General features: G+C 69.1%; 50 protein-coding genes and 6 pseudogenes (1 of these 56 running past the window's edge). 22 read left to right on the plus strand and 34 right to left on the minus strand.

The annotated features are described in order from the left end of the window. The first annotated feature begins 230 nt into the window (after nucleotides 1-230). A complete protein-coding gene (locus tag ACGFWI_RS05795; protein ID WP_393904944.1) occupies nucleotides 231-947 on the plus strand; it encodes a PucR family transcriptional regulator in 717 nt (238 codons plus the stop codon). Between the two features lie 230 nt (nucleotides 948-1177). On the opposite strand, the gene ACGFWI_RS05800 is transcribed toward ACGFWI_RS05795, so the two are convergent. Next, nucleotides 1178-2800, minus strand: a complete 1623-nt coding sequence (locus tag ACGFWI_RS05800; RefSeq protein WP_393904665.1) for a CocE/NonD family hydrolase — start codon at nucleotides 2798-2800, stop codon at nucleotides 1178-1180. Between the two features lie 296 nt (nucleotides 2801-3096). Then, nucleotides 3097-4182, minus strand: a complete 1086-nt coding sequence (locus ACGFWI_RS05805; RefSeq protein ID WP_393904666.1) for a hypothetical protein — start codon at nucleotides 4180-4182, stop codon at nucleotides 3097-3099. A 177-nt stretch (nucleotides 4183-4359) separates the two neighbouring features. On the opposite strand from ACGFWI_RS05805, the gene ACGFWI_RS05810 reads away from it, so the two are divergent. Then, nucleotides 4360-4929, plus strand: coding sequence for a TetR/AcrR family transcriptional regulator (locus ACGFWI_RS05810; RefSeq protein ID WP_393904667.1), 570 nt, complete (start codon nucleotides 4360-4362; stop codon nucleotides 4927-4929). Nucleotides 4930-5025: 96 nt separating this feature from the next. After that, nucleotides 5026-6207 (plus strand): GDSL-type esterase/lipase family protein, encoded by a 1182-nt coding sequence (locus ACGFWI_RS05815; protein ID WP_393904668.1) that lies wholly within the window; start codon nucleotides 5026-5028, stop codon nucleotides 6205-6207. 229 nt (nucleotides 6208-6436) lie between these two features. Here ACGFWI_RS05815 and ACGFWI_RS05820 read toward each other — a convergent pair whose 3' ends face one another. From ACGFWI_RS05820 to ACGFWI_RS05845, 6 genes are all read right to left on the minus strand, one after another. Next, nucleotides 6437-6772: a MerR family transcriptional regulator gene (locus ACGFWI_RS05820; RefSeq protein ID WP_393904669.1), complete on the minus strand. Its 336-nt coding sequence runs from the start codon at nucleotides 6770-6772 to the stop codon at nucleotides 6437-6439. A 912-nt stretch (nucleotides 6773-7684) separates the two neighbouring features. Further along, nucleotides 7685-8680: a DUF1259 domain-containing protein gene (locus ACGFWI_RS05825; RefSeq protein ID WP_393904670.1), complete on the minus strand. Its 996-nt coding sequence runs from the start codon at nucleotides 8678-8680 to the stop codon at nucleotides 7685-7687. Between the two features lie 672 nt (nucleotides 8681-9352). Further along, the gene (locus ACGFWI_RS05830; protein WP_393904671.1) at nucleotides 9353-10171 is read right to left on the minus strand and encodes a tyrosinase family protein; all 819 of its coding nucleotides are present in this window, start codon (nucleotides 10169-10171) and stop codon (nucleotides 9353-9355) included. A 40-nt stretch (nucleotides 10172-10211) separates the two neighbouring features. Then, on the minus strand, nucleotides 10212-10706 hold the full coding sequence (locus ACGFWI_RS05835; RefSeq protein ID WP_393904672.1) for a tyrosinase family oxidase copper chaperone: 495 nt from the start codon (nucleotides 10704-10706) through the stop codon (nucleotides 10212-10214). Between the two features lie 62 nt (nucleotides 10707-10768). Then, nucleotides 10769-10912, minus strand: a complete 144-nt coding sequence (locus ACGFWI_RS05840; protein WP_393904673.1) for a hypothetical protein — start codon at nucleotides 10910-10912, stop codon at nucleotides 10769-10771. 507 nt (nucleotides 10913-11419) lie between these two features. Continuing rightward, a complete protein-coding gene (locus ACGFWI_RS05845; protein ID WP_393904945.1) occupies nucleotides 11420-11794 on the minus strand; it encodes a VOC family protein in 375 nt (124 codons plus the stop codon). A gap of 175 nt (nucleotides 11795-11969) precedes the next feature. Between ACGFWI_RS05845 and ACGFWI_RS05850 the strand changes: the two genes are divergently transcribed. Beyond that, a complete protein-coding gene (locus ACGFWI_RS05850) occupies nucleotides 11970-12611 on the plus strand; it encodes a TetR/AcrR family transcriptional regulator (protein ID WP_393904674.1) in 642 nt (213 codons plus the stop codon). A gap of 445 nt (nucleotides 12612-13056) precedes the next feature. Here the strand turns inward: ACGFWI_RS05850 and ACGFWI_RS05855 are convergent, their stop codons facing one another. Further along, complete coding sequence (locus ACGFWI_RS05855; RefSeq protein WP_393904675.1) at nucleotides 13057-13539, minus strand: MarR family winged helix-turn-helix transcriptional regulator; 483 nt, start codon at nucleotides 13537-13539, stop codon at nucleotides 13057-13059. Between the two features lie 109 nt (nucleotides 13540-13648). Here ACGFWI_RS05855 and ACGFWI_RS05860 point away from each other — a divergent pair, with 109 nt between their 5' ends. Then, nucleotides 13649-14398, plus strand: coding sequence for a dienelactone hydrolase family protein (locus tag ACGFWI_RS05860; protein WP_393904676.1), 750 nt, complete (start codon nucleotides 13649-13651; stop codon nucleotides 14396-14398). A gap of 164 nt (nucleotides 14399-14562) precedes the next feature. Here the strand turns inward: ACGFWI_RS05860 and ACGFWI_RS05865 are convergent, their stop codons facing one another. Then, on the minus strand, nucleotides 14563-15537 hold the full coding sequence (locus ACGFWI_RS05865; RefSeq protein ID WP_393904946.1) for a tetratricopeptide repeat protein: 975 nt from the start codon (nucleotides 15535-15537) through the stop codon (nucleotides 14563-14565). A gap of 54 nt (nucleotides 15538-15591) precedes the next feature. Then, nucleotides 15592-16296 (minus strand): NB-ARC domain-containing protein, encoded by a 705-nt coding sequence (locus tag ACGFWI_RS05870; RefSeq protein ID WP_393904677.1) that lies wholly within the window; start codon nucleotides 16294-16296, stop codon nucleotides 15592-15594. A 113-nt stretch (nucleotides 16297-16409) separates the two neighbouring features. On the opposite strand from ACGFWI_RS05870, the gene ACGFWI_RS05875 reads away from it, so the two are divergent. The 3 genes and pseudogenes from ACGFWI_RS05875 to ACGFWI_RS05885 all read left to right on the plus strand — a co-directional run bounded on the left by ACGFWI_RS05875 (nucleotide 16410) and on the right by ACGFWI_RS05885 (nucleotide 18855). Continuing rightward, nucleotides 16410-17306 carry an aminoglycoside phosphotransferase family protein gene (locus ACGFWI_RS05875; protein ID WP_393904678.1) on the plus strand — a complete coding sequence of 299 codons (897 nt, stop codon included), beginning with the start codon at nucleotides 16410-16412 and terminating at the stop codon, nucleotides 17304-17306. Between the two features lie 718 nt (nucleotides 17307-18024). Then, nucleotides 18025-18264, plus strand: a pseudogene (locus ACGFWI_RS05880) (NUDIX domain-containing protein); the annotation flags it as partial. Nucleotides 18265-18447: 183 nt separating this feature from the next. Beyond that, nucleotides 18448-18855, plus strand: a complete 408-nt coding sequence (locus ACGFWI_RS05885) for a hypothetical protein (protein ID WP_393904947.1) — start codon at nucleotides 18448-18450, stop codon at nucleotides 18853-18855. A 17-nt stretch (nucleotides 18856-18872) separates the two neighbouring features. On the opposite strand, the gene ACGFWI_RS05890 is transcribed toward ACGFWI_RS05885, so the two are convergent. Both ACGFWI_RS05890 and ACGFWI_RS05895 read right to left on the minus strand, forming a co-directional pair. Then, nucleotides 18873-19751 carry a hypothetical protein gene (locus tag ACGFWI_RS05890; protein WP_393904679.1) on the minus strand — a complete coding sequence of 293 codons (879 nt, stop codon included), beginning with the start codon at nucleotides 19749-19751 and terminating at the stop codon, nucleotides 18873-18875. Continuing rightward, nucleotides 19735-19872: pseudogene (locus tag ACGFWI_RS05895) on the minus strand (IS982 family transposase); the annotation flags it as partial. The gene ACGFWI_RS05890 and the pseudogene ACGFWI_RS05895, both read right to left, overlap by 17 nt. A gap of 75 nt (nucleotides 19873-19947) precedes the next feature. Here ACGFWI_RS05895 and ACGFWI_RS05900 point away from each other — a divergent pair. The 3 genes and pseudogenes from ACGFWI_RS05900 to ACGFWI_RS05910 form a co-directional block, all read left to right on the plus strand. Continuing rightward, nucleotides 19948-20331: a hypothetical protein gene (locus ACGFWI_RS05900; RefSeq protein ID WP_393904948.1), complete on the plus strand. Its 384-nt coding sequence runs from the start codon at nucleotides 19948-19950 to the stop codon at nucleotides 20329-20331. Between the two features lie 312 nt (nucleotides 20332-20643). Further along, entirely contained in the window at nucleotides 20644-21276 is a 633-nt protein-coding gene (locus tag ACGFWI_RS05905) for an MBL fold metallo-hydrolase (protein ID WP_393904680.1), read from the plus strand. Nucleotides 21277-21285: 9 nt separating this feature from the next. Further along, a pseudogene (locus tag ACGFWI_RS05910) lies at nucleotides 21286-21599 on the plus strand (IS5/IS1182 family transposase); the annotation flags it as partial. A gap of 36 nt (nucleotides 21600-21635) precedes the next feature. Here ACGFWI_RS05910 and ACGFWI_RS05915 read toward each other — a convergent pair. The 6 genes and pseudogenes from ACGFWI_RS05915 to ACGFWI_RS05940 form a co-directional block, all read right to left on the minus strand. Beyond that, nucleotides 21636-23174 carry an MFS transporter gene (locus tag ACGFWI_RS05915; protein WP_393904681.1) on the minus strand — a complete coding sequence of 513 codons (1539 nt, stop codon included), beginning with the start codon at nucleotides 23172-23174 and terminating at the stop codon, nucleotides 21636-21638. Nucleotides 23175-23226: 52 nt separating this feature from the next. Further along, nucleotides 23227-23676 carry an SRPBCC family protein gene (locus tag ACGFWI_RS05920; protein WP_393904682.1) on the minus strand — a complete coding sequence of 150 codons (450 nt, stop codon included), beginning with the start codon at nucleotides 23674-23676 and terminating at the stop codon, nucleotides 23227-23229. Between the two features lie 424 nt (nucleotides 23677-24100). Then, entirely contained in the window at nucleotides 24101-24394 is a 294-nt protein-coding gene (locus tag ACGFWI_RS05925; RefSeq protein ID WP_392375909.1) for a DUF1330 domain-containing protein, read from the minus strand. A gap of 452 nt (nucleotides 24395-24846) precedes the next feature. After that, nucleotides 24847-25875, minus strand: a complete 1029-nt coding sequence (locus tag ACGFWI_RS05930; RefSeq protein WP_393904683.1) for an acyltransferase family protein — start codon at nucleotides 25873-25875, stop codon at nucleotides 24847-24849. A gap of 281 nt (nucleotides 25876-26156) precedes the next feature. Further along, complete coding sequence (locus ACGFWI_RS05935) at nucleotides 26157-27008, minus strand: SGNH/GDSL hydrolase family protein (protein WP_393904684.1); 852 nt, start codon at nucleotides 27006-27008, stop codon at nucleotides 26157-26159. Between the two features lie 113 nt (nucleotides 27009-27121). Next, a pseudogene (locus tag ACGFWI_RS05940) lies at nucleotides 27122-27555 on the minus strand (transposase); the annotation flags it as partial. 121 nt (nucleotides 27556-27676) lie between these two features. On the opposite strand from ACGFWI_RS05940, the gene ACGFWI_RS05945 reads away from it, so the two are divergent. Then, nucleotides 27677-28381 (plus strand): Clp protease N-terminal domain-containing protein, encoded by a 705-nt coding sequence (locus tag ACGFWI_RS05945; RefSeq protein ID WP_393904685.1) that lies wholly within the window; start codon nucleotides 27677-27679, stop codon nucleotides 28379-28381. Between the two features lie 229 nt (nucleotides 28382-28610). Here ACGFWI_RS05945 and ACGFWI_RS05950 read toward each other — a convergent pair whose 3' ends face one another. The 8 genes and pseudogenes from ACGFWI_RS05950 to ACGFWI_RS05985 form a co-directional block, all read right to left on the minus strand. Next, nucleotides 28611-29096: a hypothetical protein gene (locus tag ACGFWI_RS05950; RefSeq protein WP_393904686.1), complete on the minus strand. Its 486-nt coding sequence runs from the start codon at nucleotides 29094-29096 to the stop codon at nucleotides 28611-28613. 68 nt (nucleotides 29097-29164) lie between these two features. Next, nucleotides 29165-30661: an ATP-binding protein gene (locus ACGFWI_RS05955; protein WP_393904687.1), complete on the minus strand. Its 1497-nt coding sequence runs from the start codon at nucleotides 30659-30661 to the stop codon at nucleotides 29165-29167. After that, nucleotides 30658-30894 (minus strand): annotated as a pseudogene (locus ACGFWI_RS05960) (helix-turn-helix domain-containing protein); the annotation flags it as partial. The pseudogene ACGFWI_RS05960 and the gene ACGFWI_RS05955, both read right to left, overlap by 4 nt. 25 nt (nucleotides 30895-30919) lie before the next feature. Further along, nucleotides 30920-32536, minus strand: a complete 1617-nt coding sequence (locus ACGFWI_RS05965; RefSeq protein WP_393904688.1) for an amidase family protein — start codon at nucleotides 32534-32536, stop codon at nucleotides 30920-30922. Between the two features lie 104 nt (nucleotides 32537-32640). After that, nucleotides 32641-33807: an acyl-CoA dehydrogenase family protein gene (locus ACGFWI_RS05970; protein WP_393904689.1), complete on the minus strand. Its 1167-nt coding sequence runs from the start codon at nucleotides 33805-33807 to the stop codon at nucleotides 32641-32643. 37 nt (nucleotides 33808-33844) lie between these two features. Further along, on the minus strand, nucleotides 33845-35044 hold the full coding sequence (locus ACGFWI_RS05975; protein ID WP_393904690.1) for a CaiB/BaiF CoA transferase family protein: 1200 nt from the start codon (nucleotides 35042-35044) through the stop codon (nucleotides 33845-33847). A 638-nt stretch (nucleotides 35045-35682) separates the two neighbouring features. After that, entirely contained in the window at nucleotides 35683-36081 is a 399-nt protein-coding gene (locus tag ACGFWI_RS05980; protein ID WP_393904691.1) for a DUF6303 family protein, read from the minus strand. Between the two features lie 14 nt (nucleotides 36082-36095). Further along, nucleotides 36096-36413 (minus strand): hypothetical protein, encoded by a 318-nt coding sequence (locus ACGFWI_RS05985; protein ID WP_393904692.1) that lies wholly within the window; start codon nucleotides 36411-36413, stop codon nucleotides 36096-36098. 599 nt (nucleotides 36414-37012) lie between these two features. Here ACGFWI_RS05985 and ACGFWI_RS05990 point away from each other — a divergent pair. Continuing rightward, on the plus strand, nucleotides 37013-37372 hold the full coding sequence (locus tag ACGFWI_RS05990; RefSeq protein ID WP_393904693.1) for a PRC-barrel domain containing protein: 360 nt from the start codon (nucleotides 37013-37015) through the stop codon (nucleotides 37370-37372). A gap of 148 nt (nucleotides 37373-37520) precedes the next feature. Beyond that, nucleotides 37521-37691 (plus strand): hypothetical protein, encoded by a 171-nt coding sequence (locus ACGFWI_RS05995; protein WP_393904958.1) that lies wholly within the window; start codon nucleotides 37521-37523, stop codon nucleotides 37689-37691. A 51-nt stretch (nucleotides 37692-37742) separates the two neighbouring features. On the opposite strand, the gene ACGFWI_RS06000 is transcribed toward ACGFWI_RS05995, so the two are convergent. After that, nucleotides 37743-38207, minus strand: coding sequence for a DUF2000 domain-containing protein (locus ACGFWI_RS06000; RefSeq protein ID WP_393904694.1), 465 nt, complete (start codon nucleotides 38205-38207; stop codon nucleotides 37743-37745). 330 nt (nucleotides 38208-38537) lie between these two features. On the opposite strand from ACGFWI_RS06000, the gene ACGFWI_RS06005 reads away from it, so the two are divergent. From ACGFWI_RS06005 to sbnA, 5 genes are all read left to right on the plus strand, one after another. Then, nucleotides 38538-39209, plus strand: coding sequence for an Lrp/AsnC family transcriptional regulator (locus tag ACGFWI_RS06005; protein WP_393904695.1), 672 nt, complete (start codon nucleotides 38538-38540; stop codon nucleotides 39207-39209). Between the two features lie 583 nt (nucleotides 39210-39792). Continuing rightward, nucleotides 39793-42309 (plus strand): Pls/PosA family non-ribosomal peptide synthetase, encoded by a 2517-nt coding sequence (locus ACGFWI_RS06010; protein WP_393904696.1) that lies wholly within the window; start codon nucleotides 39793-39795, stop codon nucleotides 42307-42309. Nucleotides 42310-42314: 5 nt separating this feature from the next. After that, entirely contained in the window at nucleotides 42315-45890 is a 3576-nt protein-coding gene (locus tag ACGFWI_RS06015; protein WP_393904697.1) for an amino acid adenylation domain-containing protein, read from the plus strand. Beyond that, nucleotides 45887-46960 (plus strand): 2,3-diaminopropionate biosynthesis protein SbnB, encoded by a 1074-nt coding sequence (sbnB, locus tag ACGFWI_RS06020; protein ID WP_393904698.1) that lies wholly within the window; start codon nucleotides 45887-45889, stop codon nucleotides 46958-46960. The genes ACGFWI_RS06015 and sbnB overlap by 4 nt, the downstream gene beginning before the upstream one ends. Nucleotides 46961-47188: 228 nt before the next feature. After that, entirely contained in the window at nucleotides 47189-48250 is a 1062-nt protein-coding gene (sbnA, locus tag ACGFWI_RS06025) for a 2,3-diaminopropionate biosynthesis protein SbnA (protein ID WP_393904699.1), read from the plus strand. Between the two features lie 228 nt (nucleotides 48251-48478). Here sbnA and ACGFWI_RS06030 read toward each other — a convergent pair whose 3' ends face one another. Further along, entirely contained in the window at nucleotides 48479-49111 is a 633-nt protein-coding gene (locus tag ACGFWI_RS06030; protein ID WP_393904700.1) for a hypothetical protein, read from the minus strand. A gap of 470 nt (nucleotides 49112-49581) precedes the next feature. Between ACGFWI_RS06030 and ACGFWI_RS06035 the strand changes: the two genes are divergently transcribed. After that, on the plus strand, nucleotides 49582-50043 hold the full coding sequence (locus ACGFWI_RS06035) for a hypothetical protein (RefSeq protein ID WP_393904701.1): 462 nt from the start codon (nucleotides 49582-49584) through the stop codon (nucleotides 50041-50043). Nucleotides 50044-50047: 4 nt separating this feature from the next. Here ACGFWI_RS06035 and ACGFWI_RS06040 read toward each other — a convergent pair. Further along, a pseudogene (locus ACGFWI_RS06040) lies at nucleotides 50048-50308 on the minus strand (VOC family protein); the annotation flags it as partial. Nucleotides 50309-50423: 115 nt separating this feature from the next. Here ACGFWI_RS06040 and ACGFWI_RS06045 point away from each other — a divergent pair. Together ACGFWI_RS06045 and ACGFWI_RS06050 are read left to right on the plus strand one after the other, a co-directional pair. After that, nucleotides 50424-50696 (plus strand): hypothetical protein, encoded by a 273-nt coding sequence (locus ACGFWI_RS06045; RefSeq protein ID WP_393904702.1) that lies wholly within the window; start codon nucleotides 50424-50426, stop codon nucleotides 50694-50696. A 239-nt stretch (nucleotides 50697-50935) separates the two neighbouring features. Then, the gene (locus ACGFWI_RS06050; protein ID WP_393904703.1) at nucleotides 50936-51580 is read left to right on the plus strand and encodes a LysE family translocator; all 645 of its coding nucleotides are present in this window, start codon (nucleotides 50936-50938) and stop codon (nucleotides 51578-51580) included. Nucleotides 51581-51736: 156 nt separating this feature from the next. On the opposite strand, the gene ACGFWI_RS06055 is transcribed toward ACGFWI_RS06050, so the two are convergent. From ACGFWI_RS06055 to putP, 4 genes are all read right to left on the minus strand, one after another. After that, a complete protein-coding gene (locus tag ACGFWI_RS06055; protein WP_393904704.1) occupies nucleotides 51737-53800 on the minus strand; it encodes a SpoIIE family protein phosphatase in 2064 nt (687 codons plus the stop codon). 342 nt (nucleotides 53801-54142) lie between these two features. After that, a complete protein-coding gene (locus ACGFWI_RS06060; RefSeq protein ID WP_393904705.1) occupies nucleotides 54143-55456 on the minus strand; it encodes an ATP-binding protein in 1314 nt (437 codons plus the stop codon). After that, nucleotides 55453-55926: a hypothetical protein gene (locus ACGFWI_RS06065; RefSeq protein WP_393904706.1), complete on the minus strand. Its 474-nt coding sequence runs from the start codon at nucleotides 55924-55926 to the stop codon at nucleotides 55453-55455. The genes ACGFWI_RS06060 and ACGFWI_RS06065 overlap by 4 nt, the downstream gene beginning before the upstream one ends. Nucleotides 55927-56397: 471 nt before the next feature. Continuing rightward, nucleotides 56398-57074, minus strand: partial view of a sodium/proline symporter PutP gene (putP, locus tag ACGFWI_RS06070; protein ID WP_393904707.1) — the end only. Its footprint extends 826 nt past the window's final position; only the last 677 of its 1503 coding nucleotides appear in the window; the start codon falls outside the window, past its right edge; it ends in the stop codon at nucleotides 56398-56400.

Raw genomic sequence — 57074 nt, forward strand, 5'->3', positions numbered from 1 at the left:
CCAAAAACCCCGCGCGGCGCGCCCCCCCCCCCCACCCCCCCCCCCCCCCCCCCCCCCCCCCCCGGCCCCGCACCATTTGGCGCGCCACCACGTCGAGCAACCCCAACCCCCCCACCCCCACCCACACCCCCCCCCCCTCCCCACCCCCCCCCCCACGGGCCGCCCCACCCCGGTGCCACAACTCCCGCCGGGGCGCGGCCCCGGCCCCCCGCCCCCCCGCCGAGCGGGCGCTGCGCTATCCCCTGGACGCGGTCCATGTCGCCTGCACGCTGTGGCCCGTCGGCGAGATGAGCTCGTTCGACCTGTTCTCCGCCGTGGAGGACGTCCGTGCACACACGGTGTCGGCGCTACGCGCCCGCGCCTCCCTCGTCGTACCGACCGACGAGCAGGAGGCACGTCTGTGGCTTGCGCTGCCCCGCAGGGCACTCGACGGGATCGACACCTTCACACCGCCGGAGGGGGCCTGTCTGCACGCGTCCATCGGACGGCCGGGCGCCGATCTGACCGGCTTCCGCACCTCGGCACGCCAGGCCGCCCAGGTCAAAGAGATCCTCGCCACCCGGTTCGGCCGGGCCGGGGCGAAGGACGCCGATCCTCACTGTCCGGTCGGGCCGCAGTGGGTGCGGTACGACGACGTGGCTCCGGTCGCCCTGATGGCCGGTGACATGGAAGCCGTCCGTGAGTTCGTGGCCGCGACGCTCGGCGACCTGGCGCAGGCCGGCACTCGCCACGCCATCCTGCGTGAGACGCTGCAGAACTTCCTCACCCACCACCGCAGTTACGCGGCCGCGGCACAGGCAATGAACCTCCACCGCAACTCGATCCAGTACCGAGTACAACGGGCAACGGCATTGCTGCCGGCAGCGGCCAAGAGCCTTGAGGACGACTTCCACGTCCGCGCCGCCCTCCTGGCAGCACACTGGCTCGGACGGTCGGTGCTGCTCTGACGCCACCGTCGGCAACGAGCCGCACCCCATGCAGGAGCCGTGGCTGGAGTTCGTCGCGGGCGCCGCGAAGTGCCAGGGCGTGTCCGCGACGTCCCGTCGTCCGCCGCGAGCCGAAGCAGGACTTCGCGGGCCTCGACCGCGCCCGAAGACCTGCTGGGGTCGGTGTACGCGTACACCGACCCCTCGGACCGCCGGCCGATCGGCGGCGGCAGCGGCTGATTCCCCGGCGGTCAGCGAACGGGCAGCGCCAGCTCGGACGGGTCAGCCACGGAGGAACCGAACGACACACTGCTCCCCAGCGGGGTACGGCCTCCGTACAGCGGGTCCTTCGTGTCCAGGACCAGCGCCAGCCGGTGCCCGGCGGGCAGGTCGTACGCGGTGGCGAAGAGCGAGACATCCAGCGGGAAGGCACGCCCCGGCTCCTTGCCGGACCAGCTCTGCGGGGCGTGCGAGATCAGCTTTCCCACACCCAGGGCATTCACATCGTAGAGATAGCCGAACGCCGTGCCCTGCGACGCGGAGGCAGTGACCTTGGTGTGCAACCGTGCGGCGCCGCGGATGTGTTGTGCTGCCGCATAGGGTGCCGACTGCCACACGGCGGCGGAGCTACGTGGCAGCAGCGGGACGATGACGGTCGGCGGCAGGGCGGCTGCCTGGTCGAGCAGCCCGGACAGTTCGGCGACGCCGCCGTCCGCGCCCGAATTCGTGCCACCGACGACCGGCTTCTGCCAGCCGGTCCGAGCGGCTTGGCCGAGCGCCCCGGTGCCGCGGAGGTTCGGGTCGCCCAGCCGCAGGTGTTCGGTTCGGGAACTGACGGCGCGCCAGTCCGGGTAATTCTCGTGCGTGCCGTTCGGCCGCACCTCCAGTTCCACCGGCCGCCCTCGGCCGTCGCTGCCGCCGGTGCCCTTCACGTACTGATCGAGCCAGCGGCGCGCGCCGGCCCAGGTGGCGTTGTCCAGCCCCAGCAGGCTCGTCAGCTCCTGTGTGGCATGGTCCCCGGGGCGCAGTTCGAGCCGCTTGGGGCCGGTCAGCCGCTGGTAGAAGGCCGTCATCTCGCTGGGGTTGAAGATGCTGTCGCCCCAGGCATTGGCCAGGAAGACGGCCGTGCCGTGGGCGTTGATCCGGTCCACGTACGTGGCCGGGGATCTGGTGTGCGCCCATGCGACGACCTTGGGCAAGTCGTGGTCGCCGAAGAGGGCCGCCAGTATGCGCGCGAACTCCGGGCTCCTGCGGCCGGTGGGCGCCTGGATGGCAGCGAGCAGGGCGGCAGCTTGGAGGTGCCTCGTCTGCCCGCTGTAGAGCGAGTCGGTCAGGTCGCCCCAGCCGCTCATCGCGGCGACCGCCTTGATCCGCGGGTCGAAGGCGGCACCCATCAGGGTCAGGCCCCCGCCCAGGGAGAGCCCCACCATGCCGATGCGCTGCCGGTCGGCCGGTGTGCGGGCCAGGGCCCAGTCGATGACCGCGGACACATCGGCCACGTCCTTGGGCCCCGCGACATCGACCTCGCCCCCGGAGCGCCAGAAGCCGCGCACGGTGTAGGTAACGGCGATATAGCCGTCGGCGGCCAGTTGTTTGCCCTGGGCGATGTACTCCAGGTCGTTCTGCCCCCAGCTGGCCGGCTGCACGACCAGGGGGTAGCGGCCCTTCCGGTCGGCGCCGGGTGTGCCGGCGGCGGGGGTGAACACATCGGCCTTGAGGACGGTGCCGTCCTTCATCGGTATGTCGACGAGACGGAACGACGGTGTGGCGTGAGCGGCGGTCGCCGCGGGCCCGGGACGGGCGACCGCTGCCGCCGGATCCGTGGCGAAGGCGCCGCTGAGGGCAAGTGCCGTGACCAGCACGGCAGTTGTCATTCTGTGCCGGCAGTGGTGTCTGCCGGTGGTACGGCGGGATCGCGCCATCGATGCTCCATCGGGATCTGACCGCGGTGCCACAGTGATGACACTCATCCGGTGCGGTGGTTCGGAGCGTACGGGCGCATCATCGACCCTGGTGAGGCGATGATCAGCCAAAACTTACTCATGGGTAACGCTTCGTCGGCCGCGGGTCTGCGGCGGCGGGTCCTGAATCAGGCCTGGAGCCGGAGTCGGGGTTCGATCACGGTGAAGCCGGCAGAGCGTGATCGCGTGGCGCCCGGCGCGGTGGTGCCCTACCCGGCGGGGCGGCGGTCGACCGGGGTGAGCGGGGCGCGGATGACCACCGCGGTACGGCGCGGCCCGGACCACGGGGCCGGCACCGCCTCGATCTCGTACGCCAAGCGGTAGGCGAGCGCCTCGTAGTTGACCCGCCAGCCACGGAACTGCGGCCATGCCTCCTCGGGCGTGCGCTCCATCGGATAGCCCTGGGACCCCATCCGCTCCACGCCCCGCAGGAAGTCCTCGTAGCCCAGCTGCAGCGCGTCGTCCGGGTGGGGATCACGGTCATAGGGGATGCCCTGGATGTCGGCGATCTCGCGCAGGCAGATGAAGCCCGCCCGAAGCGCCATCCGCACCTCGGCCTCCGGCTGGGAGGGGTTGAAGGACAGCCGCAGGGCCGCGGCGTCCATCACGGACAACAGGGCGATCAGCCAGTTGCGGGTCGCCTTCGGGGACCGGAAGTGGATCAGGATCGGGTAGGTGGTGTGGCTTTCGCTCACCCCGGCGCTCCACCGCTCCCAGTTACGGAAGAGCTCGGTGAGACTGTCCATCAGGTCGACCTGCGCATAGCGGGCAAGGATCTCCGGCCCCCAGGGCGGGCTCCCCGCTCGGGTCTGCAACAGGGTGACCTCGGTCTCCCTGCGCTGATAGGCGCCGTAGAGCGCGGGCAGATAGCCCACTTGCAGGCCGATCACGATCGGGCCGGTGACGGCGGCACAGAAGTCGATCGTGTTCAGCGTGACTCGGTTGCCGCTGGCGAACCCGAGCGTGAAGAGCGAGGAACCCGCCTCGATCAACGCCTCCCTCATACTCAGCCGGCTCACGGCCGCCTCCAGCAGCGCATAGCCGACCATGAAGCACACCAGCCAGCTGATCAGCGTGACGACGACGGTCAGCGGCGCCATGGGGGCGAGCGTCCGGTCCTTGGCCTCCGCACTCGACAGTCGGTCGGCCACCAGCCGGAACGGCCACCGCACCAGACGCTGGACGAACTGGCCGAAGCCGGAACGCGTCGGCCGGGGAACCACCAGCGAGTGCAGCACCGAGGAAAAGATCCCCAGCACGATGACGGCACCGGCAATACCCAGCAGCACACGCACCGCAGTCCGCTCCTTCCGCACCCCACCTCGACGACGGAAGCGTACGGGGCGCCACCCCCGGGGCTCCGCCAACCCGGCGGCGACGAGCGCACGCGCCGAGGCGAAATGCCACCTTTCTCACTTGCCTAAAAGACTTAGGCAGATACATAATCGCTTCAGGCAAAAAGAAGGAAGGCTATGGCACGCGTAGGACTCACCACGGAGCGTCTGGTCCAGGCGGGGGCGGAGCTGGCCGACGAGGTCGGCTTCGACCAGGCGACCGTCTCGGCGCTCGCCAGGCGGTTCGACGTCAAGGTCGCGAGCCTGTACTCGCACCTGAAGAACTCCCATGACCTCAAGACCAAGATCGCCTTGCTCGCCCTGTCGGAACTCGCCGACCGGGCCGCCGCCGCACTGGCCGGGCGCGCCGGCAAGGACGCCCTGGCCGCCTTCGCCCACACCTATCGCGACTACGCCCGGGAGCACCCCGGCCGCTACGCCGCCGCGCAGTTCAGACTGGATCCGGAGGCGGCGGCAGCGAGCGCCGGCGGCAGGCATGCGCAGATGACGCGGGCGATCCTGCGCGGCTACGACCTGGCGGAGCCCGACCAGACACACGCGGTCCGGCTCCTGGGCAGCGTCTTCCACGGCTTCGTCAGCCTGGAGCTGGCCGGAGGGTTCAGCCACAGCGCCCCCGACTCGCAGGAAACCTGGGCATGGACCCTGGATCGCCTCGACGCCATGCTGCGGAGCCGGCCCGCGCCCTGACCGCAGCCACTCCGGCATGCGCAGGCCTCCGACCACAGGGTCATGACGCATCGGCAGGCCTGAACACTCAGACACCTTGATCAACAGGCTGGAACAATGGACGTCACACACACCTGGACCACCTCGCCCCTCACCGCGGACCTCCTGCGCGGCGCCCTGGATCTGGAGCGCACCGAGCACGGTGTGCTGCCGCACCGGCTGCCCGCCCGGGCCCGCGCACAGTGCTCCGCGGGCCAACTGGCGATGGCGGAGGCTCAGCCCTCCGGTGTGCGGCTGGTCTTCCGCACCCGGGCCACCACCGTCGAACTGGACACGCTCCCCACCAAGTTGGCCTATCGGGGCGCCCCGCCCCGGCCAGACGGCGTGTACGACCTGCTCGTCGACGGCCGTCTGGCCGGCCGGGCCGGTGCGAGCGGCGGCAACGTCCTGACCATCGACATGACCACCGGGACCTCGGAAACCCGGCCCGGCCCCGTCGGCACCGTCCGGTTCACCGGCTTGTCCCCCGAGGCGAAGGTCGTCGAGATCTGGCTGCCGCACAACGAGATCACCCAGCTGATCGCCCTGCGCACCGACGCCCCCATAACCGCCGTATCGGACCGGGGCCGTGTGTGGCTGCACCACGGCAGCTCGATCAGCCACGGTTCCGACGCCGAAAGCCCCACCACTACGTGGCCGGCGCTGGCCGCCTCCCTCGGCGGCGCGGAGCTGATCAATCTGGGTATGGGCGGCAGCGCCCTGCTCGACCCGTTCACCGCCCGCGCCCTGCGGGACACCCCCGCCGACCTGCTCAGCATCAAGATCGGCATCAACCTGGTCAACACCGACCTGATGCGGCTGCGTGCCTTCGGCCCCGCGGTGCACGGCTTCCTCGACACCATCCGCGAGGGGCACCCCACCACACCGCTCCTGGTCGTCTCCTCCATCCTGTGCCCCATCCACGAGGACACGCCCGGCCCCTCGGCCCCGGACTTCAGCAACCTCAGTGCCGGCAAGCTGCAGTTCACGGCCGCGGGCGACCCCGCGGAGACCGCTGCCGGGAAGCTGACGCTCAAGGTCATCCGGGACGAGCTCTCCCGCATCGTGCAGCAGCGCGCGGTCGATGACCCCCACCTGTACTACCTCGACGGCCGCGAGCTCTACGGCGAGGCCGACTTCGCCGAGCTGCCGCTGCCCGACCAGCTCCACCCGGACGCCGCCACACACCGCCGCATCGGCGAACGCTTCGCCGAGCAAGTCTTCGGCAACGGCGGCCCCTTCGCCACCCAAGGCGCCTGAGCCCCGGCTCCGTCCGGCCGGACACGACCGGCGGGACGGAGCCGGAGAACGCCCTCAAAATCCTGCGGGCGGGGCGGCCGGTGCCGATGTGGGCGGCATTTCGGTCATGGGGGCCGGCGGATCATGCGTGGCGTGGATTCATGGACGGTCCCCGACGCGGCGTTTCCCACCCCGCCTACCACCGCCAACCCTGCCGGGCGCAGAGCCGATGTCCGCGGGAGACGCAGGGTTATGTCGACTGCGGCGTGGAACCGTGGGTGCGCAGTTCCTCGTTGATGCGCTGGGCTTCCTCCAGCTGGTCTTCGAGGACGACGATGCGGCAGGCATCCTCGATCTTGGTGCCCTGGTCGACGAGTCCACGGGCCCGGGCGGCGATGCGCAGCTGGTAGCGGGAGTAGCGGCGATGACCGCCTTCGGAGCGCAGCGGGGTGATCAGGCGGTTCTCGCCGAGGGCGCGGAGGAAGGCGGGGGTGGTGCCGAGCATCTCGGCGGCCCGGCCCATGGTGTAGGCGGGGTAGTCGTCATCGTCGAGATTGTCGGCGGGGCGGGGACTGCTAGGGGGCATAGCACCTCTTCTTTCGGGGACGCATCGAGGGGCCCGGGTGCTGTACGGCACCCAGGCCCCGAGCTTTCAACACCATCTACCGGCAGACTGCGCCGGCCTTCCTTTTTCCGCTGGTCCGCCCGGGAGGGCGGAGGTGCGGGGATCGCGAATGCGTGACCGGGGACCACCTTCCGTTCTGGGGTCTGCGGTACCCGAGCGGCGTGTTCCTCGCCCGGGCGATCCTGATGGCGTCCGCTCCTTACTTCACTCGGTTACTCGGTCCTACTGCTGGATCCTGCGGTACTGCTCACGACCCCTGGGGCCGCTTGGCCCGGCAGTCAGTGACGGAACCCACCACTTCCGGCCCCGCCGCTCCACTGCCGTTCCACAACCTGCTTTGACCTGCATGCACGGCAGTTCATATCTGCCGTGCCCTCTTTACTGCCTTGGCTACGAAAAAACAGTAACCCTACAGCCAGCGGATGTCTACTCTGGCCGTGACAGATTTTCGTCAGAGCGGGAGGCTGAAGTTCTGCCGCACCTATGCCACGGGAACCCTCGGGGGAAGCTCTTCCGTCACGGGCAAGAATGCCGATGCATCGGACCGAGAGGCCCCGGTCCGGGAGACGGTGGTCGCCCTAGTCACCCCGTACGCCTCTCGCGCACATGCCGGGGTCCCCCGCTGCGGCGACACCGGCCCGGCTCCGGCCCAAGTACCCGGACTCATAGCCCGGTTCACCGTCCACGAAGACAATGCCGATACCGATGCCGATACCGATACCGATGTCGATGCCGGTGCATCCACGGCACGCGTGAGCGAGAAGAGCCCGACGCCTCGGCGGATGACATCGCGGACGAGGGGAGGGCGCGGGCTGAGCACGGAGACGCCCAGGACATCGTCCGGTGGGGCGGGTCCGCGGGCCGCGCCGCTGGTCAGCCCGCCGGTACGACGTTGGTGGCCTCCACAGCGGGGCGCAGGGCCCGCGCAAGCTTGACGCCGTCGCCGACGGCCCAGAAGTGGGTGAAGAACAGGCGTGGCTCGTCCCTCAAGCCGTGGTTGTGCAGCTCGACGAGCTGGGCGCCGGCACGCCGCAGCGCCACCAGGACGTCCTGGACCTCCCCGGCGATCATGGCGCAGTCACCGCTGATCGCGGCCCGGCCGCCGCCCAGTGGCTGGAAGTTGAACGCGCTGGTCGATCCCAGGCCCGGGGGCAGTACCAGGTGGCCGTCAGTGATGGTCTCGCGGCGGACGAAGATGCACTTGTAGATCCCCTCGTCGACGGAACCCTTGGCGCCCAGCGCCGCATCGATGCCGGCGGTGTCCAGGTTGACGGGCCGCGGCGGAGCGGCCGGTCGCGGGCGCGGGGTTCCGGTGCGGTTGAACGCCGCGCGCAGGCCGCGGGCGATGGGCCCCGGCTCCTTGCCGTGCGCATGGACGTGGATCCACCAGAGGTCCGGAATCTGGGAGAGCAGATGCTTGTGGATCGCGGTCTGCTCGATCCCGTGCTCATGCAGGGCATCGATGAACTGCTGCAGTTCGTCCTCGGTGACCACCACATCGCCCATCGCCAGCGTGCTGTCGTCGGCGTAGCGGACGAAGGACACATGCGAACCCAGCGCGAGTGCCGGTTTGACGGCGATCTTGCGGGAGACCACCTTGAGGTCCCGGCGCGGGAGGCCCGTGTGGTACATCACCTTCCGCTTCATATCGCCTGTTGGGCTGAGGTGGTCGGACACGTGCGTCCAGTCCGACAGGGTGGTGGGCACCGGCTCGACCAGCCCTCGGCTTCTCGCCTCGGCCGCCCCGGCGGGAAGGGCGCGAGCGGGGGTCTGCGCCCCGGTCAGCATCGGCGCCAGGGCGGCCGCGGCCAGCACGCGCCGTCGTGACGTACCCGCTCGCGGGTCCTGCTGTCGCTCTCCAGCCATCATGTGAGCACCTCCATGACGAGATGGAAGCATGGCGGGCTGGAGACACCGTCATCCCCGCCACTGCTTGGGGCCAGCTGGGCTAAACAGTCGTCATGACGGGTGAGACGGCCGGCTGCGAGGGCGGTCGGCGACCGTCGCGCACGGCCCGCACAAGGCGTCGTAGGTGCCCGCCCGGCATCCTGACGTGCCGTAGGCCGGGTCATTGGCACCGACAACTTCACCGACGCGATGCAGCATCATCACCACGCGATCCGGGCCGAGTTCCCTGCGTCGCAGTGTCCTACGCCCCTACGACGGCCCCGTTCATGTCGCTGAGCAATGAGCACGGACCAGCGTGGACCGGCTCGGACCGTCCCGACGTATCAGCCCGGCCCACCTCCGCCTGCGGAGAGCACCGGCACGGCCCCGCAGCGCGTGGCGCGAGGCCGTGCCCGCAGGTCCACGCCCGTTCGAACCGGCACGGTCAGGAAGACCCGCATCGGCGCACGAGGACCCGTTCCATGCCTACGAACTCCGGTTCCGTGGCGCGGACTTCGCTACCCATGACATCCCGACCGGCCCGGGGAACGATCCGGCGAGGCACGCCGTTTCCCGCCTTCCCACGGTCACGCGATCGGACGCGAGGCGCCGCAGATCACAGGCTCCTCCGCGGACGCGCATGTCATGCCCCTGTCATGCATAAGTGTAGAACTTGGTGTGGTCCAGCAGGTCCGCCGGGGTGACGTCGTTCCACGGCTTCATCGTGTCGTGGAGGTCGACGACGTCCGGTGTGTTGCCGGTCGGCAGATACCCGGACTTGGGATGCAGGCGCTGCCATTCGTCCCAGAGCTTGTCGATGAAACAGTGGTGCAGCCAGAAGACGGGGTCGTTGGGCGAGGCACCGGTGGTCATCTGCCCGCCGACCCAGACGTGCACCCGGTTGTGCAGATTCGGGCCGCGCCAGCCCTCGACGTTGTTGCGGAAGCCGTCGGAGGAGCTGTTCCAGGGGGCGGCGTCGTAGACGGTCGTGGCGAGTACCCGGTCGACCTCGGCCCGGGTCGGCAGTTCCCGGACCCCGGTGCCGAGCGAACGGCGCAGAAACGTCCGGCCGTCGACGCGTATGTTCATCGGCCAGTTGCCGTTGCCGAAGGCGAACGGCCCCGAGGGCACCCGGCCGTCACCGCTCCGCCCGTCGCCGCCGAGGAAGTCGTCGGCCCACAGGGAACTGCGGGGTGTGCGATCGACGGTCCAGTCCCAGTAGGGCAGGGTGACCGACGGCGTGACGGACTGCAGGGCTTGTTCGAACTGCAGCAGGAACCTGCGGTGCCAGGGCAGGAATGACGGGGACCGGTGGCCGGTCCGCTCTCCGTTGTCGGTGTCACCGATGATGAACGCGTTGTGGGTGCTGATGAACTCGTCGTAGCGGCCGCTGCGCTTGAGTTCCAGCACCGCATCGACGAAGTTCCGCTTCTCGGTGGCGGTGAGGTCCGCCTGGTTCTTCCGGACTGCCATGTCGAGGACTCCTCGGTGGGGGGACGGTCAGGGGCAGGCCTCAGCCGGTGACGACGGGGACCAGTTCAGCGCCCTGCAGTTCACGAACGGCGGCGCGCGCCAGGGCGCGTGGCGTGGTGAACGTCTCGTAGTGGTTCACCAGGCTGATCCAGGTGCCGTCCGCGTTCCGCATCACATGAAGGTCGTCGTTGTCTATGCGGACGACGAAGTCCATGCCGTCGTGCGGACCGGACTGTCCGCTCTGGGGATCCACAGGACTTCCGTGGCTGCCGTGGCTTCGGGGACTTCCGTGGCTTCCGTTCGCCGAAGCTCCCTCGTCCGCCGGCCAGCCCTCGATGTGGCGGCCCTGGTACATCTCGTCGAAGGGCTCCGGCATCTCGTGGCCGCCGGGGCGTCCGTGGCCTTCTGAGTGTCCGTGGCCGTCGGCGGGGCGGGCGACAGCGGTGTCGGCGCTGACAACGGGTGCGGCGAGCGCCGCTCCGGCCAGGGCCGCGGCGCTACCGTGCAGCACCTGGCGTCGGGTGGGACGCGACATGTTCCACTCCTCTGTTCGTCTCGGCTCCTCCTCTGTGGCGGGGCCGCAGAGGATTCGGTTCTTCAAGCCGGCGCGCCGGAGGTCGGCCCGCGCCGCCACATGCTGGCAGGGACGAACGGATCATCAAGTTGCACCGGCGGATCGGGCCACGAACGAGACAATCCCCGGGAGAAGGTGCAGGATTCAACGGCGGTGATCGTGCTCATGTCCGGGCACACCTGGTCGCGGAACCGGATATTCCGCGATGTGGAGCACCACCAGCCGCAGATCCTTTCCCCGCGCCGCAGAAACCGTGAGTCGCCCCACGGCCGGAACTCGGCGCGAATGCAGGGGGCTTGGGGCGCATGGGGTTTGGGCTTCGAGCTTCCGCACCGGTGGCGTGTGGAGTGTGGTGCGCGTGAGCAATCCTTCAGCCCGTCGGTGCCTCTGGACAGAGGCAGTGAACTGTACGACGAACGACCCGCTGCCGGGATGCCGGTACGCCATGACGCAGTGACGCCGAGACAGAACATGCGCGGCTGTACCGGCTACCGGCCCGACTTCACCGGGTCGGACCCCTCGGCAACTCCCCACTCCCCAGACCGAGTTCGAGCAGCACTCGGAGAAGAACCCTCCCCCGGCCGGCTCGCGGCGGTTATCGCCGACAGCCGGGCACGGACCGCTTCGGCCTGTTCAGGGCGACAGACGTAGTGGTGACGCTCAGCGGTCCGCCGTCATGCCCACTCGACGAGTTGCAGGACGATGCCGTTGGGGTCGGTGACCTGGAACAGCCGCTCGCCCCACGGCTCTTCGCGCAGCGGCATGGTGATGGGTGCGCCTGCCTCGCGGAGGCGCGCCTCGTGGTCGGCGATGCCGGTGACCGTGAAGGCCAGGATCAGACCGGACGCCCGTTGGTCGCGCTGCTCCGGAGGCAGCACCTCGATGCCGCGCTGCAGCAGGACGATGTCCGCCGCGGCATCGTCGCGAGTCAGCGAGGCGAAACCGTCCGCGGCCGTGACCTGCGCATAGCCGAAGTGGGTGATCAGAAAGTCGCGGGAGGCGGGCACATCGTCGACGGTCAGGGAGATGGTGGAGGCGGTGATGTTGATGGGTTCTCCTCGAAGTCCTCGAAGCGGTGAGGCAGATGCGGCAGATGGGGCAGGTGGCCGGTGCCGTGTCGGTGTCCAGAGCCGCCCGCGCACACAATCTTACGTCGAACGTAAAATTACGCGACGGACATCCGGGGGTCAAGCTTATTTTTACGTCGGATGTAAGATTTGCTCCATGAGTGCTAGTGCTGAGCCTTTGGGCCTTCGCGAGGCCAAGAAGCAGGAGACCAGGCAGCTGATCTCCGACCACGCCACCCGCCTCTTCCTCCAGAAGGGTTTCGAGGAGACGACGATCGCCGAGATCGCCACCGCCGCGCGCGTCGCCAAGAAGACCGTCACCAACTACTTCGCGCGCAAGGAGGACATCGCTCTCGACCACCACGAGGCATTCACCGCGGGCCTCGCCCGCACCGTCGAGAACCGCGCCGCCGGCGAATCCGCGCTCACCGCGCTGCGCCGCGCCTTCAGCTCCGCCGTCCAGGAACACGACGCCGTGGCCGGCTTCGCCGGGCCCGACTTCTCCCGCATGATCGCGGGCAGTCCCACCCTCACCACGCGGCTGCGCGACCTGCACGACGAACGAGAACGATCCCTGGCCGACGCCCTCGCCTCCGCCGTCGCTACCGACGCCGGCGACATCACCCCCCGTGCCGCGGCCGCCCAACTCGCCGCCGCCCACCGCCTCCTGTTCTCCCGGATTCAGGAACTCACCCTCGCCGGGCACGACAACGACCACATCGCCGCCACCCTCGCCGCCGAATCCGTCCGCGTCTTCGACCAACTCGAACCCGCCCTCGGCAACTACGCCATCCGATAGGCCCCGCCCGCCTCGTCCGCCGTGACCACGCGACCGTCATGACGCGGTTCGGCCTCGCCACGCTGTCCGGGTGAACCGGACGGCCACCACATGCGGCGAGCCGTCGAGCCATCCGGACTGATGAGCGGTCGAGGCGCGGGCGTACCCGAGGCGGACGCGCCCGGCCGACTCGATGCCGGCGGTCGCGGGCCTGGACAGCTCCGTCCACGCCGAGCCGGACTTGCGTACGGCGGGGGTCGGCACGTTGACGGCATTGGCGAGGTGGGGCACGGGGCAGAAGCGGGTGGTGTGGTACTGGATGGCTACCCTGCACTTCCCGGTGCGGCAGGGCGAGCCCGCTGGGGCGCGGCGCAGGTGGAGCGCCGGACCGGCCCCGTGTTTCACGAGCGACCACCTATGGAACAGCGCCCCGGCCAGCATGGATGTCGGATGCCACCACGCAGGGTCAGGAGGTCCGGGTGTGGTGGTCCAGCAAGCGGGTGAGCAACTGCACGAACTGGTCGCGTTCGGCCGGGCTCAGCGGCGCGAGCAGTTCGTCGTGGAGGTCGTCCAGGACCTTGTCGAGGCGGCGTAGTTGACGGCGGCCTTGGGCGGAGATCGTGATGGTGTTGCGGCGCCGGTCGTCGGGATCCGGCGCCCGCTCGACGAGGTCACGCTCGGCCAGTTCGTTGAGCACACCGACCATGTCGCTGCGGTAGATGCCGGTGCGACCGCTCAGGGCCGCTTGGCTGCCCGGCCCGTAATCCTGCAGTGAGGCGAGCACGGCGTAGTGCCACTTGCGGGCGTCGACCTGGGCCAGGCCCTCGTGTATCAGCCGGTCCGACCGCACGGTCAGCTGCGACAACAGTCGGCTCGCCCGTCGACGCAGCCGGTCGGGCGTCTTGGGCGCGCCGTCGTCGGGCATGTCCGCGGCTTCGGCTCTGATCATGGCGCCCATCCTACCCATTGCGTTAGTTCGACTAACGATGTACGTTCGCCCGCGTTGAGAACGTTAGTGCAATGAACGTTCGTTGAACGAACACCAAGGAAGGAAGATCTTGCCCACCAAGACCCTGCAGATTCCCACCCCGGACGGCCAGTCCGACGCTTTCGCGGCCTTCCCCGACGGTGGCGGGCGGCACCCGGCGGTGCTGCTGTACACGGACGTCTTCGGCGTGCGGCCCGAGCTGGAGGAGAGGGCCCGCGAACTGGCCGAGCACGGGTACTACGTGCTCGTCCCCAACCTCTACTACCGGCACGGCCCGGCACCGGTGATCGAACTTCCCGAGCACATCGGAGAAGAGGTCCGGCCCGCGGTCGTCGCCCAGCTGCTGCCCTTGGTCGAGGCGCACACCACCGAACGTGCCCTGCGCGACGCCGACGCCTACCTCAGGTTCCTCACCACCCAGCCTGAGGTCAGCGCCGGACCGGTCGCCGTGATCGGCTACTGCATGGGCGCCGTCTTGGCGATGCGCACCGCAGCGGCCCACCCCGACCAGGTGGCCGCCGTCGCCGGGTTCCACCCCGGCAACTTGGTCACCGACGCGCCCGACAGCCCGCACCGCCTCGTCCCCGAGCTCACCGCCCAAGTCCACCTCGGGCACGCCGTGAATGACATGTCGGCCGAGGCCCTCAGCGAGCTCAACCAGGCCCTGGATGCCGCGGGTGTCGGCTACACCTCCGAGATCTACCCCGACACCATCCACGGCTTCACCATGTCCGACACCGACGCCTTCAGCGCCTCCGCGCTGCAGCGCCACTGGGACCGTCTGCTCCCCCTCCTCGACCGCACCCTGGCCAACAGCTGAGGCTCCTGCTCGGAAACCCCACCTGAAGTACCCGCCTCCGGAGTCCGTGGCTCGCACGCCGGCCGCAACGTGGCGGCCGGGACCTGGTGTGGTCATACGCCGCATGCAGCAAGCCGCCTGGAGCCAGGCTCAACTCTCCCCCGGGACATGGCCGTCCCGGTCCCCTAGGCCGTGCCTCTGCACTCGTTGAGTCCCGCGATCGCCAGCGCGTGCTCCTCGGCGTACGCACCGGCTCCGGGCAGTGCGAGCGCGGTCCGGAACTGCTCTTGTGCCCCGGCGACGCTGCCGGCCGCGGAGTAGGTGCGGCCCAGGCGGCAACGGATGTGCATCTCCAGCCGGACGCGGTGGGGGTCGGTGAGCGGGGAGAGTGTCCGCTGCTGGGAGAGAGCCCGGTGGTGGAGGGCTACGGCGGCGCTCAGGTTTCCCTCGCCCTGCTCGGCCGTGCCCAGCCGGGTCAGGGCGAGTGTGTGCAGGAGGACGTCCCCGGCCTGCTCAAGCAGGTCGCCTGCCCGGCGAAGCAGGTTCTTGGCCGCACCGTAGTGGCCGAGGGCGAGCCGGACATCGGCGGCGCAGGTCAAGGCCCTGCTGAGCACGCGCGGTCGGCCGTTCTTCTCGGCGTGGGTGCAGGCGTCGGCGAGGCAGGCCAGCGCTTCCTCGTTCCGCCCCTGCGAGTGGTGCAGCATGCCCCGCACGGCGAGCCCCATCGCGGTCAGCCAGTTGTCGTCGAGCCGCTGAGCCAGCTCCACCGCCGCGGTGAGAAGAGGCATCGCCTGCTCGTCCCGGCCCAAACAGAAGTGAGCGGTCCCCAGTCCGGTCAGGGCCCGTGCCTCCTCGCGCCGGTCAGTGTGACGGCGGCTGAGGTGAAGTGCCTCGGTGAACCAGGCGTGGGCTTGGAGGTAGCGGCCCTGTTGGATGTCGGTGATGCCCATGCAGTTCCGCAGTGCGGAGGCCATCCGCCGGTCGGTGGCCCGGTCCGCGTGGGCGAGTGCGATCTCAAGGGCTGTTCGGCACTCGTGGTACCGGCCCCGGCGTTCGAAGTAGTCACTCAGCGCCTCGGCGATCCAGCACGCGTAGTCGGCCTCGCCGAGCGCCGCGGCGTGCCCGACGACGTCGACGAGTTCTCCATTGCCGGCGTCCAGCCACCGGTCTGCATCTCGCCAGTCCGCGAAGGGCGCTCCAGATGACCGCTGAGGTCAGCGGGTCGAACTCGACGGTCGGCGCCAGGCCCAGTGTGCGGAATCCACGCTGCTGCTCCGGCGGGAGCTGGTCGTACGACAGACGGAAGGCCGCCTCCACGCTGCGCCCCCGGCGCTCAGTTCGCCGAGACGGTGCTCGTCGCCCGCCATTCGGTCCACCAGGTACGCCAGCGTCCAGACGGGGCGGGTCTGCAGCCGCGTCCCGGCGATGCGCAGGGCCAGCGGCAGCCCGTCGCACAACCGGACCAGCTCATGCGTCGCCTCCGGCTCCCGGTCCGCGCGGTCCTCCCCGACGATATTCCTGAGCAGGGACACCGCAGCGCCGGTTTCCAGGGGCTCCAGGGAGACCCGTCGATCGGCGTCCAGCCCGGCCAGCCGCCGTCGGCCGGCCACCAGCACCTTGCTGCCCGGACCGGCGGGCAGCAGCGGCCGTACCTGCTTCGCGCCCAGCGCATCGTCCAGCACGAGGAGCAGCCGCAGTGAGCTGGTCGCGGCCCGCCAGGCGGCGGTGAGTTCGTCGAGGTCATTCGGCACCTCGCTGTCGGCTGCGCCGATCGAGCGCAGCAACCGCCGCAGCACTCGCTGCGGCGAGAGCCGCTGCCGCCCCGTGCTGTGTGCGCGCAGGTCCACGAACTTCGGGTTGACGTGCAGCATCGGGCGGCGGATGCAGGCTTCTCTGAACTTGGGGCCGGTCTGCCCCAAGCCTCTGATCCGTAGCTCTCTGAAACCGAATTGGTGATGGCAGAGGGATCACAGCGAGATGTTCCGGAGAGCGAGAGCCCGCTCCGTCTGCCGCCTTAGTACTGTGACTTCGCATGACCGACACCGAGATCGAGATCACCGCAGACCTGGTCCGCAACCTGCTGGAGGAGCAACATCCAGACCTTGCAGGGCTGGCCATCCGCGAGGTGGCGGGCGGCTGGGGCAACCAAATGTGGCGTCTCGGGGACGAGTTGGCCGTGCGCATGCAGCGCATGGACCCCACCCCGGAGCTCCAGCTCAAGGAGCGGCGGTGGCTACCTGTGCTGGCCCCGCGCCTGCCGCTCCCGGTGCCGACCCCGGTGCGGTTCGGCGAACCGTCCGAGCGCTTCCCCAAGCACTGGACCGTGATGACGTGGGTTCCCGGCGAGCCGCTGGACCACGGCTCGATCAGCCGCGGCGACCACGCGGCCGACACGCTGGCGGGCTTCCTTCGGGCGCTCCATGTGGAGGCACCCGCCGAGGCGCCGATCGCTACGGACCGCGGTGCCCATCCCAAGAACTGCACGGACGGCTTCGAGAACCTCTTCCAGGCCGTTGCCCCCGACGACATCGCTGCCGATGTCCGGGCCGTCTGGGACGATGCCGTCGCGGCCCACGCGTGGCAGGGCCCGCGGGTCTGGGTGCACGGCGACCTCCATCCCGCGAACGTCGTTGTCTCGGACGGAACGCTCTCGGGCATCGTCGACTTCGGTGACATGTTCGCCGGCGATCCGGCGTGGGACCTCGCCGCCGCATGGGTGCTGCTGCCCGAGGGCACGGCCTCACGGTTCTTCGACATGTACGCGCACGCAGACGAGGGGGCGATCCGGCGCGCCCGCGGGCTGGCCGCTATGAAGAGCCTCTTCCTGATGCTCATGGGGCAGAACGGAGATCGGGGTCTTCCCGGCGGCAAGCCGAACTGGGGACCTGCAGGCCGGGCGGCACTTGATCGTGTTCTGAAGGGTGTTTGATGCACGCCTTCTTTGAACTTGTTCTCGATCTTGGCTGAGGGCCATGCGGCTGCCCGCCTCTGCCCGTTGGCTGGATCAGGCCGGAGGAGCGAGCGTCTGACACAGACGCGCTCATGGATGCAGGGGATCCGAAGGCGCGTGCACAGGTGCCGATGGACACCTTCCGCTTCTCGAAGTGGGCGAGGAGGGTGTCCCACTCCTCCTCTGTCGGGATCCGGTACTCCTCGCCGGGGCGGGAGGCCCGTCTGCGGGCGATGAACGCCCAGTGGTCCTCGATCGTCTCGGCAGGGTAGACCGCCTTGAATCCGATCGTGGTGTCGATGTTCCTGTGACCGCAGATGACCTGGGCAATGTGCGAGAGCAGTCCGTTCATGATGGCGTCGGTGACGAAGAGCCGGCTTGTGTCCGCAGAGGCCGTGTGCGGATGACTCCGTGTGGCGATTGAGCAGGTCCGATCGCAGACGCGGCTTTCGCGACGCAGATGGTCGGCTGTGTTGTATTCCGCAGGACCTCCTGTGATGCAGGTCACTCTCTTTCGTGTTCCTGGGGCCGCGCTGTCAGTGGGGACTGAGATCGTGCCTCCGTGAGCGAATTGGTGGAGCATGTGGATGAGCGGGACCGCGTGTTGGGAGTCGTCAAACGAGGCGAGGCGGTGCTTCAGCACTGGCCGCATCGCATTGCGACGACGATCTGCCGTGATCGGGCAGGGCGGATCTTGGTGCTGCGGCGGTCCGAGATGCATTCCCGGTTCCCTGGCTACTACGACGTGATGGTCGGTGGTGCCGTGGACGTGGGTGAGTCGTATGAGGAAGCCGCGGCCCGGGAACTGTCCGAAGAGCTGGGCGTTCGTGTGCCCGTACGCTTCATGTTCAAGTTCCTTTGCCGGGAGGGGATCAGCCCCGTGTGGTTTGGGGTGCATGAGGCTGTCGTGACTGAACCCCTGATCCCGGACCCAGGCGAGATCGCCTGGCAGGGCTGGCTGACAGAGGCCGAATTGTGCGAGGTCGTCGATCAACGGCTCTTCGTTCCGGGAGGACGGAAAGCTCTGCGCCGATACCTGCAGTCCGAGTCCGGGCCGGCAGCTGGAGAGGCGTCTCCACGGCGATCCGCCGATGTCAGTTGCGACTGCGATGCTGTCGGCATGATCCCTTGGAACCCGCTGGTCATCGACAAGGCTCTGCGGGCCAGTTGGGCCGCTGACACCTGTTCCCCGGACGACCTCGCCCGCGCCGGCTGGCAGCCCGACAACCCGGCGTGGGGTCACTGTGACATCACCGCTTTGATAGTGAACGACATCTTCGGTGGCGACCTCATGGTCGGGGAGGTCCACTGCGGCGGAGAACGGCACGGATTTCACTGGTGGAATCGGTTGCCCAGCGGTGTGGACCTCGACCTGACTCACGAGCAGTTCCGGGATGGCCAGACCGTGACCGCAGCCCGAGTCGTCAAACGTCCACCTGGGCCTCTTCCTCGGCGCTGGGAGAAGTATCTCCTTCTGCGCGAGCGCGTCATCGAGCACCTCGGTCACCTCCCCGAGCCTGCTGCCTGACCCGCGGAGATCATGCTTCAACTGCACGTCCCGATCACGGTGGTTCGTGGTGCGGGAAGGCGGCTGACCTGGCCGGCCCCGGTGGCGGCATCGCGGAGCAGGACGATCTCCTCGTGCTGTGCGGCGAGCCGGGCCGGGGCCTGGGTGCGGAAGTCCGCGAGCTCGTCGATCGTCTGTTCCGACTTGGCCAGTCGCTCCCTGAGCTTGGCATTCTCCGCCTTGAGGCGGATGATCTGGGCTTCGCGGGGGTCGGGGATCTCGCCGGCCTGCTGCAGCACTTGGACCCGTCGTTCGAACTCGACGCGGAGGTGAGCGTAGGGGCGGGTTCCGTAGAACGCGGTGCGGTCGACGGCGGCTTCGTTGGCGAGAGTCTTGATGTCGTACTTGCCGCCGGGCGGGATCTCGCTTCGGAGGAGCCGGTCCATGGCGGCTCGGATGCGGTTTTCGTTCTCGGTCCGCTGGGCTGCGGAGATTCTCATGCGGACCTCGTCCATGGTGGCGCTGCCCGCGTCGATCTCGGCGACGACACGGAGAGCCCGGTCGTAGTCGGTCTGGAGCCGGGTGCGTTCGGTTTTGAGTGTGGTGCCGAGCTGGCCGAGGAAGGTCTCGGTGCGTTCGGCGTGCTGGGCCCAGACGGGACGATGACAGGGGTGATGGGTGGCCTGCGGGCAGCGGGCGGAGTTACATATCCCGACCAGTGGACGGTCCGCTGTCGGGGTGCCGGCCAGCTTGAGGCAGAGTGCCCGGGAAGGGTCGGTGAACCAGCAGTAGTTCGCCGGGCCGAGGTGGAGGACCTTGGCGCGTTTGGTCAGCAGGTTGAGCACGTCGCGGTCACTGCGCTGGGTCTTCGGCGCCTTCGCAGCGGCCGCGTCGAGTTGGGGTGACCAGTTCGGCATCCCTCAGGCGGGGCGTAATGCCGACCGGCGGGCGCCACGGCGCCAGGTCGGGATGCTCCTTCAGCATGTCGTCGGTCGTCGCATAGAGTGCTGTCGCGAGGGTGTCCACGTCGTTCGTCACAAAACGATCTTGGACACCCTCGTTCTCGTCTCCGCAGGCACCCCTTGGACCACACCGCCAGGAGGAACCAGTGTCATACCCGCAACTGCTCACCCCGAGGAGAAGCTCGCCGACGCGAAGAAGCTGTTGAGCCTCCCGCGTATCGTCGTGATCTGCGGCTCCACCCGCTTCATGACCGAGATGAACGAGGCCGATCTGCGGGAGACCAAAGCCGGAAAGATTGTCGTCAAACCGGGCTGTGACATGAAGTCGCCGCACGAACTTTGGTCCGATCCTGTCGAGGCCGAGGCGCTGAAGGTTCGACTCGACGATCTGCACCGGGCGAAGATCCGGCTCGCTGATGAGGTGCTCGTAGTCGGCGACTACATCGGAGACAGCACCCGAGCCGAAATCGCCTACGCCCGGTCGCTGGGCAAGCCCGTGCGGTTCACGCACCCCGAAGTCGACCCTGACGCCTGACCGCCCGCTGCCACCTCGACAACCAGGGCCGGCAGCCCGCCGCCTGACCGTCTCGCGGTGGCTTCGGCCGCCGCCCACCCCACACCCTCCGCAGGCATCCCTTGGAATTGATCATCTAGGTTCTCTCGGGGACCGTCCCCCAGACCAGCGAGCAGAGATGGTGCAGATAACTGTGCGGGGATGGAAGATCCTGCCCAGCTGCCGCCTCAAACGAAGCGGTGTCCACTTCGCCATACTCGGCACCGCGCGCCTGCAAATCCTCACTCTCGTCGGGTAGGGGGACGATTCGCGGACGCAGTACGTTCGGAGGCCATGTGGATCACGAAATACACCCACGCATGTGTGCGGCTTGAACACGACGGTCGGGTGCTGGTCATCGATCCCGGGATATGGAGCGAGCCGGCCGCTTTGACCGGCGCCGACGCCGTGCTGGTGACGCATGAACACGCCGATCACATCGATGTTCTTCGCCTGGCCGGGCTCGGCGTGCCCGTCTACGCCCCTGTCGAGGCGGACATCCCACGGCTAGAGGTTACCCGGGTGTCCTGCGACGAGGAGTTCATCGCCGCCGGCTTCCGGGTACGGGCGGTAGGCGGTCGTCACGCGCTCGTCTATGGCGGCCAACCGGACTGCGCGAACCTCGGCTACATCATCGACGAGGCGATCTACCACCCCGGTGACTCGCTCCATGTGCCCAAGCAGCCGATCGCCACGCTCCTGGTTCCGGTCCAAGGATCGTGGATGAAGACAGCGGAGGCGATCGACTTCGTCAAGGCGATCACACCTCAGCGGGCGTTTGCGATACACGATGCCCAGATCAACGATCGCGGCCTCAGCAGCGTCAATGGCTGGCTCACCGAGGAGACCAACCACGGTTACCAGTATCTGAGGCCCGGCGAATCGGTCGGACTGGGTTCCGGGACAGCAGCCCTTGGAGATGAATGAAGCCACAAGGACACCGTGCTCGTCGTGTACGGCACCGTGGTGCCCACCCGCGCCCATTCGGTCACCGGACAGTCCAAGCAACTACAGCTACTCCCCCAACCACCAGGTCGTCATCGACGCCGACAGCCGCCTGGTCGTCGTATTCGTCCGCGCCCTGCCAGGCAACCGCAACGACTGCGGGGCGTGGGCGGAATCCGACGCACCACACGTCCCACAAGCGGATCCGCGCCCGCGTCGAGCACACCTTCGCCCGCATGAAGGCCTGGCAGATCCCCCGCGACTGCCGTCTCAAAGGTGACGGGCTGTTGTGGGCACGAGTTTGATGTCGGCGTCGCCAGAAGAAGACTTTCGGGGGGAAGTCACTCGTGCCCGCGGCGATCGTCGGATGCGCGCATCCCTCTCCAGGCCAGGACGCCCAGCAGTGCGACGACGGCGGCTGCGCTTCCGGTCGCCACGGCGAAGCCGGTATCGAAGGCATGCGCCGCGGCGCTGTGCAGCGCGTCACCGACCCGCCCCCCGGCTCGTGCAGCCACTTCGGACGCAGCACCGAGCGAGCTGCGCGCGGTGTTCAATTGCTGCGCCGAGGCGCCGGGCACCGGGGCGAAGTCGGAGCGGTACACCAGGGACAGCACGGTTCCCCAGAAGGCGAGGCCGAGCCCCGCCCCGAGGGAGAAGGAGGTCTCCTGAACGGCTCCGGCCTCTCCCGCGCGTTCCGGTTTCGCCGCGCCCAGAATCGCGTCCGACCCCAGTGCCATGACCACTCCGGAGCCGGATCCCGCAGCCAACAAAGCTCCGTAGTGAGCCGAGGCGCCGAAGAGAGCGAAGGCAGCCAGCGCCAGCGCGCACAGCAGCAGCCCGCCGGACAGGCCACGTCGGTGCCCCCATCGCGCGGCGAAGCGCGGTGCCAGGGCCGCGCCGACCGCATTGGCCAACGCCAACGGCACGAGAGCCAGGCCGGCGCCCAACGGCGAATAATCTTCCAGCAATTGGAATCGCTGGGTGAGCAGGAACAGCAACGCGGTGTACGCGCCGTAACATCCGAAGATGCACAGCGCGGCGACCGAGAACCGGCGGTCGGCGAACTGTGCGACATCCAGCAGCGGATGGGCGATCCGGCGCTGACGGACGACAAAGCCGGCCAGGAGCACCATTCCGGCGAGTCCGATGCCCCAAACCACTGGCTGAGTCCAGCCGCGCTCGCCCAGCTGCTGAAACGCGTAGACGACGGTGGCGAGCCCGACGGCCGAGATCACGGCGCTGATCGCGTCCCACCGGTGCGGCCGGGTGTTGCGCGATTCCGGCACCAGCAGGGCGCCCCCGATCACAGTGAGCACCACGATCGGCACGTTGACCAGGAAGACGGAGCCCCACCAGAAGTGCTCGATCAGCAGCCCACCCAGGAGTGGTCCCACCGAGACTCCTACGCTGTTCGCCGCAGTCCACAGCCCGATGGCCACCGACCGCTCCGGGTCGTCGGGAAATATGGTCTTGATGATCGCGGGCGTGCTCGCCCTGATCATCGCGCCCCCGACCCCGAGTGCGGCCCGAGCGGCGATCAGCTGCCCCGGCGCCACCGACAGCGCCGCGCCTGCCGACGCGAGCCCCAAGACCACGAAGCCGGACACCAGTATCCGCTTTCGCCCGAACCGATCACCGAGTGTCCCGCACGTGATCAGCCCGGCGGCAACGGTGAGCGCATAGCCGTCGACGATCCACAGCAGCGCGGATCCACTCGGCAAGAGCTCTCTGCTGATCGCCGGCACCGCCACATGCAGCACCGTCAGGTCCATCCCGACCATGAGCAGGCCGGCACACAGCACGCCCAGCGCCGCCCACCGGTGGGGCGTCGTCTGCTTGGTATCAGTCGGCGGAGAGCGGAGAGCGGACGAGTTCAGCAAACCGCGGCCGGCCCCTTTGGGCGCCGGCCTCGGCCGTGCCTGCCCCGACCGCTCAGTCGAAAGTGCTGGCCAGGTAGGCATTGCGGATTCTGATGAGGTGGGGCATGTACCAGCCCAGGAGGATTCTGTCGGCGATACGTCCGACCGGCCCCAGCGGTGAAACGAAGTCGATGACGTCTCTCATCACGGTGCCACCGGTGCCGTCCGGCTCGAAGTGGTGGGCGTGACGCCATCGCTTGAACGGCCCGGACTCCTGCTCGTCCACGAAACGTCGGGGCCGATCGTATGAGGTGATGCGGGCCTTGAGTCGCCAGGTCAGGCCGAAGTGGCGAGCCTGGAAGGTCACTGTGTCACCGAGCGACAGCTCGCCCCGCGTCCTGCCACCAACTGCTCGCTCCGACGAAGCGGCCATCGAGCGGGTATGCGCCTGCACATCCAGGCACACCGCGAACACCTGCTCCGGGGGTGCGGCGACGGTTGTCACGACCTCGAAATTCGGCACGAGCTCAGCCTATAGCGGATGTCCCGTAACCACGGCTCGACCGATTCGCCGGACCGCAGAAACCGGTAGCCGTGGTTGACGAAGTCGATCGCCTCCGCTGTCTTCGTCCACGATCCTTGGACCGGGGTGCTCGCCGACCATGGCCTGAGAGGGAAATAAGCGAGTCTTCGACCGTTTTGCGCCTTGGTTTTGATCAGGGTCACTGGTCGGCGGGGGCCGTGCGTGCCTATGGACGGGGCTGTGCCAACAATCCGGGTTCGCTCTCGTCGAGGAATCCGAGGCCGACCAGGCGTTTGAGCTTCCCGCGGGTGCCTTCGACATGCTTGGGCAGCACCGGGAGATCGAGTGCCAGACACAGGTCACGGGCGCGCAGCGGCCGTCGTTCCTGCTGGACGCCGGGCAGGTCGCCGACTGGGCCCCCGGGTCAGTCGATGCCTTCGATGATGCGGAAGTCGCGCTCGACGCCGTCGGAGAGAGCGACCAGCGCCTCCTGGTAGGCCTCACTCTCGTGTGCCGCGAGGGCCTGTTCAAAGCTGTCGAACTCGATCAGGACAGTGCGCTCGGCGATTCCAGCGTCGTGTGCGACGACCCGACCGCCACGGACGAGGAGCCGCCCGCCCCCGGCCTGGACGGCCGGACCGGCCAGCTTGTTGTAGGCAGCCAGCTTCTCAGGGTCTGAAATGGTGCGGTAGGCACTGACCCAGTAGCCCTTGGCCACGGAACCTCCGGTGTTCGGAAGAGCACATCTGACTTCGAATTCACAATTCAGATCGATCGTACCTAACGACGGGTCACCGGGGTGATTCAGGGCACGCGCCGGTCAGCCCCGGTTCGGGCCCGGCGGTCGCCGCTGACGAACTTGCGGTCAGCCGGCCGCCCGCGTTGCCGCGCTTCTTGCGGCTCGTGGCCCGGTCGGCCTTCTCCGGGCTCACGCCTCGGTCCCGCTTCTGCGCAATCAGGCGCGCTCAGCCCGCGAGGAGTACGCCTCGTCGGCGGCGGCCGCGTCGGGACGGGTGCGCGGACGGCTGACGGTTCCTAGGGCGTCATCGCGTTCAGCCGGGTCACGTCCACCGAATGCGCACCCAGCTGCGGTCGCGGTATGAGTACCCAAAGGGCAGTCGCCGCGATCACACTCGCCGCGAGGACAGCGAGGCCGGTCCGGTCGGTGGCTCATCGGGCCCCGAAGCGGATGGGGTCCTCGACCACCGCCTTGGACAACACAGCGGCAATGAGGGAGAGGGCGATCAGTACCGCGGTGCGCGGCCACCCGCCGAATCCGAGGGCTTCCTGGGGCAGCAATACGTAGATGGGCCAGTGCCACAAATACAGGCTGTAGGAGGCGTCGCCCAGGCGGCGGGGGACGGCGCTGCCCAGTATGCGGCCGGTCTTGCCCTCCGGGGAGGCGGCCAGCAAGGCGATCAGCGCAGCCGCGGCCAGGGAGTGCAGGAACAGACCGCCACGGAACAGGGACGGTGAGCTCTCCCCGTCGCTGAGGAACCAGGACGCTCCCAGTCCGCAGGCCAGCACGCCGCACAACATGTCCACCATCCGGCCCCTCAGCGGGGCAAGTGCGTTGCGGGCCGGGGCGGTGGCGGCGAGGGAGCCGAGCAGCAGGGAGAAAGCACGGGTGTCGGTGCCCTCGTACACCCGGGTGGTGTCGATGGCGTGGGGCAGGAGGACCATGCATACCAGCGAGACCAGAGCACCGGCCGCGGCGAGGGCGGCGGTGGTCCGTTGGCCAGTGCGCTGCCCCCGGGCCAGTACGGCGACCACGAGCGGCCACACCAGGTAGAACTGCCATTCCACGGCGATGCTCCACAGATGGCTGTAGATGCGGCTGCCCGCGGCGTTCCAGTAGCCGATCTGCTCGGTGATGAAGTGCCAGTTCGTCGCCTGGGCGGCGGCCCACGGTGCGTCGTTGAGTGCGAAGCCGAGCTGGGCCGGCGCCCCGAAGGCCCACACCAGAAGCAGGGTGCCGACTCCCATGACGGTCAGTGCGGGCAGTAGACGGCGGGCGCGACGGCCCCAGAAACCGATGAGGTTGATCGTGCCTGTGTTGGCGGCTTCCTTGAGTAGCAGGCCCGTGATGAGGAATCCGGAGAGGACGAAGAACAGGTCGACGCCGAGGAAGCCGCCGCCGAGGTGTCCGGCGTGGAAGAGCAGGACGGCCAGGACGGCCAGGCCGCGCAGACCGTCCAAGGGGCGAGGTGTGACCGCCCCGATGCCGGGGTGCGGCGTGCGCGCCGGTGGCTGCGCGGCGCGAGCGTGGAAGTCGACATGGTGGTGTGGCGTGTCCTGTTCGGGTGTCGGCGCATGTGACAGCGCCCGGGACATGGAGAGGTGCGGGTGAGCGGGGGAAGCATCCTGCTGTGGGCTGGAAGCTCGCTGATCCGTGGAGGGAGTCGCCGGGCGAGGAATGGAGCAGCCACGGCAGGGAGCTGTGCCTTTCGTTCCCCGCCCCGCACCGGTGCGTGGCGGGGTCAGCCGCAGTTGAGCTTGGCGAACCGCTCGTCCCCGGTCCACGAGCCGTTGGCCCACTGCTTCGCTGCGGCCGGCCTGAAGCCGTGCAGCTCGCCGAGCTGGTCGGTGAACCACTTGGCGAAGGCGGCTGATCCCTGCTGGCAGGAGTGGATGCCATCCGGTGAACGCTGGGCCTTCGAGGCGGCGTTGTCGGTGCCCCACAGGGCGGAGGCGTTGAGGAAGTGCACCTTGCCCCCGCTCTTGTCGGCGACCTCCTTCGCCACCTTCGGCGCGCTTTCGATGGCGTCCTTCTGCGGCTTGTAGAAGTCGTCGATCTTGTACGGCGGGGCGGAGACGAGGACGAGTGGGGTGTTGGCTTCCTGCGCAGCCTTGGCCAGGCGCTCGTAAGAGCTGCGCTGCTGGTCCTGATCGCCCCAGTCGTAGGTGGTGATCTGGTAGGCGATGACGTTCGGGTGGAAGGAGGCGACGTTTTTGGAGAAGTCCTTCCAGGTGCTCTTGGAGAGTGCGGCCGAGGGCCCGTCGCCCTGGACGACGGTTCCACCGCCGTCGGAGGCCGCCGACTTGAACTCGACACCGCTCGCCTTCAGTGCTGCCTGGAGGGGAGGGGCCTCGGTGTCGGCGATCGAGTCACCCATCCACAACACCTTCTTGCCGGTGCTCTCCTGCGCCGCCGAGGAGCCGGCCGCGGCCGGGTCCCGGCCGCCGGAGTCGGTCTTGCCGCAGGCGGTCGTTGTCGCCAGGGCAGCGCCGGTGAGCAGGACGAGCCCGACGGTCGCCGCCCTGCGCAGGGGGACGCGGACGAGGGCGTCGGTGCGCTCGGCGGCGCGCCTCGCAGTGTTCTTGGTGTGCATGCCGTCGACGTAACCACCGCCAGGAGCGCCTCGGTCGGGGCGTCATCCCTTCATCACACACCGGGAGAACCGCTGTCACGTAGCGGTAGAAGCCTGGCTAACTGATCGTTTCGATATGAGTTTCGGAGTCGTCTCAAGCAGATGATGCTGCAGGCGAGTTGGAGCAGTGCGAGGTGGAGGTCGGCGCATATCTCGTAGCGATCCGGAGTCGCTTGCACTGGTGGAGCCAGACGAAGGTCCTCTCATCGTGACGATTCCCGCTGGTCAGCGAAGCGGCCAGAGGAGTGCCAGGCCGCCACGCCACTGCGGCCGACCCGTTCCGCCGGAACGTCCCGCCGGCTCACGCCCTTGCACAGCACGTAAACGATGCCGCGCAGCGCAGCACGGGCATCCGCAGGCAGTCGGCCGGGATACCGATACCGCCTCGGGGCGTACGGACAGGCAGCAAGGGCGTCGCACGTTCCCACAGGTCATCAGGCACCAGGTCGGCAGACACACGAAGGATCGTGTCGGCTCGATCCCCAACTGCCAAGCCCCACAACGCAATTCCGAGGGGATCCAGTGGGGTCGCGATCGAGCCCGAGCTGCACCGGATCATCGCAGGAAAGTGCGGGAGCGAGCGTCAATTACAGGTTGACGATTCTCGACCGTCAACTTAAGATTGACGCATGAGCCCACTCGACATCAGCCTCGCCAACCTGATCGCCCGTCTCGACGAGGAACTCCCCGACGCCAACGAACTGGCCCGCATCAGCGAGGCGCGACTGCGCGCCCAGACCCTGTCCGACCTCGGTGACCAGCTCATCGACCACTATGTGAGCAAGGCCAAGCAGACCGGCGCGTCGTGGACCGAGATCGGCGACGCCATCGGGGTGTCCAAGCAGGCCGCCCAGCAACGCCACTCACCCGGCCCCTTCGAGCGGTACACCAACCTCAACCGGCACAGCATCGTGCTGGCGCAGGAGGCCGCCCGCACGCACAAGCACGACTTCATCGGCACCGAACACATGCTGCTCGGCCTGCTCGGCGAACCGCAGGGCCTGGCATACGAGTTGCTGATCGCGAAAACCGAGTCGGAGCAACGCATCCGCGACGCAATCGAGGAAGCGATGCCGGCGGACGGGGAGAAGGCGCTGCGGGGTCACATCGCGTTCCGGCCGGAGAGCAAGGAGGCCATCGAACAGGCACGCCGCGCGTCGGCCGACCTCGGCCACGACTGGGTCGGCACGGAACACGCGCTGCTGGGCCTGATCCGCGCCGAGGAGAGCCCAGCCGCGCAGATCCTGCGCACCCTCGGCTTCACGTCGGACGAGCTGCGCGAGACGATCAAGACCGAGATCACCCAACGGTCCGCCACGCGCGACGAGCAGTAGCGAAACGGTCAGTCGCCGCGGAGGACCGGGCCGGCACAGCCTTCCCACCTGACACAGGACGGTGGGCTCGTGCCGTCCCCCCACCCGACGTCGCCAAAAACCTTGTAGTGCACGGTGGGTGAGGGGCAGCCGTGCACTACAACTCATTTCGAAAGTGTCAACAAGTGCCGCATCGGAACGTGTCCACGTCCCCTGCGGGCCTCGGTCCGCCGGCGGGCGTACTGCTCGCCTACGGGTGCTTCGCCGCGGCCGGGTATGCGTTCCCTGCGGGGTCGCAGCGCACATCCCAGGTGCCGGCGAAATGCCTTTCGCGGACGCGGACCAGAACTTTGGTCTGATCCTGATCGAGGGCCTTCGCCGCGGTGCAGACCAGCTGACTGACGGCCCCATGTTCCAGGCGGTCCACGGTGGTCGGCAGATACAGGTCCACCGTTTGGGGCCGGATGGCTTTGGCGATGACCCGGTCTTTCATGGCCGGAACCAAGGTGAGCAGACCGCGTTTCTGCTCTGCCTCCGAGGGGCCCTTCAGGAACAGATCGATGGCTTTCTGCGGGCCGATGGAAGAGGTGAAGGTGCGGGGCGCGTAGCGCAGACCGGTCGGGCTGACGAAGAGCAGCCGCGCGTCATGAGTGCGTGTCCCGGGCTGGAGCGCACCGCCGGCGGGCGCACCGGCGGTGGTGGGGGCGGTCGGTGAGATGCCGCAGCCGGCGAGCACCGAAGCGAGCAGAAGAGCGGGCACCAACATCAGGAGCGGACCTGGACGCAGGCCGGACGTTCGGCGTTTCACATGTGCTCCGCTGAGGGTGTCCGGGGCCCTTGGAAAGAGCCGCAGCGGGGGGTCGTGGGCAACGTCACTGTGAATCTCGCGCCACCGGCGGGGGAGTTGGCGGCCGTCAACGTGCCCTGGTGCAGCCGTTCGTTCTCCAGAGCGATGGCCAGTCCCAGGCCGCTGCCCTCGGAGCGGGCGCGTGCCACGTCGGCTTTGTAGAAGCGGTCGAAGACATGCGGCAGCACGTCCTCAGGAATGCCGGGCCCCCGGTCGGAGACCTCGATGATCAGTTGCTCATCGCCGCCCTCGGTACGTGCGTGCACCCGAACCGGTGCGCCGCCGTGCCGGAGGGCGTTGGCCACCAGGTTGGCGACGACCACGTCGATGCGGCGCGGGTCGAGGCGGGCTCGCATCTCGTCCGGCACTTCGACCACCACTTCGTCCGTCGTCCAGTCGCGTAGCTGGAGCGTCTTGCGGAGGGCTTCGCCGAGATCGACCTCGTCGAGGTGGAGGGCGGCTGCCCCCGCGTCGAAGCGGGAGATTTCTATCAAGTCCGCGACCACGCGGGTGAGTTTGCGAGTTTCGTCGCTGATCAGCTGCACGGCTTCGGCGGTGTCCGGGTCGAGTCGGCCGGACGTGGCGTCCTCGTCGAGGACTTCGGTGACGGCGCTCATCGCGGCGAGCGGTGTGCGCAGTTCGTGGGAGAGGTCGGCGGCGAAGCGGCGTGCGCCTGCTTCCAGGCGTCGCAGTTCGCCGTGGTCCCGTTCCAGGGCTGCGGCCATGGTGTTGAAGGTCCGGCTGAGGTCGCCCAGTTCATCGTGTCCGGTGGCGTCCAGGCGGGTGTCCAGCACGCCGTGGGTGATGCGTTCGGCGGCGGTGCGCAATTGCCGTACCGGCTTGAGTCCCCGGCGGGCGGCCAGCAACGCGGGGACGACGGCCAGGGCCAGGGCGAGGACGGCACCGGCCTGCGCGGCGGTGACCAGGGCTGCGATGTCCTTTTGCTCGGTGCGCAGGGAGAACGCGGCGTAGACGGTGAGGCCGGAGGGCTTGCTGCCGGGGCTGAACAGGACGGGCACACCGATGGCCAGCCACGGCTCGCCCTGGTGGTCGTAACGCTGGTAGACGGTCTTCCCCTGCGCGGCGACGGCGCGGCGCAGCGAATCGGGGACGTCGGGCGCTTCGGGGCTTCCCGTCACCGGCTTGCCGTCCAGGTAGCCGACCTGGGTGCGCCAGTTGCGAGCCGCTCCCGCACGGTCGAGCTGGCGGGTGAGGTTGCGCAGGTCCTGCACGGTGGGCGGGAACGGCACGTCCGGGGCGAGGGACTCGGCCTGGGCTCGAAGATCCCGGGTTGCGGAGTCCTGGGTCCGCTCCAGAGTGCCACTCTGCGCCTGGTGGAAGGTGAGTACGGCGGTGATCAGGGCGCTGAGGGCGGAGACGAAGAGAAAGGCGACGACCAGACGAGCCCGCAGCCCCCGTGGAAGGCTCGGCCGGCGGCGCGCAGGAAGTCTCACAGCGGGCCGAACCGGTAGCCGAAGCCGCGCACCGTCTGGACGTACACGGGGCTGCGCGGATTGTCCTCGATCTTGGCGCGCAGCCGCATCACACAAGCGTCCACCAGGCGGGCGTCGCCGTAGAAGCTGTGCTCCCAGACCTGCTCGAGGAGCTGCTGGCGGCTGAAAACCCGACCGGGGGCCGAGCTGAGGAACAACAGGAGCTTGAGCTCGGACGGAGCGAAGACGAGCTCGGTTTGCCTTGCCGGGCCGGTGCCGTCAACGGGCCGTCGACCGGGAGGCGTCGGGCCCCACCGACGGCAGGTAGCGCGGTGCTCGCCAGGCGTCCAGTCGGTGCTCCACATTGGCCCCCAGCGACAGGAGCGTGGCGTCCTGGTGGTCACCGGCCATCAGGAGCAGGCCGACGGGCAGCTTGTTCACGAACCCGGCGGGCACCGACAACGACGGGTATCCGGCCACGGCCGCTGGGGTCGAGGACGGAATCACGTCGTCGTCGCCCCGCGCACAGTCGGTCGTCCAGGCGGGCGGGTTCGTCGGCGAGGCGATGGCGTCCAGATGATGGGCGGCCATGGTCTCGTCGATGGAGCGCCGCGAAAGGTCCGCCAACTCGGCGCGCCTGGCCCGGTATTCCGGGTCGGTGGTGGGAGGCGCGACCAGGGCCTGCTCGAACAGCTCCTGACCGGCGAAGCAGGTGCGCTCCGCCGGGTGGGTGCGGTGGAACTCGATGAGCTGGGCGAGGTTCTGCGGACCGTCGCGGGTGGCGAGGTAGGCATCGATGTCCCGGTGGAATTCGCTCAGCAGCGCCGGGAATTCGAGTGTGGCGAGCCGCTTTTGGTACGGGAGCGTCACCTCGACGACTTCGGCCCCCGCATGACGCAGTCTCTGCGCCGTACGGGTCATCACGGCGTCCACTTCCGGCCCCAACGAGGGCAGCCGCCACAGGCCGATCCGCTTGCCGCGCAGACCGCCGGGGTGCGTCAGCTCGTCCGGGAGGCCGAGGGTGCCGCGAGGGCGCGAGGTGTCGCCACCACTGATCACCGAAAGGGTGAGCGCGGCATCGATCACATTGCGCGCCATGGGCCCCGCGGTGTCCTGCTCGGCGGAGATCGGCACCACACCGGCTCGGCTGACCAGTCCGAGGCTGGGCTTGTGGCCGACCACCCCGTTCATCCCGGCCGGGCACACGATCGAGCCGTCCGTCTCGGTACCGATCGCCACCTGCGACAACGACGCGGCGAGCGCGGCAGCCGAACCGGCGGACGACCCACACGGGTTCCGGTCCAGTACATACGGATTGTGGGTCTGCCCGCCCACCGCCGACCACCCTGATGTCGGCTTCGCCGCACGGAAGTTCGCCCACTCGGACAGGTTGGTCTTGCCGAGGATCACCGCCCCCGCGTCCCGCAGCCGGGTCACCAGGGCGGCATCGGTGTCCGGCGGGAGCCCGGCCAGCGCCAGCGACCCGGCCGTGGTCGCCATGTCACGGGTGTTCACGTTGTCCTTGAGCAGTACCGGGATGCCGTCGAGCGGGCCACGGGTGTCGCCGTGCCGGTGCCTGGCGTCGCTGGCGGCCGCCTGGCGCAGAGCCGTCGGGTCGGTGCGCAGCACCGCGTCGATCTTGGGGTTGACGGCCTTGATCCGCCGCAGGTAGGCGGTGGTCAGCGCCGACGGCGTGAGGGAACCGTCCACCATACGAGCCTGCAACTCGGGGATCGTCACCGTGTCGAGATCGATTCCCGGCATCGGGAGCGAACCGGCCGGCGGCGAACCGCCGGCGCCCGCTTCGGCGGCTTCCGCACGCGGATTCGGTGCGCCCGTCATAAGGGACCCCGCGAGCAGGGCGGCAATCAGTGTGGCAACGCTCCTCTTCCCCATAAGAGTCAGCGGACTACATCCCGACGCCCGGCACAAGAGTGCCGCAACGTGTGCGCACGTGCCGTGCTCTGACTTCCCTGTGCATGCCGGTGCCATGCCCGTGGTCAGGCATCGAGGCCGCCGCGCTTGACGAGTTGGCTCGCGATCACGTTCCGCTGGATCTCGTTGGTGCCCTCGCCGACGATCATCAGCGGTGCGTCGCGGAAGTACCGCTCGACATCGAACTCGGTGGAGTACCCGTAGCCGCCGTGGATGCGAACGGCGTTGAGGGCGATCTGCATGGCGGTCTCGGAGGCGAAGAGCTTGGCCATGCCCGCTTCCATGTCGACCCGGCGGCCGGCGTCGGCCTCGCGCGCGGCATGCAGGGCGAGCTGGCGCGCCGCCGAGAGTGAAGTGGCCATGTCTGCCAGGTAGTTGCCGACGGACTGGTGCTGCCAGATGGGCTTGCCGAACGACTCGCGCTCCTGTGCGTACGTCAAGGAGTCCTCGAACGCCGCACGGCCGACCCCGAGTGCGCGGGCGGCGACCTGCAGCCGCCCGGTCTCCAGGCCCTTCATCATCTGGGCGAACCCCTTGCCCTCGTCGCCGCCCAGGACGGCATCGGTGGGCGCCCGGTAGCCGTCGAAGGACACCTCACAACTCTCGACGCCCTTGTAGCCGAGCTTGGGCAGGTCGCGGGAGACCGTGAGTCCGGGGCCGTGCTCGACGAGGAGGATCGACATGCCCCGGTGCGCAGGCGCGGCGTGCGGGTCGGTCTTGCACAGCAGGGCGATCAGCTGGGACCGCCGGGAGTTCGTGATCCAGGTCTTCGTACCGTCGACCACGTAGCCGTCCTCGTCCTTGCGGGCGATGGTGCGCATGGCCTGAAGGTCGGAGCCGCCGCCCGGTTCGGTGAGGGCCATGGTCGCCCGGATCTCGCCGGTGGCCATCCGCGGGAGGTAGCGGCGCTTCTGCTCCTCGGTGCCGAAGTGCAGCAGCAGCTTCGCGACCACGGTGTGGCCACCCATCGCGCCGGCCAGGCTCATCCAGCCGCGGGCGAGTTCCTCGGTGATCAGGACGAAGCAGGAGGTGGAGACCGGAGTGCCGCCGTATTCCTCGGGAATGCCGAGCCCGAAGATGCCGAGCTTCTTCATCTGCTCGATCTGGGCCTCGGGGTAGGTGTTGGCGTATTCGAGTGCCCGGACGACCGGTTTGACGTCCTTGTCGACGAAGTCGTGCACCGTGCTCACGAGGGACTGCTCGTCCTCGGTGAGGATGTCGAGAGTGCTCATGCTGCAGCGCTCCTTGCTGGTTGGCGCGGGCGGCCTCTCACATGACGTGGTCGGTCCGCAGGGCGTCGATCTCGCCCGCGCCGTAACCCAGTTCGGCCAGGATCGACTCGGTGTGCTCGCCGACGGCGGGGACGGCGTCCATACGCGGGGTGACACCGGCGATATCCACCGGCGGCAGCAGCGCCGTCACCACTCCCCCACCGGGAATCTGCACGCCTCGCCAGCGGTCCCGTGCCTGGAGCACGGGATGGGCCAGGAACTGCTTGACGTCGTTGACCGGTGCATTGGCGATGCCTGCCGCATCGAGCAGCTGGCTCACGTGCCGGCTGCCCAGCGAGCGGAACCGCTCGGCCACGAGCGCGTTGAGCTCGTCGCGGTGTGCCACGCGGTCGGGTCCGGTGGCGAACCGTGGATCGTCCACCAGATCCGGACGCTCCAGGAACTGCTCACACAGGGCGAGCCATTCGCGCTCGTTCTGCACGGAGAACAGGACGTCCTTGCCGTCGGCTGCGGTGTAGGCGCCGTACGGTGCGATGGTGGCGTGCTGGGTGCCGACCCGCGGGGGCTGGGTGCCGCCGTAGGAGGTGTAGTAAGCGGGCTGGCTCATCCACTCGGCGAGCGCCTCGAACAGCGAGACCTCCACGGAGCGGGCGACGCCCCTGGTCGCGCGCGTCAAGAGGGCGGTGAGGATGCCCGAGTAGGCGTACATGCCGGCGGCGATGTCGGCTATCGACACCCCCGCCCGGGCGGGCTCCTGCGCGCTCCCGGTCAGTGAGACCAGGCCCGTCTGGCACTGCACGAGCAGGTCGTACGCCTTGCGGTCGGCCCATGGCCCGGTGGAACCGTAGCCGGAGATGGAGCAGGGGATCAGTGACGGGAAGCGCTCAGCCAGGGCCTCGGCGCTCAGGCCCATCCGGGCGGCCGCGCCCGGAGCCAGGTTCTGCACGAACACATCCGCGCCGGCGAGCAGACGCTCCAGGACGTCCCGTCCCCGGTCCGACTTGAGGTCGAGGGTCAGGGACTCCTTCGACCGGTTGAGCCACACGAAGTAGCTCGACTCACCCTGCACCGTGGTGTCGTACCGGCGGGCGAAGTCACCCCCTTCCGGGCGCTCCACCTTGATGACCCGCGCGCCGAGATCGGCCAGCTGGCGGGTGGCGAAGGGGGCCGCCACCGCCTGCTCGATACTGACGACAGTGATGCCGGAAAGCGGCAGTTCTTCGGCGAGTTCGGTCATGCGGTGACCTCCAGGGCTGGCCGGGCATGTGGTGCACGACGGCTTCGGTGTGCTGCGCGGGTCCGGTGAGGCATGGCAGTGCGGTCATCGGCGCACGTGGCGCCCCCGAGTCCACGTTCCGGTTTCGCTCATCCCTGATACCCGGGGCGGGTCGCGTTCTCCGATCCGTACGTGCCTTGTGCGGAGCAGCATCATGAACGTTCATTGCTGCGCGGGTGACATGGCAAACATTGATGCCCCCATGCCTGGTGCAGAGGGTGGTGGAAGATCCGCGATTCAGGGTGGATCGCGCACGGCGCGCCCTGAACGGGCTGGAGCGGGCCCGCACCGAAATGCGGCTCGTTTCGTCTGGCATTCGCCCTGTAGGGCCGACTTCCTCTGCCTCTGCCTCTCCTGGACAGTGCTCAGGCTGCGCACCCGAACATCAGGACGTGACGGCGACGGACCGCAGGCCGGCACCGACTTCGGAGACCCTCACGGCTTGCTCGCCCTTGCGCGTCTCGGACATCACCCGGCGCCCCTCCGCGCAGCCCGAGGACCGCCGGCCGGGCAGCTCTTCGAGGCGTGGAAGTCGGTCCGGTCGCCGCAGCTCCGCGCCGCCGGGATGCGCGCAGCGGGCTGCGTGCCGGTCCTGCTCTTCACTCGGTCTCCGCCGGGCCGGTGGGGTGCACTTCGGTATGCGCCATCAGCCGTACGGGGTCGTGGTCGCCGTCCTGGCATTCGGCCCACTCCCAGTAGTGGGAGCCAGGGCCGGTCTGGGCGTAGCCCAAGCGTGCGAGTGCCTGTCCGCGTGCGGTGAGAGTCGGCACTTGCGGGCCGGGCAGTTCCGTGAAGGGCCACTCGTCGGCGGGGACGCCGTACAGGACAATGGCGATCTCCCAGTGTGTGTCACCGGGCGACCGGGTCAGTTGTGCGCGGGTGAGGTGGCCGTGAGCGGTCGGCTCCGGCTGGGGTCCGGGCAGTTCGGCCTGCGGGTCGGTGACCTCGGGCTGTGGGCCACCGGGTTCGGTCTGCGGGGCGGGAATTTCGGCAGTCACGCGTTCTCCTCACTTCAGGCGGCATCCGTCACGAACGGCGGCACCGGCCTGCGCTCCAGGATTTCCACGGGAGGCAGGCCTGGGGTCCGGGAGGCGACGACACCGCGCGGCGAGCAGGCCGGCCCGCCCGCGTGCCGTACGCCGGTGGTGATCAGTTCCGAGCCGACCAGCACCACCGCCTCAGCGGCGTCCTGGTTCGGGGCGGGCCTCAGGCCCTGCAGAAGCGTCTCCGCCAGACGCCGTGCGCGCCCCGCTGCTTCGGGTCGGGATGCCAGACCGACATGCGGTGCCGGCGGTGCCGTGCCCCTGCGTGGGGCCTCGGTGGTGCTCATGGAGCTCACCTCCTTCGCGTCGTCCATGCGTGGTGGCCGGGGAGCGTGCCCGCCATACGAGCGGCGAACCCCGAACCACCCGATCAGACCCCCGACTCGCTCCCCCATTTCGCCCTCCCCACGCGCCCTTCCAGAAGGCGGGAGAAGGCCGACGAGGAAGCCGCTCGCGGTGTCCGCGGCGTCGGCTGCCGTTCATGGTCGACGGCACCCCGGGCCGGGTGGGACCGACGCTTCTGGCTCGTGTGCGGGTGCTGCATGTCCTTCTCCCCGTTGTCGGGGCCTGTGGCGCGGGCAGCGTTCCCTGCCCTTACCCAGCGCATCGGCCACGAAAGGGATTCACCCCCGCAGATCCTTGGGACGCCTCTTTTCGCGGAGGATGAGAAGGGGCGAAACCGCAGGTGGAGGCTCTTGGCGAGCTTCGGCCGGGCCACTCGTGCGGAGCCGTGCGGTCCCTGAGTTGGCCTCTCTCTGGATGCTTGGCCGTGTGACGTTCTGTTACCTGGGTAGGGCAGGGGGCGAGCCGGGGCGGAGTTCGCGGCGGCGGTCAACCTCGCGGACCGCCCCGGCCCGATAGTGCAGAGAGAAAGGAACCGACCGTCATGAAGAACATCTGGGCGTACCCGGCTGACATTGGCTACCAGGGTCAGGAGCCGTTGACGGGGTTCACCGTGGAGACTCCCGACGGAACGTTGGGGCAAGTGGAACGACAGATGAACGAGCCGGGCAGGCAGCACCTCATCGTCGACACCAGCGTGTGGATCTTCGGCAAGAGCCTCCTGGTCCCCGCCGGCATCGTGCACGCCATCGACACGGCCGCCAGGACGGTGACGGTCACCCACACCAGGGACGAGATCAAGGCCGCGCCCCGCTTCGCCTTCGACAGCCAGACCACCGAAGCCTCTTACCTCACCGAAGTCGGCACCTACTACGCCACACTCGGACAGCCGGCCACCCTGTAGGGAACGGGGTACCAGCTGAGACCTCTGCGGGGCGCCGAGCCGGGTTACTGGGCTCGCGAAGCCGCATCGAAGAACTGCGAGCCCTGCCGGCCGTCCTCATCCTGCGACCGCTACCGCAGGATGAGGACCGCCGGGGACCGCCGTCACGATGGCGCGATGGCACGCCGCCACGACCAGGAACCATGAAGTGCTCGTGCGCTTCAAGGACATGGTGACGGTCTCGCTGGGCGGCACGGGAACGATCCGGCACGCCATCAACGACCGGGGCGGCCCGTCCAACTCCGCCACCAACCTGGCCAACCTCGTCAGTTTCCCCTGATCCGTACGGGAAGGAGCGTCCGGAGCCGGCCGAGCGTCTCCCGTAGGAGTGTCAGCGCAGCAGGCTCAGCTTGCCGACGAGTTTGTCGATGCGGTTGCGGGGGCCGATGAGGCTGACGGCGCAGTAGGTGAGGTCGTCGGCCTTGGTTCCGGCGAGCTGTTCCAGGTACTGGTCGTACACCCGCGCCGTCTGGGCGGGTTCGGGCATATCGATGATCAGCACGTCGGCCTTCTCCGCGGCTTTGCTGCGCAGTCCGTGGAGAGTTGCGGTGTCGGCGGCGAGGACGGAACAGCCGGCCCAGGGCAGGCCGGGGTGGCGGAATCCGCCGGCGTCTTCGCCGTCGTGTCCGACGAGTTCGGGCAGCTGCTTGCCTGCACTGGCGGCAATGCAGGCAGCGGCGTTGGCCTGCCGCCCGGCAGGCAGAGCGTCGTCGACGACGATCACCCACTTCAGCTTCGCCTGCCGGGTCGACAGGTCGCTGCGGATGTCCTCGTTGGTCAGTGCTGGTCCGGGCACGGTGCGTCTCCTGGAGTCGGGGTGCGGCAGGCGTGTGCACGGCTGCCGCAGCGGCTTGGGCCGGAAGGCTGCGCCGCCGGCGGGAAGCGGGCAGGCAGGCGGCTGCCAGGCAGCCCACCAGCAGTGGCCGACCGCCGAGGGCAGCCGGGCCGATGGGGCGCCGGCCAGAGCTTGCGCGGGACCGCCAATGCCCCACAGCAGGGCGGCGCCCAGACAAGCCCGGTACCGACGGGCGTGCCGTGGTTCTGTGACCTCATAGCCCTTTAGGCTAGGCATCAATCCGGTGCGACACGATGAGTCGCGCACTTCATACGGCTACAGGGCTGAATCATGGAACTTGATGCGATCGACAAGGCGCTATTGCGGGAGCTGCAGAACGATGCGCGGCAGACCAACCGGGACCTGGCCGCGAAGGCCGGGGTGTCACCGTCCACCTCGCTGGAGCGGGTGCGGCTGCTGCGGGAGCGCGGGTTGATCACGGGCTATCACGCGGCGCTCGATCTGGAGGCGGCCGGCCGGCCGGTTCAGGCGCTGATCTCGGTACGGATCCGCCCGCCGGCCCGACCGGTCATCGAGGGTTTCCGCGAGTGGGCGCAGCAACTGCCGGAGGTGATCGGGCTGTTCGTCACCTCCGGCGCTTTCGACTTCCTGCTGCACATCGCGGTGCCGGATGTGAACGGCCTCTACACGTTCGTCATCGACCGTCTCACCGAGCGGCGTGAGGTGGCCGATGTGCAGACGACCATGGCGTACGAGCACGTGCAGTCGCGCACCATCGAGCCGGCCGACGTCGAGCAGGACCACGCGCCGCACCGGCACCGCTTGAACACCGGCCACCGTTCGGACACAGCGGGCGGCGGCCGTGTCCGATCGGCGGCTACTGCCGACGCGGAGGAACGCAGCGCTCTTGAACCCTCAGTATTCGTGGACCCCTTTTATAGGAGACAAAGGGCGCGCCATATAGGAGACAAAGGCCGCGCCCACGTGCCCCCATTCGGGTGAACCGTGCACATCGCCGGTGAATGCCTTCCGGCCCCGGGCCGGTCGCGGCCACGCCCACTGATAACCGGGCAGGAAATTGATGTCCGTGCGGTACTCCGCACGAGGGGAAAGCCGGCGCACAAAGTGGAATTCCCGCGTGAGCGCACCCGGCCGGGCGGGCAACTCCCCCAGTGCGATGTGCGGCGCCTGATACCGGGCGCGGTGCCCTGTTACTGCTGGGGAGTGGAGGGGGGTGCGGGTTCGCCCCCCGGCCCCGTCATCGGTGACCGAGAGGGCGACCCTTGCGGCCCGGCCCGAAGGCTCCAGCGCCCACGTGTCGAGCAGGTAACCAATATGCGAAAACTTTCCAAAATGTACCCATGCGACTCCCACGCTAGCATCGAACAAAGGTTGTGATGTCTGACCGTCTCTCGTGTCGAGTACAGACGACAACGGAGCTGGCTTCCCGCTGGCGGATTCGCCGTCCGTGCCGACACCAAACCCACCGCTCGGTTCGCCCCCTCGGGCTGGCGCCGGAACAAGCGAAGGCGCCTGGTGCCAGGGCACTGGACGACGGCGGCCGGAACTTCCCGAGGGAGCCCACATGGCGGGAAAGTCGTTTGAAGCGTTGCCCCCCGATCTGGGGGAATCCCCCACGGTCCGGGGCGCGATTGCCGCCCCGACCGCCGGTGTAGAGAGGATTCTCGCCGCGGTGCTGGCTGACGTCGTGGGCGCCGGTCAGATATCGGTCGACAGCAACTTCTTCGACGAACTGGGCGCCGACTCGATGCTGATGGCGCAGTTCTGTGCGCGGGTCAGGAAGCATGCGGACCTGCCGTCGGTGTCGATGAAGGATGTCTACCGGAATCCGACGATCAGGAGCCTGACGACGGCGCTCGCAGTGTCCGCGCCCTCCGCCCCCGTCGAGTCGCCGGTACCCGCATCAACGGCTCCGACGGGTAGGCCGCACTACGTTCTGTGCGGAGCGCTACAGCTCCTGTCCTTCCTCGGTTACTCCTATCTCATCGCCCTCGTCGCCGCGCGGGGCTACGCGTGGATCTCCGCCGGGTCCGGCGTCTTCGACGTGTACCTGCGCTCCGTCCTGTTCGGCACGGCGAGCTTTCTGACGCTGTGCGCCCTTCCGGTGCTGGTGAAGTGGGTGCTCATCGGCCGGTGGAAGCCTCGGCAGATCCGTATCTGGAGCCTGGCGTATGTGCGCTTCTGGATCGTCAAGACGCTGATCCGTACCGACCCGCTGGTCCTGTTCGTCGGTTCGCCGCTCTATGCGCTCTATCTCAAGGCGCTGGGCGCGCGAATCGGGCGAGGCGTCGTGATCTTCTCCCGCAACGTTCCCGTGTGCACCGACCTGCTCGCCGTGGGCGACGGAGCACTCGTACGCAAGGACTCGTTCTTCCCTTGCTATCGGGCCCACGCCGGACTGATCCAGACCGGCACGGTCGCCCTGGGGAAGGACGCGGTCGTCAGCGAGGCGACCGTGCTCGACATCGATACCTCACTGGGCGACGCGGCCCAGCTCGGCCACGCCTCCTCCCTGCACAGCGGGCAGGCGGTGCCCAACGGCGAGCACTGGCACGGGTCACCGGCGCAGCGGACCGACGCGGACTACGAGGTGGTGGGCGCAGCCAACTGCGGTTTCAGGAGGAGGGCGCTGCACAGCGGCCTGCAACTGCTGACCGTGCTCCTCGTGTACGTGCCGCTGACGATCGGCGCCGTGGGCATCCTGGTCGCCGCGGCCCCGCAGCTCGCCGCGGCCCTGGAACCGGGGCCCGCGGCCCTCACGAGCTGGACGTTCTACGGTGACGCCCTGGCGTTCTCGCTCGTCGTCTTCTTCGGCGTCCTGCCCCTCGGTCTCCTCCTCCTGACCACGGTCCCGCGCCTGCTGAACCGGACCATCACACCGGGCAAGGTCTATCCCCTGTACGGCTTCCACTACGGGGTGCACCGGGCGATCACTCTCATGACCAACAGCAAGTCCCTGACGCGCCTGTTCGGCGACAGCTCCGGCATCGTCCACTACCTGCGGTGCCTCGGCTACGACCTCTCCCGGATCGAGCAGACCGGGTCGAACTTCGGCACGGAGGTGAAGCATGAGACCCCGTACCTGAGTTCCGTCGGGAGCGGAACGATGGTCGCCGACGGACTGTCCATCAACAACGCCGATTTCTCCAGCACCGCATTCCGCGTCTCCCGGACGTCGATCGGACCGCGCAACTTCCTCGGGAACCGGATCGCCTACCCCTCGCGGGGCAGGACGGGCGACAACTGCCTCCTCGCGACGAAGGTCATGGTCCCCGTCGACGGGAACATCCGGGAGGGTGTGGGGCTTCTCGGCTCGCCCAGCTTCGAGATTCCGCGGTCGGTCCAGCGTGACAGCAGCTTCGACGGGCTGAAGAGCGAGGAGCAACTGCGCCGCCGGCTCCCCGCCAAGAACAGGCACAATGCCGCCACCATGGGGTGGTACCTGCTGGTCCGGTGGATCTACTTCTTCCTGGTCACCCTGCTCGTCTCGGTCGCCGCCGACCTCTACGCCGTGTTCGGTGCGGCGGCGATCGCGCTGGCCAATGTCCTCGTCGTCCTCTTCAGTGCCGTGTACTACGTGCTGATCGAACGTGCCGTCACGGCATTCCACCCCACGGGCCCGCTGTTCTGCTCGATCTACGACCGCCGCTTCTGGAAGCGTGAACGCTTCTGGAAGGTGCCGTCGGAGACGTACCTGCAGATCTTCAACGGCACGCCGTTCAAGAACGTGATCTGGCGGCTGCTGGGTGTCCAGCTCGGCCGCAGGGTCTTCGACGACGGCTGCTACCTGACCGAGAGGTCGATGGTCACCATCGGGGACGGCTGCACGCTCAACACGGGAAGCGTCGTCCAGTGCCACTCACAGGAGGACGGCACCTTCAAGTCCGACCGCAGCACGATCGGCTCCGGCTGCACTCTCGGGGTCGGCGCCTTCGTGCACTACGGCGTGACGATCGGTGACGGCGCAGTGCTGGCCCCCGACTCATTCCTCATGAAGGGCGAAGTCCTTCCGCAGGCCGCACGATGGGGGGGAAATCCGGCCCGGCAGATCCGCCGGGGCGATGGCGGGGAGTGGAGGTAGAACCGATGGGAACGCCTCTGAAGCACGACGTGGATTTCCGGCGCGATGTGCCCGCCGTCGGCGGGTTCGCCACCGTACCGCGATGGACCCGCACCCCCGTTCCGGGCACCGCCGAGCACGAGGCGGAGCTGCCCGAGGGCCTCATACCTGCCCTGGACCGGCTGGCCCAGGAGTGGGGAGTCACCCTCCACTCGATGCTGCTGGCCGCGCACGCCAAGGTGCTCGGCGCGCTGACCGGTGAGCAGACGGTCGCGACCGGCTATATCGCCGTGGCGGGCGGCAGCCCGCTGCCCTGCCGACTGACGACCGCGGCCACTTCATGGCGGTTGCTGGTGCTCGACACTCATCACGTCGCCTCGCAACTGCCGGGGTACCAGGGCCTTCCGACCGATGGCCCCGGGGCAATGCCGAGCCCGTCCGAACCGTCGCCCGAGACGGTGGTCGATCCGACCGGTGACGGAGGGACCACCGAGGGCACCGTGCTGCGGGTGGCGTTGGTGCGCCAGGACGGCCGGCGCCTGCTGCGGCTGCGGTACCGGACCGATGTGCTCGACGAGGCAAGTGCCGCCAGAACCGCCGGCTATCACCTCACCGCGCTCGCGCTGATGGCCGCCGATGCGGATGCCGCGCACGGGCGGCAGAGTCTGTTGTCCGCCGAGGAGCTCCACCTCCAGCTCGAAGGGCTCGCCGGACCGCGGCGGGAGCTTCCTGAACGGCGATTCCACGAGCTGTTCGAGGAGCGCGTGCGAGAGCACCCGGACACCGTCGCGGCCGTGCACGGCGCTCGGCACTGGACGTACCGGGAGCTCAACGCCCGCGCCAACCGGCTGGCCCACGCGCTGCTGGCAAGGGGGCTGCAACGGCAGGACGTGGTCGCCGTGGTGACCGAGCGCAACCTGGACTGGCTGGCCGCCATCATCGCCGTCTTCAAGGCCGGGGGCGCCTATATGCCCATCGAGCCTCACTTCCCCGCCGACCGCATGGCCACCATGCTCTCCCGTGCCTCGTGCGGCCTGGTGCTGACCGAACCCGACAGCACCGCCCCCCTCGACCAGGCCCTGGACGCGCTGCCCGGGATCCGGAAACTCTTCATCGACGCGATGTGCGAGGAAAGCCGCGACGACAGCGACCCCTGCGTCCCCGTCGCCCCGGACGAACTCGCCTACCTCTACTTCACCTCCGGCTCCACCGGCGAACCCAAGGGCGCGATGTGTGAGCACGAGGGCATGCTCAACCACCTCTACGCCAAGATCGACGACTTGGGGATCGCCGAGGGGCAGGTCGTCGCCCAGACCGCGCCCCAGTGCTTCGACATCTCCCTGTGGCAACTGCTCTCCGCGCTCCTGGCCGGTGGGCGGACCCTGCTGGTCGAGCAGGAGGCCGTCCTGGACGTCCGGCGGTTCCTCGACACGATCGTCAACGGCAGCGTCGGCGTGCTCCAGGTGGTGCCGTCCTACCTCGATGTCGTCCTGTCCTTTCTGGAGCAGCACCCCCGCGAACTGCCCTCCCTGCGGTGCGTATCGGTCACCGGCGAGGCGCTGAAGAAGGAGCTCGTCCAGCGCTGGTTCGCGACCGCGCCGCGGATCAGACTGGTCAACGCCTACGGGTTGACCGAGACCTCCGACGACACCAACCACGAGGTCATGGACCGGGTGCCGGACACCGAACGGATACCGCTCGGCCGCCCCGTCAACAACGTGCACGTCTATATCGTCGACGAGTACCTGTCGCCGGTGCCGCTCGGCGCCCCCGGCGAGATCGTGTTCTCCGGAGTCTGCGTCGGCCGCGGATACGTCAACGACCCCGAGCGCACTCGGCGGGCCTTCCCGGCGGATCCGCACCACGCGGGCAGGCGGCTCTACCGGTCCGGCGACTTCGGCCGGTGGTCGCCGGAGGGAAAACTGGAGTTCCTCGGCCGCCAGGACACCCAGGTCAAGATCCGTGGTTTCCGGATCGAAACAGGCGAGATCGAGAACGCGTTGCTCCGGGTGCCCGGAATCCACGACGGTGCCGTGGTGGTCTCCGCACAGGCCGGCCACGGTGGGCGACTGGTGGCCTTCTACGCCGGGCGGCGCCCGCTGGAGGCCGGCGCACTGCAGGACCGGCTGAGCCGGTCGCTGCCCGCGTACATGGTCCCGTCGGCCTTCCACTGGCGGGAGAGTCTGCCCCTGACCGCCAACGGAAAGGTCGACAAGAAGACGCTGGCCGCACTCGCCGACGAACGCGACACCGCCGTGGACGGCCACCAGCCGCCCACCACACCCGCCGAACAGCGGCTCGCCGCCGCATGGGCCAAGGCCCTCGGCGTCCCGGAGAACCGCATCGGACGGCAGGACCACTTCTTCGAGCTCGGCGGCACCTCGCTGTCGGGCGTCAGAGTCGCGATCTGCCTGGACCGGGTCGTCTCCCTCAAGGACCTCACACAGCACCCGGTCCTCGCCGACCTGGCCCGGCTCGTCGAGAGCCGTTCGACAGCCGGCTCCGAACTGCCGCAGACACTGCCCGGATCCGAGCGTGCGCCACACGGTGCACGACACCGGCCGGCGCCATCCGACGTCGACCGAAAGGAAAACGCCATGGCATCCTCACTTCCGACCTCCCTGCCGGACATGGAGCGGCAACCCGGAAAAACTCCGATGCTGCGGGTCGACGCCGCTGTCGATGCCGCGAGGTGGACGGCCGAGCACCGGGACGCGCTGCTTGCCGCCGTCGTCGAGCACGGTGCGGTCCTCGTCCGCGGCCTCGGGCTTCGCCACGCGGCCGAGGTCGACACGGTCCTTCAGCGGCTGGACCGCATTCCGGTGACGGAGCGGGAATCCTTTGCCTCCCGGCAGACCTACTCCGAGGGCGTCTACTCCTCCTCGAAGTGGCCGCCGAACCAGCCGATGTGCATGCACCACGAACTGAGCTACACGCTTGAGTTCCCCGGCCTGATGCTGTTCGCCTGCCTCGGCGCACCCAGCGAGGGCGGGGTGACCGGGGTGGCGGACTCCACCGCGGTGCTCGACGCGCTGCCGCCCGAGCTGACCGACCGGTTCGCGCGGGAGGGCTGGCTGCTCACCCGCAGCTACAACGACGAGATCGGGGCCTCCTTGTCGGAGGCGTTCGGCACCGACGACCGGAGCGCCGTCGAGAACTACTGCCGCGCCAACGCCATCGCCTTCTCGTGGCAGCCCGACGGTGGACTCCGCACGAGACAGCGCCGCAGCGCCGTGGTGCACCACCCGGTCAGCGGGCAACGCTGCTGGTTCAACCAAATCGCGTTCCTCAACGAGTGGACGATGGCCCCCGAGGTCCGGGAGTACCTGATCGACGAGTACGGCGCCGACGGTCTGCCGTTCAACACCCGCTACGGCAACGGCGACCCCATCGCCGAGGACACCGTCCAGCTGCTCAACAAGGTCTACGAGGCCAACACCGCACGCCGGCCGTGGCAGGCCGGTGACCTGCTGCTGGTCGACAACGTCCGCACCGCGCACAGCAGGGAGCCCTTCGACGGGCCGCGGGAAGTGGTCGTGGCGATGGCCGATCCGCTGCGCCTGGCCGACTGCTCACCGACCATCGAGGTGACCGTCCCATGAACACCATCCGCTCCACCGCAACGGAGTCCGCCATGACCGAACCGTCGCTCACCGTGCCCCCGTTCGCGGTGATCTCAGGAGTGCAGGTCCAGACCGCCCTGCAAGGACGCGAAAAGCACATCGTGGAGGTGATCGAGGAAACCTACCGGCTGCACGGCGCCGGTGAGTCGGTGAACCCGCCGTCCTCCTTCCTCCGCTTCCCGGACCGCCGGTCCTCGCGGATGATCGCGCTGCCCGCCTCGATCGGCGGAGACGCGCAGGTGGACGGGTTGAAGTGGATCTCCAGCTTCCCGGAGAACGTGGCGTCCGACCTGCCCAGGGCCTCCGCCGTACTGATCCTCAACGACCACGCCACCGGCTACCCGTTCGCCTGCCTGGAGAGCTCCATCATCAGCGCCACCAGAACCGCCGCGTCAGCGGCATCGGCGGCCGACTGGCTCAGCCGCGGCCGTCCGCGCCCGATGCGCGTCGGCTTCTTCGGGGCGGGCCTCATCGCCCGCTACATCCACACGTTCCTGGAAGGCACCGGCTGGTCCTTCGACGAGATCGGCGTGCACGACCTGTCCGCCGACAGCGCAGCCGGCTTCCGCCTGTACCTGGAGCAGTCCGGCACCGCCGGCCGGATCACCGTGCACGAGAGCGCCGAGGAGTTGATCCGCTTCAGCGACCTGGTGGTCTTCGCCACCGTCGCCGGTCAGCCGCATGTCGACGACCCCTCGTGGTTCGCGCACAACCCGGTTGTCCTGCATGTGTCGCTGCGCGACCTCGCGCCGCAGGTCCTGCTGGCCTCGACCAACATCGTCGACGACATCGAGCACTGTCTCACCGCCGCCACCTCGCCACATCTGACCGAACAGCTCACGGGCAACCGGGACTTCCTGCACGGCACGCTGGACGACGTGATGACCGGGCGGGTGACGATACCGGCGGACCGGCCCGCGGTCTTCTCACCGTTCGGCCTCGGCGTGCTCGATCTCGCGGTCGGAAAGTACGTCTACGACGAGGTGGTCCGCTCCGGACGACTGCGGATCATCGACAACTTCTTCCATGAACTGCGCCGGTACGGATGAGCGGCCGGCACCCCGGCCACCCCGACGACAAGGAGGACCACGCGGAACTGTCCCCCGTTGACATCACCGGCCCAGTCGCCGCCGGCCGAGCCGCACCACACCGCGGCAGCCAGCAGAGTCCCCTCTCTGGCGCGGTCGGACACACCAGCACACCGGCAAAGTGAGAAGCCCCCCGGCCACAGTCGGATGGACATTCCGATGGTGCTCTGCGCAGAGGAGGGACCCATCATGCCAGTCATATCCGTTCCCTACGCCTTCAACGAGGAAGAGCTCTACGTCGACCTCCAGGCGATCTTCGGGCAGTCACTGTTCCTCAAGTGCGAGGGCCTCAACTTCGCCGGTTCGATCAAGCTGAAGGCCGCGACCGAGATGGTGGAGTCGGCCGAGCGGGACGGCGCCCTGACTCCGGAGTCGGTCCTGGTCGAGTCCTCGTCCGGAAACCTCGGCGTGGCACTGAGCATGATCGCGGCGAGCAAGGGCTACAGGTTTCTGTGCGTGACGGACTCCCGCTGCAACCTGTCGACCAGGCTGATGATGGAGGCGTTGGGCAGCCAGGTACACGTCGTCGCCGCGCACGAGTCCGGCGCCGGCTTCCTGAACGCACGGCTCGACTACGTCCGCGAACTGTGCGCCTCGGACGACCGCTGGGTGTGGCTCAGCCAGTACACCAATCCGGGCAACTGGAAGGCGCACTACCAGAGGACGGCACCGTCGATCGCCCGCTGGTTCCCCCACCTGGATGTGCTGTTCGTCGGGGCCGGCACCACCGGAACCCTGATGGGCTGTGCGCGCTACTTCCGGGAGTGGCACCGGCCGGTGCAGATCGTCGCGGTGGACAGTGTCGGTTCGGTGACGTTCGGCGGTGCACCGGGACGCCGTATGATCCCCGGCCTGGGCATGAGCGTCCATCCCCCGCTGCTCGACAAGTCCTTCGTGGACGAGGCGGTACGCGTCGAGGAGGCGGACACCGTCCGTGCCTGTCATCAACTGGCCCGACACGGTTTCCTCTTCGGCGGCTCGACCGGCACGGTGGTCAGCGGCGCGATGGACTGGCTCTCCCGGCACGACACCCGCGGGCTCACCGCAGTGGCCATCGCCCCGGACCTCGGCGAGCGCTACCTCGACACCATCTACCACGCCAACTGGGTGCAGGACCTGTACGGCGAGGACATGATCGACTCCGCCGGGCCTCCCGCGCTCGCGCCCGAGGAACCCCGCCCCGCACCACCGAGGCGTCCCCATGGCCCGCAGCCGTACCACCAGCCTCAGGAACAGGCGGGCGACATCTAGGGCGCTGCGGCTCGCCGACATCGGACGTGCAGTGGGCACGGATGTGGTGTGCCGATGGCCGACGCGCAGGGGAAGGAGCCGTATTTGCCGGACCGCACACCGAAGCGAGGAGGTCACCGGTGCGCCGCCCAGCGGCGGTCAGCGTCCTGGCCCCGGTCCCGGAACGGCGGCAGCGTCCGTCCCCGCCGGGCGTGGGCGTGGGACCGCTACCGCCGCTGCCCGGCGTCGTTACCGGGGCTCGGCCCGGTCAAGGTTCCAGTGCTTGGAAACGGTTGCCAGCCAAGCGTCTTCGTGGACGGGGCGTACGGAGAATCTGGAGATCATCCGCTGGCCCCCTTCCCCGTCGCCGTAGAGCAGATCGATCATGAACGCTTGCCGTTCGGTAATCATCGTGGCCGCGATGTCGAATGCCGGCTCGGACGGGTCACGCAACGTACCTTGCCAGAAACCGCGATCCCTGGACGGGATGTACAGATCACGGGTCAGCCGGTGGAAATCCGCCAGATCAGGACGATCCCCGGCTCCTTCCAAGAGCTGTGGCCGAATCGCCCAGCCGTCGAGGACCGCCAGCCCCTGGCCCACGTTGCGCAACGCGATCGCGAGGTAGATCGCGCCCTCACCGGCCTCGGCATAACCGTTGCCGCCCGGCACCCGGACCCAATGATCATCCTGGAAGCCGACCTTCTCCGCCGGATCCTCCATGCGCGAGGGCAGCAGAAGAGGCTGCAGGCCGGACAGGAGCGACCGCTCAGCAAAGCGTGCTGAGCGGTTGGCCGAGCGCACCGACGCGAAGGTGGCCGCCGCCAGCACCAGGGTGCCGCCGGCCGTAGCCAACTGCGAGATCGTGAGCCAGTCCGCCATGAACCCTCCTGCGGCACTCGGTCATCCGGGAGGAGGGATTCCTCGCCCTCCTCGGACTCATCCTGACCTGCGGCAGCCCCGGAGTGCCGCAACCGCACCGATACCCCCGTGCGCCACTCACGCATCGGGCTAAGGCCTGTCCGACGGCCATGGCCGGGGCCCGCCATCACTGAGTTGCGGGCAAGGCGTCCTCCGGCCCCGGAGCGGTCAGTGGCGGTGGTGAGGTCCTGACGGGGCCTCGTCCGGGTGCGGCCCGTACGGGGTCTCCGTACGGGGTCTCCGTACGGGCTGCGTGGCGACCGGTGGAACCCGGAGTCCATGCCCACCGTCTTGGTTACCGACCGGAAGGGTCAGGAACCCGCCCGACAAGGCCGCGGCACCCATGACATGCATACGCCCCGGAGCCCGCCCCGGCTGGACGGGCTTGCGGCGGCAGGTCCTGCCGCCGACGCCTCCAGGAGAGGGAGAGCATGATCCGCGCCACGGCAGATCGCAGCCAACCCCCGAACGAGGTGGAGATCGCCTTCAGAGCGGCGTTCGGAACCGTGTTCCTCGAATTCGGTGGCTGGGTGCTGGACGCGTTCGTCATTCCTCCCACCGGTTTCCGTCAACTGCGGGACGTTGAGGGACTGTCGGGCGCGATCCTCCAGGTCTCCCTGTCCGCCGCGGTGCTCGCGGTGCTCGCCGCCGCCTGGTTGCTGTGTGCCGTGTGGATGCGCCGGGGACGCAAGGGGGCCCGGCTGGTGATGATCGTGGTGGGCGCGGCCTGTCTCCTGTTCATGCTCAACGACATGAGCATGAACGGGCTCGCCGCGCTCGACTGGAGCCTCCTTGCCTCGTACGCCCCGGACGTGTTCACCGCAGCGATCGCGGTCGTCCTGCTCCTGCCCGCATCCCGCGCGTACTTCTCCGCGGTCAACAACGCCGGCTGAAAGGACGGGACGGCTCCGACACCTCGCGCTCGATGTCGTCGACCTCCCAGGCCATCTGGGTGAAGGTGCCGGGCGAGGCCCCCGTCGAACGGAACAGGACGAAGTCCACGCCTCCGCACCGATACAGCAGCCCACCGGGACGTTCATCGACGGGCTCCAGCCCAAGCCGCTCGGAGTAGAAACGCCGGGCCCGGTCCAGGTCCTGGGCCGGGAGCCTGGTCGCCACGCGTGCCCGGGTCAGAATGTCCGTGCCGTCTGTGTTCATGTCTCCACTGTGCCGTCCGCAGCGGCCGGAAGGGTGGAGGCAACAAACATCGCTCACGAGCCGTGTCCGCCACGGCCCCGGGGCCGTTTGTGAAAGCGTGATCTCCACTCGACGTATGTACGCAGCGCTTGTCCTGACCGCCGGTGCCTCCGGCCTTGCGGTGTCGTCCGCCTCGGCCGCGCCCGCCGCCCCGCCCACCCCTCCGACCCGGCCGACGCTCTCCGTGCTCAGCGAACTCGACAGCCTCGGCTCCGCGACCGTACCCGCCAAGTACCAGAGCCAGCTGCCGACGGTCACCGGCCAGCTGCAGCATCTCCGTGACCTCAGCCAGCTGCACCAGGTGACCGACATGGCGGCCCCGGTCGCGGGCCTGCTGCCCGTCGGATAGCGCTTCCTGTCGCCCGGTTCCCGGCCGCGGTGGTACGCGGCGGAGTCCGCGATCCGCCGGATCAGGCTGAAGGGTGCACCGACGAACTCCCCTGAGCCCGCGTCGGTGCACGGACGCTACGGGAGCACCCGCCGGCCGCCCACGGGTACCCCCGGCCGGCGGGTGGAAGCAGTTGATTCACGGGACAGGGGGCACGGCACCGGGTCCTGGCTGATTCAATGGTCGCCGAGGTGAGAAACATGGTGTCGACCGACCGGCTGCTTGCGTTCGCGGCAATGTCGTTGCTGGTGATTGTGATTCCGGGGCCGAGCGTGCTCTTCGTGATCGGCCGGGCTCTGGCACACGGCCGCCGCACGGCACTGGCGACGGTTCTGGGCAATGTGCTGGGCTCCTATCTGCTGGTGGCCGCCGTGGCGCTCGGCCTCGGCTCGTTGGTCGAACAGTCCGTCGCTGTCTTCCTCGCCGTGAAACTGGCCGGCGCTGCCTACCTCGTCTTCCTCGGAGTCCAGGCGTTCCGGCACCGCAAGGACATGAAGATGAGTGCTGCGGACGGGCCCGCCCAGGTTGCTCGCGGCGATCTACGGACGATCGCCGACGGCATCCTGGTCGGCGTCACGAACCCGAAGGGCATCGTGTTCTTCGCGGCCGTACTTCCCCAGTTCGTGGACCACACGGCAGGCGGATTGCCCGCCCAGATGCTCACCTTGGGCCTGGTGCCGATCAGTATCGGCCTGATCACGGACACGGTGTGGGGGCTGACGGCCTCGGCCGCCCGCAACTGGTTCGCACGTTCCGAGCGCCGGCTGTCGATGATCGGTGGCGCGGGCGGTTTCGCCATGATCGGTCTGGGCGTGACGGTGGCGGCCACGGGCCGCGCGGACTGACCGCGGCGCGCCCCGGACAGCCGGCCTGCGCCACCGCACGGTCGGGGTCCTGCCGGAAGCCCGTGCCGGATGGTGCTGCGCGGCCTGACGCTCCCTGCCAGGCGAGCCGGGGGCCGTTGCGCCCCGGCCGGTGTCGCGTGCTGTCGCTACGAGATGTCACCGAGGCGCGCGGTGCACTCGCGCAAGCAGCACGACCGTGTCGTCGGTCGGGGACCTCGGTACGAGTCGGGCGAGGATCCGGTCTGCCGTGGCCTCCAACGAGCCGGAGATCTGGCCCAGTTCCGCGCGGAGGGCGTTCAGGCCCTCGTCGATGTCATGGCCCCGTGCCTCGATCAGGCCGTCGGTGTACAGGACGAGGGTGGCGGCGTCGGGCAGCTCGACCTCCGTCGTCCGGAAAGGACAGCCGCCGACGCCGAGCGGGACTCCCAGCACTTCGTCGATGAGCTGGATCCGGCCGTCAGGGTGGAGGACGAGGGGCGGAGGGTGGCCGGCGCTGGCGATCCGGGTGCTCCCGGTGGTGGGGTCGTAGCGGATGTAGAGGCAGGTGGCGAGTTCGATGCCGGCCTCTACGGCGCACTCGTCGAGTTCGGTGAGCAGTTCGTCGGGTTCCTGGTCGTGCCGGGCCAGCGCCTTGGCGGCGATACGCATCCTGCCCATCGCCGCGGCGGCCGCCACACCGTGTCCCATGACGTCACCGACGACCACGGCAACGCGGCCACCGGGGAGCGGGATCACGTCGTACCAGTCGCCGCCGACCTCGGTGACGCGGCTGCCGGGCAGGTAGCGGTGAGCGATGTCCATGTACGGGCCGGTCACCAAGGAGGTGGGGAGCAGGGCCCGTTGGAGGGTGAGCGCGATGTTTCTCTCCCGGCTGTACAGCCGCGCGTTGTCCAGGCACAGCGCCGCCCGGGAGGCGAGCTCGCCGGCCAGGCTGAGGTCCTGCTCGGTGAAGGTCGGTCTGGCCGGCGACCGGCCGAAGACCGCGATGCCCTGGGCCGTTCCCCGGGCGATGAGCGGAGCGAGGAGGAGGCAGGCCAGACCGCTGTCGACCAGCAGTCGGGCGTGTGTTTCGTCCAGCACGGTCCGGGCCATGAACTCCTGGTTCACCGGTACGCAGAGGGGACGGCCGGTCCGCAGCATCCGGTGGATGGCGGAGCCCGGCGGGTAGTGCACGGCTTCCAGACCGCTCACCAGCTCCGTCGCGGGAGGGGGCAGGACGGTGCCGTGGGCGATGCGGCGGGTGTCCACCGGCAGGGCCGGGTCGAACGCCTCATGCTCGTCCATCCACTCCACGAGCTCCACGACGGCTGCGTCGGCGAAGTCCGGAACCGCGGCTTCGACCAGCTCCTGGGCCGTGACCTTCGCATCCAAGGTGCTGCCGATCCGGGCGGAGGCGCGGTCCAGCAGCGCCAGCCGCTGACGGGTGGCGGTTGCCTCCACGATGGCCTGCTCCCGGTCGGTCACGTCCACCAGCAGGCCGCCCACCCCCTGACGAGTGCCCACGGCCTGGGTGAGCGGGAAGAAGCTCACCGACAGCACCTTGTCCTGGTCCGGGTGGCCGCGGGTCCGCATCCCCACCCGCACCCCCGCGACGGGTTTGCCCTCCGCGGCGACTGCGCGCAGCATGCGCTCGTACTCACCGCCGTCCGAGGTGACCACGATCTCGGCGAGCCGCCGTCCGAGGTGTTCCTCGATGGGCAGCCCGTTCATGTCGGCGAGGGCCTGGTTGACATGGAGGTAGCGCAGTTCCTCGTCGAACATGGCCAGGCCTATGGGGCAGGTCGCGAAGAGGGCGTCGAGGAACGCGAGGTTGGTCTTCACCCGGTCCAGCTCATCGCCTCGGCTCGCCAGGACCATGACCACCGAGCTTTCCGCGACGCCGGTCACCGGGAAGACCCGGAACCCGCAGTCGAAGACCGTGCCGTCGCGATGCGTGGCATGCAGACGGCCGCGCCAGTACCCCAGGGTCCGACCCCGCGCCGCCATGCCGGTGCAGTCGTCGGGGCCCCCGGCCGGCCCGGGGAGAAGGAGGGCGCCGGGCTGCGACAGCGCCTCGGTGGCGTGGTAGCCGAAGAGGTCCCGGGCGCCGGGGCCCCAGTAGCAGATCCGGTTGTCGTCATCGATGCCGAACACGGCGACGGCCACATGCTCCAGCAGCGAACCGGGCTCGGACCAGAGCGGACCACGAGCCTTCTCGTCGGTCGGCCGATCTGATGGCACCGGCTTTCCCTTCCACCCACCGCGCAAAGCGGCCGGTCCGCCCTCCGGAACGGCGGAGCGGCTCTCTTCATTCTGCGCTTGTCGCCCAGGCGCGGACACTCCGGCGTGCGATCGGTCCCGTGACCGCTGACACCCGTGCTGAGCTGGTGAGGAATCCCGTTGATCAGTTGGTGGTTACGACACCGGCCACCGTGGTTGTCGCCCCGGGCAACGGTCGCTCCGGCCCGTGGCCCGCGCGGGGGGGCTTCGCCGGATCGGACCCTTTGGCATGCCCAGGACGATGAGTATGGCCAAGAGGGCCGGTGCCACCGGCCCGATCGCCCCGCTCCGCAGTGACACGGACTAGGAGCTACCGGACCCCGTCGGCTGTGACAGCCGCGGCGCCGGGACCGGCGGCGAGAGGACGAGTTCGGCGACGGCTCCGCCGTCCGGCGCGTTCGAGAACCGCAGTGTGGCGCCGAGCACGCGGGCTTGTCCCACGGCGATGGTCAGCCCGAGACCATGACCGGTCTTCCGACCGCTGCCGGACTGGCTCCGGAACCGCTGGGGGCCGTGGTCGAGGAGGTGGCCGGGGTAGCCGTCCCCGTGGTCCCGCACGGTGATGACGAGGCCGTCGACGGTCAGGAGCACCGGCCCACGGCCGTGCCTGTGGGCGTTCGAGACGAGGTTCCCCAGCACGCGCTGGAGCCTGCGCTGGTCGGTCTCCACCCGGCTGTCCCGCTGGATACGGACCTCGGCCTGCAGCCCGGTGGCCAGCACCGCACGCTCCGCCAGCGGTCCCAGCTGATGCACCTCGATGTCGGCCTGCTCCACCTCCGCGTCGAGGCGGGAGATCTCCAGCAGATCCTCGGTCAGCCGGCTCATGGTCCGGATGCGCTCCTGCACCATCTCGGCCGGCCGCCCCGGCGGCAGCAGCTCTGCCGCCACATGCAGCCCGGTCAGCGGGGTACGCAGCTCATGAGCCACATCGGCGGTGAAGCGCTGCTCGCTGTGCAGCTTGGTCTGCAGGGTGGCGGCCATCGCGTCGAGCGCGGCCGCCACCGCGGCGGTCTCGTCCTGGGCAGATGAGGGGCACAGCACCCGGGGATCGTCCACCCGGGCATCGAGATCGCCGGTGCTGATTCTGCGGGCCACCTGGGCGGTGTGGTGCAACCGACGGGTGATACGGGAGACCCCGAACAGCCCGACGCCGAGTGTGAGGGCAATCGCGAAGGCGGAGGAGCCGATGATGGCCCGGTCCACCCCGCGGATGGCGGCGGCTCGCTGGGTGTAATCGATGTGGACGGCCAGCGCCTTGCCGTCGGCGGGGGCGACGGCCCACATCGCCGGGCGCCCGTTGTGGTCGTCGAGCTGTGTGCCGCGCTCACCCCGCAGTGCCATGACGCGGAGCGGGACGGGCAGATCCGCGGGACTCACCGCGGCATTGCGGCCGAGGGGCTCCCCGGCGACGTATGCGTCCGCCGCGGAGTCCAGTTCGGACAGCGCCGCACTGCGGGCCTGGCTTTCGGTCTGCCGGCCGACGAGGACGTGCACCAGGACGCCGACCACGGTGGCGAGGACGCAGCACATGACGATGACGAAGACGGCGAACTTCCAGTAGAGCGTCGCCGTCCAGGCGGGCAGGAGCAGCCGCGTCCGAGGCCGGCCGGCGCTCACGGTGTGCGCTCCGGGGAAGGAGTGGCGGAGTCCGCCTGGTCGAACTCCATCGACCTCAAGGCCATGGTCCGCGTCCGGGTGTCCCATGCGTAGACCGTACGGGTGTCGTACCCGGGGGTGCCGGTGGGCTCCCGCAGGATCAGATCGCCGTTCGCGATCTCCACCGACAGCGGAGTCGCACCGGCGTCCATGATCCGGGTGACCAGCCCGTGGTCGAGCTTGAAGACCCACAGTGCCAGGGACTGGTCCGGCGCCTCGATGCCGACGATCAGTTCGGCCTTGCCGTCGCCCGTCAGATCCCGGTACTGGGGTTTCCGTACCGGACAGTGCGCAGGCTCGGCGGCGCAGGCGTCGATCTTCCTCGTGGTGCCGGAATCGAACTGCGGGCCGCCTCCGAGGGCGGAGCCCGCAGCCACCTGTGCCTTGACGACAGCGAGCAGATTCGCCTTGCGGATGTCCCCGGACGGCACGGGGGGCACCCCGGGAACGGTCGCAGGGAGGTTCTCCCCTTTCCCGCGCTCGGGTTGCGGCGCCGGCTTCCGCTCGGGCCACAGCCGCACCGGGGCGGAGGCGGCCGACGTGTGGCCGGCGCTCAGCGGCTCCCGGTTCCCCGTACAACTGCTCAACAGCACGGCCGTGCCCGTCACTACGAAGGCGAAGGACGCCACCCGTACGAGCCCGGGGGGCGGCAAGGAACGGTGGAGGGGCACATCGTTTCCAGTCGTGGTGCCGGCTGAGCCTCCTCGGATCATAATGTGCGCCGCGCGCCGCTGGGACGGGATGGACGGCCGCGGGAACGTTCGGCGGTGGCCCGGCGGGGCGGTACGCGATGAGTGCCGCCGGCACCGGCCTGTGCGCCGACGAGCACCCGCAGCAGCAGGCCCTGCGTTCCGGCGGGGCAGGGCGCCGTGCCCGTCGCCGTGCCCTGCCGCGCTGCGGACTCAGCCGACCGGCACCGTAGCGTTGGTCTGCCGCTTCATGGAGCCCGACCAGGTGCGGCGCGGGGGGCGGCCGACGAACTTCCCGAAGAGCAGCGCCGCCGCGGTGGCCGCGAGCACGCCCGGCACCATCTCGTAGATGCCCGACTGGAGCGGCCCGAGGAGCGGGTCGATCTGCTTCCACATGACGACGGTGACCGCCCCCGTCACGATGCCGGCCATCGCCCCGGCCCGCGTCATGCGCGGCCAGTAGAGCGACAGCAGGATGACCGGGCCGAAGGCGGCGCCGAAGCCCGCCCAGGCGTACGCGACGATATCCAGTACGGCTCCGCCGCTGAGTGCGATGGCGTAGGCCACCAGCGCCACGACCACGACCGTCACACGAGCCGCCAGCACCATCGACGCGTCCGAGGCCCGCCGCTTGACGAAGGCCCGGTAGAAGTCCTCGGTGAGGGCCATCGCCGACACCAACAGCTGGCTGTCCGCCGTGGACTTGATCGCGGCGAGCACGGCGACCAGCAGGATGCCCGCGACCCACGGGTTGACCAACTGGGCGCAGACCGCGATGAAGACGGTTTCCGGATTGTCCAGCGGCTGGTCGAGGGCGGCGATCCCGACCAGCCCCACGAGCGACGCGCCCGCCAGACAGACGACCACCCAGCTCACACCGATACGGCGGG

Origin of the sequence: Streptomyces sp. NPDC048434, from assembly GCF_043200375.1 — a bacterium.
In the GTDB taxonomy this organism is placed as follows: Bacteria; Actinomycetota; Actinomycetes; order Streptomycetales; family Streptomycetaceae; genus Streptomyces.

Coding starts and splice junctions, on each gene's coding strand:
- ACGFWI_RS05945 (WP_393904685.1), top strand. CDS start 27,677: ATGAGCCCACTCGACATCAGCCTCGCCAACCTGATCGCCCGTCTCGAC.
- ACGFWI_RS05855 (WP_393904675.1), bottom strand. CDS start 13,539: ATGATCAGAGCCGAAGCCGCGGACATGCCCGACGACGGCGCGCCCAAG.
- ACGFWI_RS05825 (WP_393904670.1), bottom strand. CDS start 8,680: ATGATGGCTGGAGAGCGACAGCAGGACCCGCGAGCGGGTACGTCACGA.
- ACGFWI_RS05970 (WP_393904689.1), bottom strand. CDS start 33,807: ATGAGCACTCTCGACATCCTCACCGAGGACGAGCAGTCCCTCGTGAGC.
- ACGFWI_RS06030 (WP_393904700.1), bottom strand. CDS start 49,111: ATGGCGGACTGGCTCACGATCTCGCAGTTGGCTACGGCCGGCGGCACC.
- ACGFWI_RS05885 (WP_393904947.1), top strand. CDS start 18,448: ATGATCCCTTGGAACCCGCTGGTCATCGACAAGGCTCTGCGGGCCAGT.
- sbnA (WP_393904699.1), top strand. CDS start 47,189: ATGCCAGTCATATCCGTTCCCTACGCCTTCAACGAGGAAGAGCTCTAC.
- ACGFWI_RS06045 (WP_393904702.1), top strand. CDS start 50,424: ATGTACGCAGCGCTTGTCCTGACCGCCGGTGCCTCCGGCCTTGCGGTG.
- ACGFWI_RS05810 (WP_393904667.1), top strand. CDS start 4,360: ATGGCACGCGTAGGACTCACCACGGAGCGTCTGGTCCAGGCGGGGGCG.
- ACGFWI_RS05995 (WP_393904958.1), top strand. CDS start 37,521: ATGGCGCGATGGCACGCCGCCACGACCAGGAACCATGAAGTGCTCGTG.
- ACGFWI_RS06010 (WP_393904696.1), top strand. CDS start 39,793: ATGGCGGGAAAGTCGTTTGAAGCGTTGCCCCCCGATCTGGGGGAATCC.
- ACGFWI_RS05815 (WP_393904668.1), top strand. CDS start 5,026: ATGGACGTCACACACACCTGGACCACCTCGCCCCTCACCGCGGACCTC.
- ACGFWI_RS05890 (WP_393904679.1), bottom strand. CDS start 19,751: ATGCCGAACTGGTCACCCCAACTCGACGCGGCCGCTGCGAAGGCGCCG.
- ACGFWI_RS05850 (WP_393904674.1), top strand. CDS start 11,970: ATGAGTGCTAGTGCTGAGCCTTTGGGCCTTCGCGAGGCCAAGAAGCAG.
- ACGFWI_RS05820 (WP_393904669.1), bottom strand. CDS start 6,772: ATGCCCCCTAGCAGTCCCCGCCCCGCCGACAATCTCGACGATGACGAC.
- sbnB (WP_393904698.1), top strand. CDS start 45,887: ATGAACACCATCCGCTCCACCGCAACGGAGTCCGCCATGACCGAACCG.
- ACGFWI_RS05965 (WP_393904688.1), bottom strand. CDS start 32,536: ATGGGGAAGAGGAGCGTTGCCACACTGATTGCCGCCCTGCTCGCGGGG.
- ACGFWI_RS05840 (WP_393904673.1), bottom strand. CDS start 10,912: ATGAGCACGATCACCGCCGTTGAATCCTGCACCTTCTCCCGGGGATTG.
- ACGFWI_RS06035 (WP_393904701.1), top strand. CDS start 49,582: ATGATCCGCGCCACGGCAGATCGCAGCCAACCCCCGAACGAGGTGGAG.
- ACGFWI_RS05830 (WP_393904671.1), bottom strand. CDS start 10,171: ATGGCAGTCCGGAAGAACCAGGCGGACCTCACCGCCACCGAGAAGCGG.
- ACGFWI_RS05990 (WP_393904693.1), top strand. CDS start 37,013: ATGAAGAACATCTGGGCGTACCCGGCTGACATTGGCTACCAGGGTCAG.
- ACGFWI_RS05975 (WP_393904690.1), bottom strand. CDS start 35,044: ATGACCGAACTCGCCGAAGAACTGCCGCTTTCCGGCATCACTGTCGTC.
- ACGFWI_RS05985 (WP_393904692.1), bottom strand. CDS start 36,413: ATGAGCACCACCGAGGCCCCACGCAGGGGCACGGCACCGCCGGCACCG.
- ACGFWI_RS05905 (WP_393904680.1), top strand. CDS start 20,644: ATGTGGATCACGAAATACACCCACGCATGTGTGCGGCTTGAACACGAC.
- ACGFWI_RS05835 (WP_393904672.1), bottom strand. CDS start 10,706: ATGTCGCGTCCCACCCGACGCCAGGTGCTGCACGGTAGCGCCGCGGCC.
- ACGFWI_RS05800 (WP_393904665.1), bottom strand. CDS start 2,800: ATGACAACTGCCGTGCTGGTCACGGCACTTGCCCTCAGCGGCGCCTTC.
- ACGFWI_RS05875 (WP_393904678.1), top strand. CDS start 16,410: ATGACCGACACCGAGATCGAGATCACCGCAGACCTGGTCCGCAACCTG.
- ACGFWI_RS05935 (WP_393904684.1), bottom strand. CDS start 27,008: ATGCACACCAAGAACACTGCGAGGCGCGCCGCCGAGCGCACCGACGCC.
- ACGFWI_RS06015 (WP_393904697.1), top strand. CDS start 42,315: ATGGGAACGCCTCTGAAGCACGACGTGGATTTCCGGCGCGATGTGCCC.
- ACGFWI_RS06005 (WP_393904695.1), top strand. CDS start 38,538: ATGGAACTTGATGCGATCGACAAGGCGCTATTGCGGGAGCTGCAGAAC.
- ACGFWI_RS06050 (WP_393904703.1), top strand. CDS start 50,936: ATGGTGTCGACCGACCGGCTGCTTGCGTTCGCGGCAATGTCGTTGCTG.